The 56,933-nt window shown below is 66.6% G+C and carries 50 protein-coding genes, 2 tRNA genes and 2 pseudogenes (1 of these 54 running past the window's edge); 32 read left to right on the top strand and 22 right to left on the bottom strand.

The window, feature by feature from the left end; translation table 11 throughout:
* The 7 genes from E3T49_RS10880 to E3T49_RS10850 all read left to right on the top strand — a co-directional run.
* On the top strand, positions 1-1,301 hold the 3' portion of the coding sequence (locus tag E3T49_RS10880; protein WP_134424933.1) for an acetolactate synthase large subunit. 520 nt of this gene lie to the left of the window's left edge; the window shows 1,301 of its 1,821 coding nt (coding positions 521-1,821); its start codon lies off the left edge, out of view; the stop codon is at positions 1,299-1,301.
* A gap of 3 nt (positions 1,302-1,304) precedes the next feature.
* Positions 1,305-1,814, top strand: a complete 510-nt coding sequence (ilvN, locus tag E3T49_RS10875; RefSeq protein WP_134362524.1) for an acetolactate synthase small subunit — start codon at positions 1,305-1,307, stop codon at positions 1,812-1,814.
* 174 nt (positions 1,815-1,988) lie between these two features.
* Positions 1,989-3,017, top strand: a complete 1,029-nt coding sequence (gene ilvC, locus E3T49_RS10870; RefSeq protein ID WP_134424932.1) for a ketol-acid reductoisomerase — start codon at positions 1,989-1,991, stop codon at positions 3,015-3,017.
* 262 nt (positions 3,018-3,279) lie between these two features.
* Entirely contained in the window at positions 3,280-4,665 is a 1,386-nt protein-coding gene (locus E3T49_RS10865; protein ID WP_241972767.1) for an FAD-binding oxidoreductase, read from the top strand.
* A 57-nt stretch (positions 4,666-4,722) separates the two neighbouring features.
* Positions 4,723-5,778, top strand: a complete 1,056-nt coding sequence (locus tag E3T49_RS10860) for a zinc-dependent alcohol dehydrogenase family protein (RefSeq protein WP_134424930.1) — start codon at positions 4,723-4,725, stop codon at positions 5,776-5,778.
* Between the two features lie 157 nt (positions 5,779-5,935).
* Positions 5,936-6,451, top strand: coding sequence for a DNA polymerase III subunit gamma/tau (locus tag E3T49_RS10855; RefSeq protein ID WP_134424929.1), 516 nt, complete (start codon positions 5,936-5,938; stop codon positions 6,449-6,451).
* Positions 6,448-6,816 (top strand): hypothetical protein, encoded by a 369-nt coding sequence (locus E3T49_RS10850; RefSeq protein WP_134424928.1) that lies wholly within the window; start codon positions 6,448-6,450, stop codon positions 6,814-6,816. Before E3T49_RS10855 ends, E3T49_RS10850 begins: the two co-directional genes overlap by 4 nt.
* A gap of 120 nt (positions 6,817-6,936) precedes the next feature.
* Here the strand turns inward: E3T49_RS10850 and E3T49_RS10845 are convergent, their stop codons facing one another.
* On the bottom strand, positions 6,937-7,332 hold the full coding sequence (locus E3T49_RS10845) for a DoxX family protein (RefSeq protein ID WP_134424927.1): 396 nt from the start codon (positions 7,330-7,332) through the stop codon (positions 6,937-6,939).
* 96 nt (positions 7,333-7,428) lie between these two features.
* Here E3T49_RS10845 and serA point away from each other — a divergent pair, with 96 nt between their 5' ends.
* Positions 7,429-9,021: a phosphoglycerate dehydrogenase gene (gene serA / locus E3T49_RS10840; protein WP_134424926.1), complete on the top strand. Its 1,593-nt coding sequence runs from the start codon at positions 7,429-7,431 to the stop codon at positions 9,019-9,021.
* On the opposite strand, the gene E3T49_RS10835 is transcribed toward serA, so the two are convergent.
* The gene (locus E3T49_RS10835; RefSeq protein ID WP_134424925.1) at positions 9,011-9,604 is read right to left on the bottom strand and encodes a TetR/AcrR family transcriptional regulator; all 594 of its coding nucleotides are present in this window, start codon (positions 9,602-9,604) and stop codon (positions 9,011-9,013) included. The two genes, serA and E3T49_RS10835, sit on opposite strands and share 11 nt — an antisense overlap.
* A gap of 95 nt (positions 9,605-9,699) precedes the next feature.
* Here E3T49_RS10835 and E3T49_RS10830 point away from each other — a divergent pair, with 95 nt between their 5' ends.
* Complete coding sequence (locus tag E3T49_RS10830; RefSeq protein ID WP_241972786.1) at positions 9,700-11,223, top strand: MFS transporter; 1,524 nt, start codon at positions 9,700-9,702, stop codon at positions 11,221-11,223.
* Positions 11,224-11,314: 91 nt separating this feature from the next.
* On the opposite strand, the gene E3T49_RS10825 is transcribed toward E3T49_RS10830, so the two are convergent.
* On the bottom strand, positions 11,315-11,566 hold the full coding sequence (locus E3T49_RS10825) for a DUF6458 family protein (RefSeq protein WP_134424923.1): 252 nt from the start codon (positions 11,564-11,566) through the stop codon (positions 11,315-11,317).
* Positions 11,567-11,668: 102 nt separating this feature from the next.
* Here E3T49_RS10825 and E3T49_RS10820 point away from each other — a divergent pair, with 102 nt between their 5' ends.
* From E3T49_RS10820 to E3T49_RS10810, 3 genes are read left to right on the top strand one after another with little or no spacing between them, the layout of a single operon-like run.
* A complete protein-coding gene (locus tag E3T49_RS10820; RefSeq protein WP_134424922.1) occupies positions 11,669-12,742 on the top strand; it encodes a 3-isopropylmalate dehydrogenase in 1,074 nt (357 codons plus the stop codon).
* Positions 12,739-13,884, top strand: a complete 1,146-nt coding sequence (locus E3T49_RS10815) for a branched-chain amino acid aminotransferase (protein ID WP_134424921.1) — start codon at positions 12,739-12,741, stop codon at positions 13,882-13,884. Before E3T49_RS10820 ends, E3T49_RS10815 begins: the two co-directional genes overlap by 4 nt.
* Positions 13,881-14,645, top strand: a complete 765-nt coding sequence (locus E3T49_RS10810; RefSeq protein WP_134424920.1) for a fumarylacetoacetate hydrolase family protein — start codon at positions 13,881-13,883, stop codon at positions 14,643-14,645. Before E3T49_RS10815 ends, E3T49_RS10810 begins: the two co-directional genes overlap by 4 nt.
* 61 nt (positions 14,646-14,706) lie before the next feature.
* Here E3T49_RS10810 and E3T49_RS10805 read toward each other — a convergent pair whose 3' ends face one another.
* The gene (locus E3T49_RS10805; RefSeq protein ID WP_134424919.1) at positions 14,707-15,315 is read right to left on the bottom strand and encodes a TetR/AcrR family transcriptional regulator; all 609 of its coding nucleotides are present in this window, start codon (positions 15,313-15,315) and stop codon (positions 14,707-14,709) included.
* A gap of 96 nt (positions 15,316-15,411) precedes the next feature.
* Between E3T49_RS10805 and E3T49_RS10800 the strand changes: the two genes are divergently transcribed.
* Together E3T49_RS10800 and E3T49_RS10795 are read left to right on the top strand one after the other, a co-directional pair.
* On the top strand, positions 15,412-16,431 hold the full coding sequence (locus E3T49_RS10800; protein ID WP_134424918.1) for an NADP-dependent oxidoreductase: 1,020 nt from the start codon (positions 15,412-15,414) through the stop codon (positions 16,429-16,431).
* Positions 16,432-16,478: 47 nt separating this feature from the next.
* Entirely contained in the window at positions 16,479-17,189 is a 711-nt protein-coding gene (locus E3T49_RS10795) for a type 1 glutamine amidotransferase domain-containing protein (RefSeq protein ID WP_134424917.1), read from the top strand.
* 141 nt (positions 17,190-17,330) lie between these two features.
* Here E3T49_RS10795 and E3T49_RS10790 read toward each other — a convergent pair whose 3' ends face one another.
* Positions 17,331-18,473, bottom strand: a complete 1,143-nt coding sequence (locus E3T49_RS10790; protein WP_134424916.1) for an aminotransferase class V-fold PLP-dependent enzyme — start codon at positions 18,471-18,473, stop codon at positions 17,331-17,333.
* Between the two features lie 118 nt (positions 18,474-18,591).
* Here E3T49_RS10790 and E3T49_RS10785 point away from each other — a divergent pair, with 118 nt between their 5' ends.
* The 6 genes from E3T49_RS10785 (at position 18,592) to E3T49_RS10760 (ending at position 24,802) form a co-directional block, all read left to right on the top strand.
* On the top strand, positions 18,592-19,509 hold the full coding sequence (locus E3T49_RS10785) for a LysR family transcriptional regulator (RefSeq protein WP_134425029.1): 918 nt from the start codon (positions 18,592-18,594) through the stop codon (positions 19,507-19,509).
* A gap of 11 nt (positions 19,510-19,520) precedes the next feature.
* Positions 19,521-21,041, top strand: coding sequence for a glutamate--tRNA ligase (gene gltX, locus E3T49_RS10780; protein ID WP_134424915.1), 1,521 nt, complete (start codon positions 19,521-19,523; stop codon positions 21,039-21,041).
* A 139-nt stretch (positions 21,042-21,180) separates the two neighbouring features.
* Positions 21,181-21,252 (top strand) — tRNA-Gln (locus E3T49_RS10775).
* A gap of 196 nt (positions 21,253-21,448) precedes the next feature.
* Positions 21,449-21,643, top strand: coding sequence for a helix-turn-helix transcriptional regulator (locus tag E3T49_RS10770; protein WP_134424914.1), 195 nt, complete (start codon positions 21,449-21,451; stop codon positions 21,641-21,643).
* Positions 21,636-22,841, top strand: coding sequence for a tyrosine-type recombinase/integrase (locus E3T49_RS10765; protein ID WP_134424913.1), 1,206 nt, complete (start codon positions 21,636-21,638; stop codon positions 22,839-22,841). Before E3T49_RS10770 ends, E3T49_RS10765 begins: the two co-directional genes overlap by 8 nt.
* Positions 22,842-23,011: 170 nt before the next feature.
* Positions 23,012-24,802, top strand: a complete 1,791-nt coding sequence (locus E3T49_RS10760) for an AIPR family protein (RefSeq protein WP_134424912.1) — start codon at positions 23,012-23,014, stop codon at positions 24,800-24,802.
* Between the two features lie 496 nt (positions 24,803-25,298).
* Here E3T49_RS10760 and E3T49_RS16605 read toward each other — a convergent pair.
* The 7 genes and pseudogenes from E3T49_RS16605 to E3T49_RS10720 all read right to left on the bottom strand — a co-directional run.
* Positions 25,299-25,586, bottom strand: a pseudogene (locus tag E3T49_RS16605) (hypothetical protein); the annotation flags it as partial.
* A 259-nt stretch (positions 25,587-25,845) separates the two neighbouring features.
* The gene (locus E3T49_RS10745; protein ID WP_134424911.1) at positions 25,846-26,790 is read right to left on the bottom strand and encodes an N-acetylglucosamine kinase; all 945 of its coding nucleotides are present in this window, start codon (positions 26,788-26,790) and stop codon (positions 25,846-25,848) included.
* Positions 26,783-27,754 (bottom strand): glycoside hydrolase family 113, encoded by a 972-nt coding sequence (locus E3T49_RS10740; RefSeq protein WP_420898543.1) that lies wholly within the window; start codon positions 27,752-27,754, stop codon positions 26,783-26,785. The genes E3T49_RS10745 and E3T49_RS10740 overlap by 8 nt, the downstream gene beginning before the upstream one ends.
* On the bottom strand, positions 27,751-30,276 hold the full coding sequence (locus tag E3T49_RS10735; RefSeq protein ID WP_134424910.1) for a glycoside hydrolase family 2 protein: 2,526 nt from the start codon (positions 30,274-30,276) through the stop codon (positions 27,751-27,753). Before E3T49_RS10735 ends, E3T49_RS10740 begins: the two co-directional genes overlap by 4 nt.
* Positions 30,276-31,100, bottom strand: coding sequence for a carbohydrate ABC transporter permease (locus E3T49_RS10730; RefSeq protein WP_134424909.1), 825 nt, complete (start codon positions 31,098-31,100; stop codon positions 30,276-30,278). The genes E3T49_RS10735 and E3T49_RS10730 overlap by 1 nt, the downstream gene beginning before the upstream one ends.
* The gene (locus E3T49_RS10725) at positions 31,097-32,071 is read right to left on the bottom strand and encodes a carbohydrate ABC transporter permease (RefSeq protein ID WP_134424908.1); all 975 of its coding nucleotides are present in this window, start codon (positions 32,069-32,071) and stop codon (positions 31,097-31,099) included. Before E3T49_RS10725 ends, E3T49_RS10730 begins: the two co-directional genes overlap by 4 nt.
* Before the next feature lie 91 nt (positions 32,072-32,162).
* Positions 32,163-33,458 carry an ABC transporter substrate-binding protein gene (locus E3T49_RS10720; RefSeq protein ID WP_134424907.1) on the bottom strand — a complete coding sequence of 432 codons (1,296 nt, stop codon included), beginning with the start codon at positions 33,456-33,458 and terminating at the stop codon, positions 32,163-32,165.
* Positions 33,459-33,740: 282 nt separating this feature from the next.
* Between E3T49_RS10720 and E3T49_RS10715 the strand changes: the two genes are divergently transcribed.
* Entirely contained in the window at positions 33,741-34,748 is a 1,008-nt protein-coding gene (locus E3T49_RS10715; protein WP_134424906.1) for a LacI family DNA-binding transcriptional regulator, read from the top strand.
* Positions 34,749-34,778: 30 nt separating this feature from the next.
* On the opposite strand, the gene E3T49_RS10710 is transcribed toward E3T49_RS10715, so the two are convergent.
* From E3T49_RS10710 to E3T49_RS10690, 5 genes are all read right to left on the bottom strand, one after another.
* Positions 34,779-35,747 carry an acetylxylan esterase gene (locus E3T49_RS10710; protein WP_134424905.1) on the bottom strand — a complete coding sequence of 323 codons (969 nt, stop codon included), beginning with the start codon at positions 35,745-35,747 and terminating at the stop codon, positions 34,779-34,781.
* Positions 35,748-35,776: 29 nt separating this feature from the next.
* A complete protein-coding gene (locus E3T49_RS10705; RefSeq protein ID WP_134424904.1) occupies positions 35,777-37,558 on the bottom strand; it encodes an ABC transporter ATP-binding protein in 1,782 nt (593 codons plus the stop codon).
* 740 nt (positions 37,559-38,298) lie between these two features.
* Entirely contained in the window at positions 38,299-39,276 is a 978-nt protein-coding gene (locus E3T49_RS10700; RefSeq protein ID WP_134424903.1) for a serine hydrolase domain-containing protein, read from the bottom strand.
* A gap of 36 nt (positions 39,277-39,312) precedes the next feature.
* A complete protein-coding gene (locus E3T49_RS16600; RefSeq protein WP_134424902.1) occupies positions 39,313-39,528 on the bottom strand; it encodes an AsnC family protein in 216 nt (71 codons plus the stop codon).
* 20 nt (positions 39,529-39,548) lie between these two features.
* Positions 39,549-39,914, bottom strand: a complete 366-nt coding sequence (locus E3T49_RS10690; protein ID WP_134424901.1) for a hypothetical protein — start codon at positions 39,912-39,914, stop codon at positions 39,549-39,551.
* Positions 39,915-40,053: 139 nt separating this feature from the next.
* Here E3T49_RS10690 and E3T49_RS10685 point away from each other — a divergent pair, with 139 nt between their 5' ends.
* From E3T49_RS10685 to E3T49_RS10665, 5 genes are all read left to right on the top strand, one after another.
* Positions 40,054-40,398, top strand: a complete 345-nt coding sequence (locus E3T49_RS10685; protein ID WP_134424900.1) for a TFIIB-type zinc ribbon-containing protein — start codon at positions 40,054-40,056, stop codon at positions 40,396-40,398.
* A gap of 120 nt (positions 40,399-40,518) precedes the next feature.
* Positions 40,519-41,682: a LolA family protein gene (locus E3T49_RS10680; protein WP_134424899.1), complete on the top strand. Its 1,164-nt coding sequence runs from the start codon at positions 40,519-40,521 to the stop codon at positions 41,680-41,682.
* Between the two features lie 10 nt (positions 41,683-41,692).
* Entirely contained in the window at positions 41,693-42,676 is a 984-nt protein-coding gene (locus tag E3T49_RS10675; protein ID WP_134424898.1) for an ABC transporter ATP-binding protein, read from the top strand.
* The gene (locus E3T49_RS10670; RefSeq protein ID WP_134424897.1) at positions 42,663-43,559 is read left to right on the top strand and encodes an ABC transporter permease; all 897 of its coding nucleotides are present in this window, start codon (positions 42,663-42,665) and stop codon (positions 43,557-43,559) included. The genes E3T49_RS10675 and E3T49_RS10670 overlap by 14 nt, the downstream gene beginning before the upstream one ends.
* Before the next feature lie 315 nt (positions 43,560-43,874).
* Positions 43,875-45,377, top strand: a complete 1,503-nt coding sequence (locus E3T49_RS10665; protein ID WP_134424896.1) for an amino acid permease — start codon at positions 43,875-43,877, stop codon at positions 45,375-45,377.
* Positions 45,378-45,398: 21 nt separating this feature from the next.
* Here E3T49_RS10665 and E3T49_RS10660 read toward each other — a convergent pair whose 3' ends face one another.
* A complete protein-coding gene (locus E3T49_RS10660; RefSeq protein ID WP_134424895.1) occupies positions 45,399-46,625 on the bottom strand; it encodes a PucR family transcriptional regulator in 1,227 nt (408 codons plus the stop codon).
* Between the two features lie 352 nt (positions 46,626-46,977).
* Here E3T49_RS10660 and ald point away from each other — a divergent pair, with 352 nt between their 5' ends.
* Positions 46,978-48,096, top strand: a complete 1,119-nt coding sequence (gene ald, locus E3T49_RS10655) for an alanine dehydrogenase (protein ID WP_134424894.1) — start codon at positions 46,978-46,980, stop codon at positions 48,094-48,096.
* A 306-nt stretch (positions 48,097-48,402) separates the two neighbouring features.
* Here the strand turns inward: ald and E3T49_RS10650 are convergent, their stop codons facing one another.
* The 4 genes from E3T49_RS10650 to E3T49_RS10635 form a co-directional block, all read right to left on the bottom strand.
* Positions 48,403-49,704 (bottom strand): ABC transporter permease, encoded by a 1,302-nt coding sequence (locus E3T49_RS10650; protein ID WP_134424893.1) that lies wholly within the window; start codon positions 49,702-49,704, stop codon positions 48,403-48,405.
* Positions 49,701-50,423 (bottom strand): ABC transporter ATP-binding protein, encoded by a 723-nt coding sequence (locus tag E3T49_RS10645; RefSeq protein ID WP_134424892.1) that lies wholly within the window; start codon positions 50,421-50,423, stop codon positions 49,701-49,703. The genes E3T49_RS10650 and E3T49_RS10645 overlap by 4 nt, the downstream gene beginning before the upstream one ends.
* A 141-nt stretch (positions 50,424-50,564) precedes the next feature.
* On the bottom strand, positions 50,565-52,235 hold the full coding sequence (locus E3T49_RS10640) for a YhgE/Pip domain-containing protein (RefSeq protein WP_166785526.1): 1,671 nt from the start codon (positions 52,233-52,235) through the stop codon (positions 50,565-50,567).
* A 269-nt stretch (positions 52,236-52,504) separates the two neighbouring features.
* Positions 52,505-53,143, bottom strand: coding sequence for an MBL fold metallo-hydrolase (locus E3T49_RS10635; RefSeq protein ID WP_134424890.1), 639 nt, complete (start codon positions 53,141-53,143; stop codon positions 52,505-52,507).
* A 56-nt stretch (positions 53,144-53,199) separates the two neighbouring features.
* On the opposite strand from E3T49_RS10635, the gene E3T49_RS10630 reads away from it, so the two are divergent.
* From E3T49_RS10630 to E3T49_RS10610, 5 genes and pseudogenes are all read left to right on the top strand, one after another.
* Positions 53,200-54,099, top strand: coding sequence for a diacylglycerol/lipid kinase family protein (locus E3T49_RS10630; protein WP_134424889.1), 900 nt, complete (start codon positions 53,200-53,202; stop codon positions 54,097-54,099).
* Positions 54,100-54,153: 54 nt separating this feature from the next.
* A tRNA-Glu gene (locus E3T49_RS10625) sits at positions 54,154-54,226 on the top strand.
* 243 nt (positions 54,227-54,469) lie between these two features.
* Entirely contained in the window at positions 54,470-55,495 is a 1,026-nt protein-coding gene (locus tag E3T49_RS10620) for a TerC family protein (RefSeq protein WP_134424888.1), read from the top strand.
* 26 nt (positions 55,496-55,521) lie between these two features.
* Complete coding sequence (locus tag E3T49_RS10615; protein WP_241972766.1) at positions 55,522-56,421, top strand: PP2C family protein-serine/threonine phosphatase; 900 nt, start codon at positions 55,522-55,524, stop codon at positions 56,419-56,421.
* Between the two features lie 8 nt (positions 56,422-56,429).
* A pseudogene (locus E3T49_RS10610) lies at positions 56,430-56,933 on the top strand (hypothetical protein); the annotation flags it as partial.

The raw sequence follows: 56,933 nt of genomic DNA, 5'->3' as shown, positions 1-56,933 counted from the left end.
CCTCCACCGGCCGGCCCGGCCCGGTGCTGGTGGACATCACCAAGGACGCCCAGCAGAAGAGCGCCCCCTTCATCTGGCCGCCCAAGCTCGACCTGCCCGGCTACCGGCCGGTCACCAAGGCCCACGGCAAGCAGGTGCTGGCCGCGGCCCAGTTGCTCGCCGAGGCCAAGAAGCCCGTTCTCTACGTGGGCGGCGGCGTCATCCGTGCCCGCGCGTCGGAGGAACTGCTCGCGTTCGCCGAACTCAGCAACACGCCCGTCGTCACCACACTGATGGCGCGCGGTGCGTTCCCCGACTCGCACGACCAGCACCTGGGCATGCCCGGCATGCACGGCACGGTGTCCGCGGTGCTCGCGCTGCAGGAAGCCGACCTGATCATCGCCCTCGGCTCCCGCTTCGACGACCGCGTCACCGGCAAGGTCTCCGAGTTCGCGCCGCACGCCTCCATCGTTCACGTCGACATCGACCCCGCGGAGATCGGCAAGATTCGCGCCGCCGACGTTCCCATCGTCGGTGACGCCAAGGAGGTCATCGCTGACCTCACCGTGGCCTACGCGGCCGCGGTGACCACGACGACGCCCGATATCAGCGCCTGGTGGACCTACCTGAAGGGTCTGCGCGAGGAATTCCCGCTCGGCTACTCCGAGCCGACGGACGGCCTGATGAGCCCGCAGTTCGTGATCCAGCGCATCGGTGAGTTGACCGGGCCGGAAGCCGTCTACGCGGCCGGCGTCGGCCAGCACCAGATGTGGGCGGCCCAGTTCATCAAGTATGAGCGGCCCAATTCCTGGTTGAACTCCGGGGGAGCGGGCACGATGGGCTACTCCATTCCCGCCGCGATGGGCGCCAAGGTGGCCGAGCCCGACCGGGTCGTCTGGTCGATCGACGGCGACGGATGTTTCCAGATGACCAACCAGGAACTGGCCACCTGCACGATCAACAACATCCCGATCAAGGTCGCCGTCATCAACAACTCCTCGCTGGGCATGGTGCGGCAGTGGCAGACGCTGTTCTACGACGGACGGCACTCCTTCACCGACCTGCACACCGGCCACGGATCCGCGATGGTGCCGGACTTCGTGAAGCTGGCGGAGGCCTACGGCGCTCTCGCCATCCGGGTCACCAGTCCCGACCAGGTCGACGACGCCATCAAGCTCGCGCTGGCGACCAATGACCGTCCCGTGGTGATCGACTTCATCGTGAGCCGGGACGCCATGGTCTGGCCGATGGTGCCGCAGGGCGTCAGCAACAGCTATGTGCAGTATGCGAAAGACCACGCACCGACCTGGGAAGAGGAATAACCCGTGAGCACCCACGTTCTGAGCCTCCTCGTCGAGGACAAGCCCGGCCTGCTCACCCGGGTCGCCGGTCTCTTCGCCCGCCGCGGCTTCAACATCGAAAGCCTCGCGGTCGGCCACACCGAGGTTCCCGGGCTCTCCCGCATCACGATCCTCGTCGACGTCGAAGACGCACCGCTGGAACAGGTGACGAAGCAGCTGAACAAGCTGATCAACGTCATCAAGATCGTCGAACTCGACCCGGCCCAGTCGGTGCAACGCGAACACCTGCTCGTCAAGGTGCGCGCCGACAACACGACCCGGTCGATGGTGCTCGAAGCCGTGACCCTGTTCCGGGCCCGCGTCGTCGACGTGTCCGTCGACGCCGTCGTGATCGAGGTCACCGGAGACTCCGGCAAGACGCAGGCACTGCTGCGCGTGCTCGAGCCCTACGGGATCAAGGAGATCGCCCAGTCCGGTCTGCTGGCCATCGGCCGCGGATCGAAATCGATCAGCGAGCGCGTCTTCAAAAACTAACGGTTGTCGACGGGCTCGACCACCGGGATCCCGGTTGTCGAGCTTGTCGAGACACGACCACCGGGTCTCGACAAGCTCGACCACCGACAAGCTCGACCACCGACAAGCTCGACCACCGACAAGCTCGACCACCGACAAGCTCTTATCCGCCAACAACAAGGAGAACATTTACTCGTGTCTGAGATTTACTACGACAAAGACGCCGACCTGTCGATCATCCAGGGCAAGAAGGTGGCCGTCATCGGCTACGGCTCTCAGGGCCACGCCCACGCGCAGAACCTCCGCGACTCGGGTGTCGAGGTCGTCATCGGCCTCAAGGACGGCTCGAAGTCCAAGGCCAAGGCCGAGGAAGCCGGCTTCACCGTTCTCAGCACCGCTGAGGCATCCGCCTGGGCCGACGTCATCGTCATCCTGGCGCCCGACCAGGTGCAGCGTCACCTGTTCGCCGCCGACGTGCTGCCGAACCTCGCCGCGGGCAAGGCCCTCGTCTTCGGACACGGCTTCAACATCCGTTTCGGCTACATCGAGGCTCCCGAGGGCATCGACGTCGTCATGGTCGCCCCCAAGGGACCGGGCCACACCGTTCGCCGCGAGTACGAGGCCGGCCGCGGTGTTCCCGTGATCGTCGCAGTGGAGAAGGACGCGTCGGGCGCCGCCTGGCCGCTCACCCTCAGCTACGCCAAGGCGATCGGTGGCCTGCGCGCCGCCGGCATCAAGACCACCTTCACCGAAGAGACCGAAACCGACCTGTTCGGCGAGCAGGCCGTGCTCTGCGGTGGCGCGTCGCAGCTGATCCAGTACGGCTTCGAGGTTCTCACCGAGGCGGGCTACCAGCCGCAGGTTGCCTACTTCGAGGTGCTGCACGAGCTCAAGCTCATCGTCGACCTGATGTGGGAGGGCGGCATCGCCAAGCAGCGTTGGAGCGTCTCCGACACCGCCGAGTACGGCGACTATGTCTCCGGCCCGCGCGTCATCGACGCCCACGTCAAGGAGAACATGAAGGCCGTTCTCGCCGACATCCAGAACGGCGCGTTCGCCGAGCGGTTCATCCAGGACCAGGACGCCGGAGCACCGGAATTCCTCGCTCTGCGCAAGAAGGGCGAAGAGCACCCGATCGAAGCGACCGGCCGCGAGCTGCGCAAGCTGTTCGCCTGGAACGCCTCCGCCGACGACGATTACATCGACGGCGAAGCCGCGCGCTAACACCCCAGCGCACGTCGACAGCGGGACCGATCCACGCGATCGGTCCCGCTTTCATCGTTAAAGGGCCGGTGGAACCCCTATCCGAGGTGCATGCTTGCCGCGGTCGGCGCGGGTGTTCAGCATTGTTCCCAGCGGATGACCCCGGCCGCCCTCACGACTTCCCGCGCGGCCAGCCACAGCGCGACGACTGCAATCGCAGGGGACAGTTATGGGTAAACAGACCACACGACATCAGAGCAGGCACTCTCAGGCCTTCAACGAGGTGAGCGACCTCCAGAGGCACATCTCCGGAACCGTCATCACGGCCGGCGACTCCGGCTACGACGAGGCCAGACGAGTCTGGAACGGCATGATCGATCGCCACCCGGTCGCGGTCGTGCGGGCCGCGGTGGCGGCCGACATCGGACCGGTGGTGCATTTCGCACGCACCCGCGGCCTCCCCCTGGCGGTACGCGGCGGCGGCCACAACGTCGCCGGCAACAGCACGGTCGACGGCGGCCTGGTGCTCGACCTGGGCAGGCTGACCGCGGTCGAGGTGAACGAGCGCACCCACACTGTGCGCGCCCAGCCGGGAGCCACCCTCGCCGACCTCGACCGGGTGACCGAACCCTATGGGCTGGCGGTGCCGGTCGGCGTCGTCTCGGGAACCGGACTGGCTGGCCTCACCCTGGGCGGTGGGGTCGGCTGGCTGACCCGCGCCCACGGCCTGACCGTGGACAACCTGGTCGCGGCCGAGCTCGTGACGTCCGCGGGGGAGACCGTGACGGCGAGCGACAGCGAGAACGCCGAACTGCTCTGGGGGCTGCGTGGAGGTGGCGGCAACTTCGGGGTGGTGTCCACGTTCACGTTCCAGGCGCATCCGCTGCCCGCCGAAGTGCTCTCCGGCAACCTCGTCTACGGTCGAGACCGCTGGACGGAGGCCCTTCGTGCCTTCGCGGCCTGGACCCACGATCTGCCGGACGAGCTGACCACGATTATCAGCTTCATGGTGCCGCCGCCGGGCTGGAACCTGGGTGACGACCCGCTGATGATGCTCGGCTTCGCCTGGGCGTCAGCCGACCTCACGGCCGGCTATGAGGTCGTCGACCGGCTTCGCCGGGCCGCACCACCCGACGCAGAGGCGGTTGGACCGGCGCGCTGGCCGGTCTGGCAGTCGGCCGCAGATGAACTGTTCCCCCAGGGCGTGCGCGGGTACTGGAAGAACACCTCCTTCGACCGGCTCGATGACGATGTGATCCAGGTCATCACGCGGCGAGCAGCCGAACAGACCTGGCGGGGTACGGGCTTCGACATCCACCACATGGGCGGAGCGCTCGCGCGGGTCGACGAGGACGCCACGCCGTTCCCGAACCGGGCGGCGCGATTCTGGCTGAACATCTATGGTTTCTGGCCCGACGCCGCCGACGATGCTGCACGGATCGCATTCGTGCGCGGATTCGCCGCTGAGATGGAGCCGGTCGCCTCGGGCGGTCAGTACGTCAACTTTCTCGGCGCTGAACCGGACCTGGACCAGGCTGCCGCAGCCCTGGCCGTCTTCGGGCCCGCGAAACTCGAGCGCCTCAGCGCTCTCAAGCGCACCTGGGACCCGGACAACGTCTTCCGGCTCAATCACAAGATCCCGCCGACCATACCGCGGGCCTTCCGGTGAGCGGAGTACCGTGATCGTCGCCGGGGTGCACCCGGTCCCGTCGACGAAGGAGTCACCATGAAGGCGCTGGTTTATCACGGTCCCGGACGAAAGACGTGGGAGGACGTGCCCGATCCGAAGATCGTCGGGTCGGGTGACGCGATCGTGCGCGTGGACACGACCACCATCTGCGGCACCGACCTGCATATCCTCAAGGGTGACGTGCCGGCCGTGCAGGAGGGCCGCATCCTCGGGCATGAGGCGGTGGGCACGATCGTGGAGATCGGCACCGCCGTGCAGACTCTCGCGGTGGGCGACCGGGTCATCGTCTCCTGCATCAAGAGCTGCGGTCACTGTGCGAATTGCAGGACCGGGCTGTTCTCGCACTGCCTGGGCGACGAGGGGGCATCCGGGACCGGCTGGGTCTTCGGGCACCTCATCGACGGCACCCAGGCCGAGTATGTCCGGGTTCCCTACGCGGAGAACTCCTTGCACCTCCTGCCGCCCGGCGTCACGGACGAGGAGGCCGTCATGCTCTCCGACATCCTGCCGACCGGGTTCGAGATCGGAGTGCAGTACGGCAGGGTCAAGCCGGGGGACGTGGTGGCTGTGATCGGTGCCGGGCCGGTCGGCCTCGCCGCCATCGCCACGGCCGGGCTTTACGGCGCCGGCACGATCATCGCCATCGACACGGATGAGAACCGGCTGGAGCAGTCACGTCTGTTCGGGGCGACGGATGTCGTCGTCTCCGGCAGCCCCGACTGGAAGCAGCAGGTGCTGGCGTTGACCGACGGCGCCGGCGTCGACGTCGCCATCGAGGCGGTCGGCATTCCGGAGACGTTCACCATGGCGATCGACGTGGTGCGTCCAGGCGGCACCGTGGCCAACGTGGGCGTGCACGGCAAGCCGGTGGAGCTGCACCTGGAGGACCTGTGGATCCAGAACATCAGCATCAGCATGGGGCTGGTGAACACCAACACCACACCCATGCTGCTGAAGCTCGTGGCGCAGAAGAAGATCCCCGCCGCCAAGCTGGCCACGCACCGGTTTTCGCTGGACCAGATCATGGAGGCGTACGACACTTTCTCCCGCGCCGCGGAGACCAAGGCGCTGAAGGTCGTGCTCAGCCGCTAGCGCTCGCTCGCCCGGCGCGCCCGGCGCGCCCGGCTCGCACGGTCGGCGCGACTGTTGCCCGTTCGGACATGTGTTGCCGGCACACCGGCGACACATGTCCGCTTCGGCAACAGTTGCGTTGTCGAGGATCAACTCGGCGGATCGGTACTCTGGAAACATGACTTCTGGATACTCCGACGGCGACAACCGGGACGACGCCCTGGGCTGGGCTGGGGACGACGACCCCACGCTCGCTTCCGGGGACGAAGCCGGCGAGACCGGCGAGACCGCGAGTGCCGCTGGCCCCGGCTCCGGCGAACCGCCGGAGGGATGGACCGTGACCGGTCCGGCATCCGCTGTCGAGGCGAAGGCGGCAGCCGATGCCGCAGCGACCCGCGTCGCCACGAGCTCGCTGGCCCTGGTGTCGCTCGGCATCTTCGGCGGAATCTACCTGCTCTACACGATCGGTTGGTTCATCGGCGCGGGCCGCATCCAGATCCCGACGTCCGACGTGGTCTCCGAGTTCATGTTCATGCTCGGCCTGTGGCTGGCCGTGGCAGCCCCTGCGGTCTGGTTCGCGGTGACGTTCTGGCTCACTCGAGCACACCCGCGAGCTCGGTTCGGCTGGCTCCTGATCGGCGTCATCCTGCTCGTTCCACTGTCATTCATCTCCGGACCGGGGGTCATCGCATGACCGATTCCTCTCAGACCGCCACCCCGGTCGGATCCGGGTCCCGGCGGCGCACCCCGCGCTGGTTGTCGACGACGATCGCGATCCTGTTCGGCCTCTTCTACGCCTACGACGTCTGGGAGGCTGTCGGCAACCTCGTGGGCCTGAACATCCTGGCCCAGAGCCTCGATTCCCAACTGAGCGGGTTCGGCATCGTCGTGCTGCTCATTGGCATCCTCGGCCCGATCGTGATCTTTGTACTCGCCGCGTGGATCGGACGTTTCCGCGGTCCTGCCCCACAGGCGGCCCTGTTCCTGGCCGGCCTGTGCCTGAGCGCCGCGATCGCCGTCAACATCTTCACTCTCGGAGCGGGCAGCCTGCTCGCCTAGGCCGAACGCGAAGCCGTCTCGGCGCACCCTGTGGAAGCGGGCGCACGTTCCACCATGCGCCCGCTTCCACAACCTGCGCCGCGAATGGCGGGCGGCCCTGGCGGCGCGGGCGGCGCCGGCTCAGACGATCGCGACGACGATCAGTCCCATCAACACGAGCTGCCCGACCAGGCGCGGCACGAGCGGAATCGCGGCCACGCCGAAGCGGTCCGGGTAGCGTGACGCGAAGGCGTTGGCCGGGAAAACCGCCGCCAGGATCACGACCAGGCAGACGCCCGCCGTCACAATCGTGGGTGGGTAGAGCAACCCGAGCCCGCCGGCGAGCTCGCACACACCGGTCAGGATCACGAGGTTCGCGGGCCGGAGGACCCCGGTCGATCGCAGGCGTGGCGGGATCATCGCCCGCATGGTGCGCGCCACCGTCGGCACAAAATGCGTGATCCCGGCACCGATGAAAACCACCGCCAGCACGATGCGGAGGGCGAACTGGATGTCGGGGAACGTAACGCTGCTCATGGCTCCATTCTCCAGCCGATAGAGTGTTTTCATATCTGGCGCCCCACGGTCGCGGCGCAAGCCATGCTTTCTGCTGCTATCGGAGGATCCGTTTTCGTGTCAAAACCTGTTGTCCTAATCGCTGAAGAATTATCGCCTGCCACCGTCGACGCCCTGGGGCCCGACTTCGAAGTTCGTTCCGTAGACGGCACCGACCGGGTGGCTCTGCTGGCCGAACTGGCCACGGCGCATGCCGTGCTGGTGCGCTCCGCCACCAAGGTGGACGCCGAGGCGATCGCCGCCGCACCGTTGCTGAAGGTCATCGCCCGCGCGGGCGTCGGCCTCGACAACGTCGACATTAAAGCGGCCACGGCCGCCGGCGTCATGGTCGTCAATGCCCCGACCTCCAACATTATTTCCGCAGCAGAACTGACCGTCGGTCACATCATCAGCCTTGCCCGCCACATCCCGGCCGCTCACGGCGCGCTGGCCCAGGGGCAGTGGAAGCGCTCCAAGTACACCGGCGTCGAGCTCTACGAAAAGACCATCGGCATCATCGGCCTCGGCCGGATCGGCGCCCTTATCGCGGCCCGGATGCAGGCCTTCGGCACGAACATCATCGCCTACGACCCCTACATCACCTCCGCCCGCGCCCAGCAGCTCGGCGTGCATCCGGTCAGCCTCGACGAGCTCCTCGCGCAGTCGGACTTCATCACCATCCACATGCCCAAGACGCCGGAGACCAACGGCATGATCGGCGCGGCGCAGTTCAAGCTGATGAAGCCCACCGCGTTCGTCGTGAACGTGGCCCGCGGCGGCCTCATCAACGAGGACGACCTCTACGACGCCCTCACGGCCGGCACCATCGCCGGAGCCGGCCTCGACGTCTTCGTCAACGAGCCGCCGACCGGCTCGAAGCTGCTCGGCCTGGACAACATCATCACCACCCCCCACCTCGGCGCCTCCACGGACGAGGCCCAGGAGAAGGCCGGCGTCTCGGTCGCCAAGTCGGTGCGCCTCGCCCTGTCGGGAGAACTCGTTCCCGACGCTGTCAACGTCGCCGGCGGCGTCATCGACCCGTACGTGCGCCCCGGTATCCCGCTGGTGGAGAAGCTCGGCCAGGTCTTCTCCGGCCTCGGCGCCCGCAGCCCGCTGACCAGCGTCGACGTCGAGGTTCGCGGCGAGCTCGCCGACTATGACGTCAGCGTGCTTCGGCTCGCCGCGCTCAAGGGCATCTTCACCAACGTTGTCAGTGAGACCGTGTCCTACGTCAACGCGCCTCTGCTCGCCGAGCAGCGCGGCGTTGCCGTGCGCATGATCACCGACAAGGAGTCGCCGGAGTACCGCAACGTGATCACCCTGCGCGGCGCCCTCGCGGACGGCTCGCAGATTTCGGTGTCGGGTACCCTGACCGGTACGAAGCAGACCCAGAAGATCGTCGAGATCAACGGCTACGACGTCGAGGTCACGTTCGAGAACCACCTGATCGTGATGCTCTACACGGACCGTCCCGGAATCGTGGCCGTCTACGGTCGCGAGTTCGGTGACGCCGCGATCAACATCGCCGGAATGCAGATCGCCCGCCACGTGGCCGGCGGCAGGGCGCTGAGCGTGCTCACGGTGGACTCGCCCGTTCCGGCCAGCCTGCTCGCCAAGGTGCGTGACGCGATCGCGGCCGAGGCCATGATCGAAATCTCCATCACCGAATAGCGGTCCCGGCGGTCATCCGCCCGATCACCGCGAGCAACCGGTCCAGCCTCGTCGTCGATGTGTCATCGACGGCGAGGTGGCCGGGGCTCGCGAGGGTGGATTCGTAGTACAGCCCGTCACTGACGAGCATGATCACCTCGGCCACGTCCGGGTCTCCCACCGCCTCCTCGATGACGCTCAGCCACTGGCGCCGAGTTGAGGCCAGGGCAGCGTTGGCCAGCGGATGCGCCCCCTGCGCCAGACGCACGGCCGCACCGATCGACTGGTCGAGCGCTGTGCCCTCGCTCATCGACGTGCGGATCAGGTAGTCGACCGCTCCGGCCGGGGCCGCTCGAATCTGCTGCACATCGTCGGCGACCAGCGCGTCGAGCCGGGCCAGGAGCCCCTCGACGAGCGCGTCCTTCGAGCCGAAGTGGTAGAGCAGGCCGCCCTTGGACAGGCCCGCCGCCGCCGCGACGGCGTCGAGGGTGGCCGCCCGTTCGCCCTGGTCGATCAGGAGCTGAGCGAACGCGTCCAGGAGGCGATCGCGTGTGGGGGAGGCATGGTGCGCCCCCGTGGCCGGGGATGCGCTGTCGGAGATCATGGTGCTACTATACCGTCTGGACGGTTTACTTTACCGTCTGGACGGTACAGCATCCGTCTCTCAAGCCGAAAGCAGTCATTACCGTGTCGAATTCCTTGCGTGAGTCCACCCCCATCGTTGCCGTGAGCCCGGTGATCAGCCCTCATCGCCGGTGGTGGGCGCTGGTCGTGCTCATGCTGCCCGTTCTCCTGGTCTCGATCGACAACACGGTACTCAACCTCGCACTGCCGGCCATTTCCGAGGACCTGCGTCCGACCGGAACCCAGCTGCTCTGGGTGATCGACATCTACCCACTCATGCTCGCCGGGCTCCTGGTGGCCATGGGCAGTCTCGGCGACCGGATCGGCCGTCGACGGCTGCTCCTGGTCGGGTCGGCCGGTTTCGGCCTGGTGTCCGTCGTGGCGGCCTTCGCCCCGAGCATCGAGTGGCTCATCATCGATCGGGCCGTGCTCGGGTTCTTCGGCGCCATGCTGATGCCGCCGACGCTGTCGCTGTTGCGGTCCGTCTTCACCGACCGCAACCAGCGTCGTCTGGCGATCGCCATCTGGGCGAGCGGTTTCGCCGCCGGTAGCGCGCTCGGCCCCGTGGTGGGTGGCGTACTGCTGGAGCACTTCGCGTGGGGATCCGTCTTCCTGCTCGCCGTGCCGCTGCTCGTGCCGCTGCTCGTTCTCGGACCGCTGCTCGTTCCGGAGTCCCGCGACCCGAACCCCGGACGCATCGACGCCCTGAGCATCGTTCTCTCCCTGGCGACCATGCTGCCGGTCGTCTACGGCATCAAGGCCCTGGCCGAGCACGGTCCCACGCCCCTCTCCGTCGGCCCGATCGTCATCGGCCTGGCTGCCGGCATCCTCTTCGTGCGCCGTCAGCCGCGGCTGACCCACCCGATGATCGACCTCGGCCTGTTCCGCGTCGGGGCCTTCAGCGGGGCGATCGGGGTGAATCTGCTCAGCGTGGTCGCCCTCGTCGGCGGACTGTTCTTCGTCTCGCAGTACCTGCAGCTTGTTCTGGCCCTCTCACCGCTGGAGGCAGGCCTCGTGCTTGTGCCGGGACTGGTGGCGATGATCGTGTCCGGTCTGGTGATCGTGCCGATCGCGCGGCGGGTGCGGCCGTGGATCGTGGTGCCGGTGGCGCTGCTGATCTCGGCCGGCGGTTATGCGGCTGCCGCGCTGGGCGGGGGCGACCTCGACGCGGCCGGTATCGCATTCGTCTTCGTGGCCCTCGGGATCGGCATCGGCGCGGCCGAGACGGTGTCGAACGAACTGATCGTGGCGAACGCCCCGGCGGAGAAGATGGGGGCCGCATCCGCGGTAGGGGAGACGGCCTACGAGTTGGGCGCCGTGCTCGGCACGACCATCCTCGGTACGATCCTGACGGCGTCGTACCGCAGCTCGATCATTCTGCCGGAGACGCTCACGGCGGCGCAGAGCACGGCGGCCGCGGAGACGCTCGGCGGTGCTGTGGCGGTGGCCGACGGGTTGCCCTCCGGCCTGGCCGAGGTGCTGCTCGGCTCGGCCCGGGAGGCCTTCACCAGCGGAATCGGGCCCACGGCCTGGATCGGGGCCGCCCTGGTGCTGGCGGCGGCGTTCGTTGCTCTGGTCACCCTGCGGAAGGCCACCTGATCAGCGCAGCAGCTACTCACCGTGAACGTGCCAGAGCCCGTCTCGACAACTGCATCGAAACGGGCTCGGCACGACGGCGACCTGAGACGAGTCAGATGTCGTCGACGGAACGCTTCTGCGAGGTGATCTGCTCGCCGCTGGCCGGGTCGACGGCGCTGCGGGTCGTGGTCACGCTGCTGCGCTTGCGGGTCAGCAGCACGATGCCGATGATCATGATGACGGCACCGGCGCCCATCAGGATGGAGCCGACCAGTTCGATGTCCATCCACTCGACGGTCACGTTCAGGGCAAACACCATGATGGCGCCGACGACGAGGAGGAAGATTCCCAATCCGAGACTCATGCGGGACTGCTTTCTGTTGGTTGTCAGGAATTGTCCAGCTTAGACACTCGATCCGTCGCAGTAGGGTTTATCTACAGCCAACTTCCAGACATACGGAGTCGAATGTCCACTCTCATCAAGCTCGCTGTCATTCCCGGCGACGGGATCGGCCCCGAGGTCGTCGCCGAAGCGGTCAAAGTGCTCGAAGCGGCGACCGTGGCCGACGACGTCACATTCGACGCCACCTGGTTCTCCCTGGGCGCCGCTCGGTTCCTGGAAACCGGTGATGTGCTCACCGACGAGGACCTCACGGCGATCGCCGGTCACGACGCCATCCTGCTGGGCGCCGTCGGCGGGGTGCCGGGGGACCCGCGCCTCGCTGACGCGAACATCGAGCGCGGTCTGCTGCTGAAGCTGCGCTTCTCGCTGGACCACTACGTGAATCTGCGCCCGAGCGTGCTCTTCCCCGGCGTGCCCAGCCCGTTGGCGGCCCCGGGCAACGTCGACTTCGTCGTCGTGCGCGAGGGCACGGAAGGCCCGTACGTGGGCAACGGCGGGGCGATCCGCCAGGGCACCGCGCACGAGGTGGCCAACGAGGTCTCCGTCAACACGGCCTTCGGTGTCGAGCGCGTGGTGCGCTACGCGTTCGCGAAAGCCCAGGCCCGTCCGCGCCGCCACCTCACCCTCGTGCACAAGACCAACGTGCTCGTCTTCGCCGGCAGCCTGTGGCAGCGGATCGTCATCGCCGTCGCCGCCGAATACCCCGATGTGACGGTCGACTACCTGCACGTCGACGCGGCCACGATTTTCCTGGTCTCGAATCCGAGTAGATTTGACGTCATCGTCACGGACAACCTCTTCGGCGACATCCTCACCGATCTCGCGGCGGCAATCAGCGGCGGCATCGGTCTTGCGGCCTCCGGGAACATTAACCCCGAGGGCAGGTTCCCCAGCATGTTCGAGCCGGTACACGGATCGGCACCGGACATCGCGGGCAAACAACTGGCTGACCCCACGGCGGCCATCCTCTCGGTGGCGCTCCTCCTGGAGCACCTCGGCCAGACGGATGCCGCAGCCCGGGTGAGTGCCGCCGTGACCGCCGACATCGTGGCCCGTGCGGCTCTCGGCACCCCCCGGAGCACCAGTGCTGTGGGCGATGCCATCGTGACTCGACTGACAGACAAGGGAATCCAATGAGCCAGGCAGCGTTAGACGAGACATCCGGCACCACCACCTTCCCGCTGAAGTTCAGCCTCACCCCGTCGACCGCGGCCCGTACGGAGATCGAGCGTGAGGAGATCCTCGCCGACCCCGGCTTCGGCAAGAAGTTCACCGACCACATGGTCGCCATCGACTGGACCCTCGACGAGGGTTGGCACAACGCACGGGTCATGCCGTACGGACCGCTGCAACTCGACCCGGCCTCCTCGGTGCTGCACTACGGTCAGGAGATCTTCGAGGGACTGAAGGCGTACCGCCACGCGGACGGGTCGATCTGGACCTTCCGCCCGGAGAAGAACGCCGAACGGCTCCAGCGTTCCGCCCGCCGTCTGGCCCTGCCGGAACTCTCCGAGGCTGACTTCATCGAATCGATCCGGCAGCTCGTCGCCGTCGACGGCGACTGGGTGCCCTCCGCCCCGGAGACCAGCCTCTATCTACGCCCCTTCATGATCGCCAACGAGAGCTTCCTCGGCGTGCGGGCGGCCCACCAGGTGGGCTACTACGTGATCGCCAGCCCCGCCGGCGCCTACTTCGCCGACGGGGTGGCCCCGATCAAGATCTGGCTCTCCACCGAATACTCCCGCGCCGGCCGTGGCGGCACCGGTGCGGCCAAGTGCGGCGGCAACTACGCCGCCAGCCTGCTGCCCCAGATGCAGGCCTACGACAACGGCTGCGCCCAGGTGCTCTTCCTCGATGGGGAGACCAGCAGCCGCATCGACGAGCTTGGCGGCATGAACGTGTTCTTCGTGCACGGCACCGACACGCTCGTCACCCCGCGCCTGACCGGGTCGATCCTCGAGGGCGTCACCCGCGACAGCATCCTGCAGCTTGCCCGGGACCGCGGCCTGACCGTCCAGGAGCGCGACGTGACCCTCGGCGAATGGCAGGACGGTGTCGCATCCGGTGCCATCACGGAGGTGTTCGCCTGCGGCACGGCCGCCGTCGTCACCCCGATCTCGCAGCTCAAGGGCCCGAACCTCTCCATCGGCGACCCGGATGCCCCGGCGGGCGAGATCACGATGGCGCTCCGCCAGGAACTGACCGACATCCAGTACGGCCGGCTGCCTGACCGTCACGGCTGGCTCACCCGCCTCGATGCCCCGGCGGCACGGGCGTGAAGATCGCGCGGTTCAGCGTCGACGGGCTCATCGCATTCGGCATCATCGACGACGACGAGATCGTGGTGCTCAAGGGTGATCCGATGTTCGCGGGTTACGACACCACCGGGCAGCGCGTAGCCCTGCGCGACGTGAAGCTGCTCGCCCCGGTGATCCCGCGCTCGAAGATCGTGGGCATGGCGTGGTCCTACTTCGCCGACGAGGCCGAGCAGGCCGCCGCCGCACACGGTGAGCCGCAGTTCTTCCTCAAGCCGAACACCTCCGTGGTCGGCCCTGGCGACGCCATCGTGCTGCCGGTGTCGTCGGCGAACGTGCACGTCGAGGGCGAACTTGCAATCGTGATCGGGAAGATCGCCAAGAATGTGTCGGTCGCCGACGCCGAAGACGCCATCTTCGGCTTCACCATCGCCAACGACGTGACCGCCCGTGATCTGCTGGAACGCGACGGACAGCTCACCCGGGCCAAGAGCTTCGACTCGTTCTGCCCGCTCGGGCCGGTCATCGACACCGAATACGACTGGACCGCGTTCACCGTCGAGTCCCGGATCAACGGGAAGGCCTTCCAGAAGGGCACGGCGGCGCTGTTGAAGCACACCGTCGCCGAGATGATCTCCTTCGTCTCCAGCGTCTTCACCCTGTTGCCCGGCGACGTCATCCTGACGGGTGCTCCCGACCGGTCCGCGTCTGTCGTGCACGGGGACACCGTGCAGATCGAGGTCCCCGGCATCGGGGTATTGTCGAACCCGGTGCACCGCGCCTGATCGCCCGGCGGGGGGTTCGGGGAGGCCGTAGACGGGGTGTCTCCGGACAGTCCCTGGGAACCTACGCGGGTTCCTCGGGGAACCAGGAGCGGATCTGGTCCATCGCCGTGTCGAGCAGCGCCACCGATTCGGTCGCGTTGACCCGGGTGATCAGCATGGCGCTCAAACCCAGTGAGGCGAGGGTGCGGGCGCGTTCGGGCGCACGATCCGGCCCGGATTCGCCTGCCGCGGAATCGGCGGCGCGGAGGGCGTCCTGCAGCGCGGTCGTCAGGTCGGATCGATAGTCATCGACCACCTGCCGGGCCAGGTCGTCGTGGCCGGCGAGACCCGCGGCGCAATTCACCAACAGACAGCCGCGCCGGGGGGAGTCCTCCGGCAGCGCGGAGACGGCCGATCGGAGTTCGGCGAAGTACGCCAGCAGGGTGGTCCGACCGATGCCGGTTCCGGTCAGAGTGCGCAGCCGGGGTCGGATGACGGTGACCTGGTAGTCCTCCACGGCGGCATCGAACAGGCCGCGCTTGCTGCCGAAGGCGTGGTAGATGCTGGACCGCTTGAGTCCCGTCGCGTCCTCGAGCCCGGCGAGCGACACCAAGTCGAAACCCCGGTCCCAGAAGAGATCCCTGGCGGCCTGCACGACGGCTGTGCGGTCGAAGCTCTGCAGCCGGCCCATGGCGGTTCCTCCGATTTTCCTGTGAGTGGTTTTGTGGATCGCTCAGTACACAATATATATTAGACCATCCGTTACATAAAAGCAGAGGAGCCCACCATGGCCTCGTCCACCACCAGTACTCAGATCCAACTCGTGTCCCGCCCCGCCGGCTGGCCGACGGATGCCGACTTCCGCACCGTGACCATCGACCTGCCCGAGCTCGCAGCCGGCCAGGTTCGCGTCGCCAACGACTTCGTCTCGGTCGACCCGTACATGCGCGGCCGGATGAACGACGTGAAGAGCTACTCCGCCCCCTACGCGCTGAACGAGACGATGACGGGCGGGGCCGTCGGCCGCGTCGTCGCATCCGCCTCCGACGCGGTTGCCGTGGGCGATGTGGTCGTGCACCAGTTCGGTTGGCGCGATCTCGTTCAGGAGGATGCCGCCGGCTTCCGGGTCGTGCCCGAGCTCCCGGGCGTTCCGATCTCCGCCTACCTCGGCGTGCTGGGCATGACCGCCCTCACCGCCTACGTCGGACTGCTCGAGGTCGCCGGGCTCAAGGAAGGCGACACCGTCTTCGTCTCCGGCGCGGCCGGGGCCGTGGGCAGCATGGTCGGCCAGATCGCGCGGCTCAAGGGCGCGAAGCGCGTGGTGGGCTCCGCCGGCTCCGCTGAGAAGGTCGCACTCCTGACCGAGAAGTACGGCTTCGACGCCGCTTTCAACTACCGGGATGGCAACATCGGCGAACAGCTCTCGGCGGCGGCACCCGACGGCATCGACGTCTACTTCGACAACGTCGGCGGGGAGCACCTGGAGGCGGCGCTGGACAGCTTCAACGACGGCGGACGCGCCGCCCTCTGCGGTGCCATCTCCGTGTACAACAACACCGAGGCGGCAGGCGGCCCGCGCAACATGGCCAACATGATCGGCCGTGGGCTGACCCTCAAGGGCTTCATCGTGGGCAACTACGTGGAGCACTTCGCCGCGTTCTCCGCCGACATGGCGGGCTGGCTCGCCGCCGGCGACGTGGTCTTCGATGAGACCGTCGTCGACGGCGTCGACAACGCCGTGGACGCGTTCCTCGGCCTCATGCGCGGTGAGAACACCGGCAAGATGGTCGTGCGCACGAACGTCTGACTCTTCGACAGCATCCATTTCTTTCGATCACACACTCTGGAGAACCCATGAATTCCGTACTTTTCGTCGTCAGCGCTTCTGACCACTGGACCCTCAACGACGGCAGCCTGCACCCCACCGGCTACTGGGCCGAAGAGCTCGCCGAGCCGCACCGCCTGTTCACCGAAGCCGGCTGGACGATCACCATCGCGACGCCGGGGGGCGTCGCCCCCACCATCGACGCCGGCAGCCTGGCTCCCGCGGCCGCCGGCGGAGAAGACCGCGCCGAGGTCATCGTCGCCTACCTCGACACGATCGGCAGCGAACTCGACGAGCCGCGGGACATCGCCGACGTGACGGTCGCCGACTACGACGTCGTCTTCTACCCCGGCGGACACGCGCCGATGGAGGACCTGGCCGTCGACGCCGTGTCCGGCCGCATCATGACCGAGGCGCTCGACTCCGGAAAGATTCTCGGCGTGCTTTGCCACGCCCCGGCCGCGCTGCTCGCTGCGAAGCGCTCCGACGGCAGCTGGCCCTTCACGGGCTACCGCATGACCGGTTTCACCGACGAGGAGGAGACCCTCGGCGGCCTGGCGCCCAAGGCGCCGTGGCTCGTGCAGAGCCGTCTGGTCGAGTTGGGCGCCGACTTCATCGCCGGCGAGCCCTGGGGTGAGCACATGGAGATCGACCGCAATCTCTACACCGGCCAGAACCCGGCCTCCTCGGCCGCCCTCGCCGGCGCGATCATCGCCGCCGTCACCGCCGCGAAGAAGTAGGCGGCTTCCCCCGGCGCACGCTGCGGCCGCGGGCCTGAACGAATTCGACGGAGATTTTCCCGTAAACAGCCTTTTTTGGGCCAAAAACGGGTGTTCGAGCCTAAATCTCCGTCGAATTGGTTCGACGCCGGGGCGTCTTCGCTATGGGCGGAGGGCGCGCAGTGCGTCGGCGACGTCGTCCTCGTCATTCCACAGGTGGAAGGCCACGCGCACCCGCCCGGCCCGGCCCGATGCGGTGAGTCCCGCCCGGGTGAGGCGCTCGAGGTCGCCGCCGCCGGCATCCGGCCAGGTCACAATCGCCTGGCCTGCCGGCGCGATCCCGCGTCCGGCGCAAAGCGCGTCGCCGAGAGCCACCGCGTGGTCGCGCACCGCGTGCAGGTCGAGCCGGCCGAACAGGTCCAATGCGGGCTCGGCGCCCACCCAGGCATTCCAAGCCGGGGAGACGTCGAACCGGCGCGCGTCGGTAGCCAGGTCCATGTCCGGTCCGTAGCAGGATGCCCACGGGTCGCGGCCGGCATACCAGCCTGCCTGCACCGGGTGCAGCAGGGCGGCCAGGCGTTCGTTCACGGTCAGGAAGGCCACGCCACGCGGGGCGCAGAGCCACTTGTAGCTGTGGCAGATGGTGGCGGAGAAGACGGATGCGTCCACCGGCATCCACCCAGCGGCCTGCGTCGTGTCGCAGAGTGTGAAGCTCCCATGTGCACGGGCGGCGGCCACAATCCCCGCGGTGTCGGCGATGGCGCCGGTGGCGGACTGCACGAGCGAGAACGCCACCAACCACGTCTCGGCGGTGATCCCCGCGGCCAAATCGCCCAGCGGCAGGTTCCGCAGCGTGACCCCGCGGTGCGCCTGGGCGAGGAATGGGAACACCATCGAGCTGAAGTCGCCGTCGACGCAGAGCACCTCGGCACCGTCGGGCACGCTCGCGGCAATGAGGCCGGCCAGCACGGATGCCTGCGACCCGATCGCGACCCGGCTCGCCGGCACCGTGACGAGCCCCGCATACGCGTGCCGAACCCGCTCGACCACCGCTGCGTAGCCCGCGGCCGAAGCCCGGCCGGACCCCCACGCCTCGGCATCCGCGCGCAGGGCCGCCTCCGTCTCCTTAGTCGGCAGCCCGAGCGTGCAGGCGGCCAGGTAGCCGCGGCCGCCGCGGAACCGCTCGCGCGCCGAACGCACGCCGATCCGGTCCGGCAGCGCCGGCACTCGGTCCGGCAGCGCGGTCCGTCCGTCCGGCAGCGCCGGCAGCGTCGAACTGGGTGCGGGGGAGTCGCTCGGGGTCATCCATCCAGCATGCGATCGGCCGCATCCATTCAACAATGGCCAGTAGCTGAGGCAAACCATAAGCCCACGTTATGGTTGACGCGTGCCCACCATCGTCCCGCCCGAACTCGATTCCACCATGCTGCGTGTCGTGGGGGCTCTCGCCGACCACGGCTCGATCACGGCGGCGGCCGCCGCGCTCGGCTACAGCCAGCCTGCCGTCAGCCAGCAACTCAAACGGCTGGAACGGCGCATCGGCCTGGCCGTGATCGAACGTGTCGGCCGCGGTGTGCGACTCACCGAGGCTGGTCGTCTGCTCGCCCGGCACGCCGCCACCGTGAGCGGCGCCCTCGACGCCGCCGCCGGGGAACTCGCCGAACTGCGGGGCCTGCGCGCCGGCCGGGTACGGATCGCGGCGTTCCCCTCCGCCTCGGCGACGATCGTGCCCCGCCTGCTGGCCGACCTGAAGCATCGCCATCCGGGAGTCAGCGTCACCTACCTCGAGGCAGAGCCGCCCGAAGCGGTGGCCCTGGTGCGGCAGAACCAGGCCGACCTGGCGATCACCTTCAGCTACCCCGGCGATCGGGTCGATCCGCATCGCGCCAGCGCGGAAGGGCTGGTCGTGACCCGGCTCCAGCGCGACGAGATGATGCTGGTGCTTCCGGCGGGCCACGCGCGGGCCGGAGACGGGGCCGTCGACCTGGGCGACCTGGCCGAGGAGAACTGGATCGGCGGATGTCCCCGGTGCCGCGGTCACCTTCTGGAGATCTGCGGACACAGCGGCTTCACACCGAATGTGTCCTACGAAACCGACAACGCGGCTGCCGTGATCGGGCTTGTGGCGGCCGGCATCGGAGTGGCCATGCTGCCCGCGCTCGCCCTTGACTCCGTGGGCGCGCAGCCGCTGGTTGCCATCCGTCCCACCCGGGGCCGCGACCACCGCACCCTGCACGCGGTCACGGCGACCGGTGCCGCGGGCGTGCCCGCCATCGCCGCCACCCTGCGCCGGTTGGCGGCGCTGGACTCTTCTCCCGCGCCTGCGCGGACAGCCAACTAGAATCGGAGGTGATGTCTGAGACAATTGCGCACCCGTTTTCCACCGCCACCGGCACCGACGTCCGCGTTCGGTTCTGCCCCTCGCCGACCGGAACGCCGCACGTCGGCCTGATCCGCACGGCGCTCTTCAACTGGGCCTACGCCCGGCACACCGGCGGCACGTTCATCTTCCGGATCGAAGACACGGACCCGGCCCGCGACACCGAGGAGAGCTTCGTGCAACTCCTCGCCGCGTTGCGCTGGCTGCGCCTGGACTGGGACGAGGGCGTCGAGGTCGGCGGACCGCACGGTCCCTACCGCCAGTCCGAGCGTTACGACATCTACCGTGACGTGATCGAGAAGCTCAAGGCGTCTGGTCACATCTACGAGAGCTTCGCCACCGGCGAGGAGATCGAGGTGCGCAACGTCGCCCTCGGCCGTGACCCCAAGGCCGGCTACGACAACTTCGAGCGCGACCTCAGCGACGAGAAGAAGGCGGCCTTCCGCGCCGAGGGACGCTCGCCGGCGCTCCGCCTCAAGGTTCCCGACACGGACATCTCCTTCGACGACCTGGTTCGCGGCGAGATCACCTTCCCGGCCGGCTCGTTCAGCGACTTCGTCGTGGTGCGGCCCAACGGGCATCCGCTGTACCCGTTCGTGAACCCGGTCGACGACGCCATGATGGGCGTCACCCACGTGCTCCGCGGCGAAGACCTGCTCTCCTCCACGCCGCGCCAGATCGCCCTGTACCACGCGCTGATCGACATCGGACTGGCCACGTTCGTGCCGCGCTTCGGACACATGCCCTACGTGATGGGCGAGGGCAACAAGAAGCTCTCCAAGCGTGACCCCGAGTCCAACCTGTTCCACCACCGCGCCCGCGGCTTCGTGCCTGAGGGTCTGGTCAATTACCTCTCGCTGCTCGGCTGGTCGCTCTCCAGCGACCGCGACGTGTTCACGATCGACGAGATGATCGCCGCGTTCGACGTTGTCGACGTGCTGCCGAACCCGGCCCGCTTCGACCTCAAGAAGGCCGAGTCGCTCAACGGCGACCACATCCGGCTGCTCGAGCCCGCCGACTTCGCCACCCGGGTCATCCCGTACCTGGTGGCCGCCGGTGATCTGACCGAGCCGCTCAGCGAGGTGCAGCAGGCCATCCTCGAGGCCGCCGCACCGCTCGTGCAGGAGCGCATCGCCCTGCTCGGCGAGGCGCCCGCCATGCTCGGCTTCCTGTTCATCGGCGGCGGCTCCCTGGTCTACCAGCCGGATGCCCTGGCCTCGCTCCCGAAGAACACGCGCGAGATCCTGGCCGCGTCCACGGCCGCGCTGCTCGACATTCCCGAAGCGGAATGGACTCACGACCGTGTGCACACGACGCTGACCGAGACCCTGATCGACGGGCTCGCGCTGAAGCCGCGTGTGGCCTTCGGCCCTCTACGGGTCGCGGTCTCCGGTCGGCGCATCTCGCCGCCGCTGTTCGAGTCGATGGAGATCCTCGGCAAGGCGGAGACCGTGCTGCGGCTCGCGCGCCTGGCGGCCACCACTCTCGAATGATCCCTGTCGCAGGGGCAGGCCCGACGGGCCTTCCCCTGCGACGGAACACGAGGCGATGACCGGCCGATTTGGCTTTGAGTTTGTCCCGGCTCCCAGAGTGGGTTAGAGTTACGAGTCGGCCCGTTCTGCGGAACGGCAGTGGGGTATGGTGTAATTGGCAACACGACTGATTCTGGTTCAGTTGTTCTTGGTTCGAGTCCAGGTACCCCAGCAGTAGCAGGCGCAGGATTCCGCGGCGATATCACCCATCGCCCATCCTTCCCTTGAGGCCCGAAACGGGCCGAATTACCAGATACGACACCAGATACCCCAGTCAGGGGAACTGGGTTGTCATGCGGCCCGGACAAGTACGGGCCTGTCACGGTCCACTCGGACGGCTCACGGTCGTGCCCGCACACCTTCTGGGTATGGACGCGACAACGCAGGTTACTCCGACGTTCCTCACCCAGCACGAACTGTCCGAGTTGCTTCGACTCCCCGAGCGCACGCTGGAAGATTGGCGTCTGACCCATACCGGTCCGCCGTACCTGAAGCTCGGCCGGCACGTGCGCTACGACGTCCAGGACGTGCTCGTCTGGGTCCAGGAGCATCGGCATGGGTAAGCCGCAGATCCCCGCCGGTGAGTTGGGCAAGATCGACGTCAAGCGCCTCCCCAGTGGCCGGTACCGGGCCCGTGCCTTTACCCGGGACGACAGCGGCGCTCTGCATCGCCTCGGCGCGACCGCGGAGACCGAGGAACGGGCTCGCACCGAAGTCCACCGCCAGGCGATGGCCTTGTCGACCGGCGGGTTTGGGGGGCTCGCGCCGTCAAACACGGTTGCCGATGCTGTCGAGCTGTGGTTGCCTCAGATTCTCACCCGCGCGAAGACCGGCAGCCTCACCTACTCGACCTACGAATCGTATGAGACGACCGCATGCCTGGTCATCCTGCCGCGGTGTGGCGGAGTACGGCTTGACCGACTCACCGTCGGTCGCTGCGATCGCATCCTCCAAAAAATCTTGGACGAGGAATCCATCTCGAAAGCACGTCACGCCCGCGCCGTGTTGAGCCTTGTCTGTGGCTACGCCGTGCGCGACGACGCGATGGTTAGCAACCCAGTGCGCGACGTTCAACGTTTGCCGACAACGCCGAAGAAGGAGTCGACACTCACCACGGTGCAAATCACCACCATCCGCAAACTCATGCAGCAGTGGAGAATCACGCGGGAGGATGGCCCGCGGCCCAACTACCGGATCTTGATCGACGGCATGGAAATCATGTTGGGCACCTCGATAAGGATCGGAGAATGCCTCGGCCTGCGTCGCTGTGACGTGGACATGACGACGCTGCCTCCGACCCTCGTAGTCAACGGAACCATTGTCAGCACGAAGGCAGAGGGGATCCATCGCAAAGACTCTCCGAAGCGCTCGCGACAACGGCGCAGCATCGCTCTCCCATCGATGGCCGCAGCGGCCGTTCGCCGCCGACTTGCCCTCGCGGAACCCGACCCCGAGGCGTCACTGTTCGCCACCAAGTCCGGCCGTTCACTGAGCGTCAGCAACTACGAGCGCTTGCTGCGTTCGTTCATTGCCGACGAACGCGCGAACCTCGTCAAGCTGGGCGTCGATGTCGACGAGTACACCACGCACATCTACCGACGCACCGCGGCAACGCTCATCGAGCGGGCCGCCGGTATCATGCTGGCATCTCGACTGCTCGGCCATGCGAACGAGCAGACCACTCGAAACAGCTACGTTGTCACGGCCGACCTGGTCGACCCCGTGACGGCGGAGATCCTCGACGCTGTGCTCGGTGGTTGAAAAAACACGGTCAGACGGTTCAAGAAAAAGTTCGTAGGAGGAACCATAGCCAGGCATAACTTGGTCAGACGAGAACGGGGGGACATGCGTCCGTTACCGTAGTTGAACATTGGCTGGATATTTTTCCGGCAGAATCGAACCTATCGTCGTACAGTCCAAGGGGAGCACTTGTGGAAGAGAACCGATCGAAAGCTGACCAGCCCGGCTACAGTGCGTTCGAGGCCCGGGACGATCTCTCCCCTTACGGTTCAAACGCACTTCTTCTATTCGCCGCCCAGATGAAGCTGGGAATCGATGACATTGAGGCTTTCGCAGCCAACGCCCTGACAGACCATAGCAATGACAAGAAGTGCGATCTCGTAGCCGTAGTTAACGACGGTACGAAGATCGTCCTTGCTCAGGGATACCTAGCCAATTCCGCCAAAGCGTCAGCGCCGGAAGATAAGGCGGCTGACGCGAACACAGCGGTCAGCTGGTTGTTGGCTGGACCTCTGGAAACGGTGCCCGAGACGCTGCGAGGAGCAGCCGTGGAAGTTCGCGCGGCACTTGCCGCGGGAACGGTGTCTGAACTTGAGATTTGGTACGTCCATAACCTGCCTGAGTCCGCGAACGTCCAGCGCGAACTTGGGCAGGCTGCCACGACTGCAGACGCGCTCCTAAGGCGGGAATTCCCCAGTTCGTTTGTTGACGTGGCCTCCATCGAGATCGGCGAATCTCAGCTTGAGAGAGAGTATGCGCGCACCCAGGCGCCGATTCTCGTCGACGACGAATTTGTTTTTGACGTACCCGGTGGGTTTGAGCTCAGCTCTGAGGGATGGAGCGCTTTTTCCACCGCCGTTAGTGCGGAGGTGCTTCGCGCAATCTGGTCAACCCACACGACGCAGCTCATGTCGCCGAACATTCGGGACTACCTAGGAATGGTCCGGTCTGCGGGCAATATCAACTTCGGCATCAAGGAAACCGCCAAATCCGCGCCGAAGAACTTCGCAATTTTCAACAATGGGATCACCATTCTGGTGAACGATTACTCGCATGATGCATCCGCGCGTCAGCTCACGGTCAGCGGAATTGGCATTGTGAATGGCGGGCAGACGACCGGTGCGATTGGCGAGCTATCTGACGTAGAAGCCGAAAACCTCGGGGAAGCCGCCGTCATGGCACGCTTCGTGAAGTGCAATGATCCTTCGGTATTGCAGGACATCGTTAGATTCAACAACACGCAGAACAAAGTGGAAGCGACTGACTTTCGCAGCAAGGACCCCATCCAAGAGCGGCTGCGAGATGAGTTCGAAAAAGTCCCGGATGCGGACTATCGCGGTGGTCGGCGGGGTGGGGCGAGTGATGCGATTGTTCGCCGCCGCGGACTGCTTGCGGATTCATCCGTTGCGCAGTCTCTCGCCGCCTTCCATGGACGTCCGAACCTGGCCTACAACGAGACCCGGACGATTTGGGACAATGACGCGACCTATGCGAGCATTTTCCGGGAAACAATCACTGCTCGCCACATCGTCTTCGTCTTCGGTCTGTTGCGCGCCGTCGACCACGCGAAGCAAGCGATCGTGTCAATTCCTGTGGATGACCGGACGCAAGCCCAGAAGCGACATGCCGAGTTCTTCCGGTCGCGCGGATCGAATCTGCTGCTTGTCGCGGCGATTGGGGCCTGCATCGAGACGATCATCGGCCGGCCTGTGACCGATCGAAGTCGGCTCACATTCAAAAGAAACCTTTCGCCTGCGGACGCCACGGAGCGTTGGCAGCCAGTCGTCGATACTCTCTTGTCCTTTTCCAAACAGCTATCACCGGCGACCGACCTGGGACTGAAATCTCAAGAGCGAGTCGCGAAAGCGATCGAGGACTTTTCTTCGATGGTAGAAGCGACGCGTTCCGCGAACCCCGGCCCGTTCGACACGATTGGTGCGGCTATCCTCCCGGCAGTGGTTACTCCTAGACGTGCCGAGTAGCTAGACACGATGTCTGCACCGCCAGATTCTCGTCGATCAATCGTTCTTGAGGAACTCTGTGGAGGTCCAGCTCGCCCTGGAGGAGGTAACTGCGGAAATTCGCCAACTGCTAGCCGGCGCCCGTGATCATTGATCACCTCATCCCTTAGGTATCCCCGCTCGACACCTGGCCGCGAACTTGGTTGAAGCCACCCTCGATTGGTCACCGTCAACCACCACTTGAACCTCAGAATCAGTCTGCGGACCGGTATCGGCACCAATTGAGCCCCTGTCGCGTGACTGATATCGGTTGGTCGCCAATAGAGCCCGACAGCCCGTCGGCCGAGAGTCGGTTCAACTGCCCCGGGGAACCGCGTACATTCCACATGACGTGTGGGGGCCTGGATTCCCGTTATACCGCCGAGGAAAAGGAGCGGTCAACTCACAGCAACTCGTCGATGCGCGCACGGACTGGTCAGGAGTCCATCTCCTCGATCGTCTAAAACGAGTTCTTGAATCAAGGCGACTCGGCGCGTGCATAGAAAGCCGCCTCGGCCGCGCGCCGCCTGGCGACGTCGTCCACGACGAACTGCACGAAGTCTGCGTCGCGATCGCTGATCTCGATGTCTTCTACAGCATCCGCTGGCGGCTCTCCTGGCCACGGAGTTTGGCGCGTCGGACGGTCGCGCTCGAGGCGGGTCCCCGATGTCGCAACCCAGTCGTGGAGGCGCTGGCGGGCATCCGCAAAGTCTCGGTGCCATCCGAAGGGGGCCGAGCCGTGCTGGTCGGGGTCGTATGCGCAGAGCCGCGGGAGGCCGTTTAACATGACGCCCGCCAAGGTCCGCCGGGCCATGGCCGCGATGGGTCAAAAGGAAACGAAGGTTGGTGACTTCTGCAAGGACTCTCAGAGGCCTCGTCATCGTTGGACCGTGTGCTTCGGCCTAGTGGGGCTCCGAACTGACCACCGACAGGCACGGCGGCCGGTGGTCAGCTTGTTGAGACCCCGGGGGCGAGGCGCTTTTTCTCACGTTCGATACCGGTGCGTGACCTGTTGGTGATGACGGCTACCTGCCGAGGGCGTTCGAGGCGGAGACCGCAACGCGGTCGAGGAGGGCGCTGTGGGCTGCAAGGACGGGCAGGAGGGCTGCACCTTCGAGAGCACTGGCCAGCGGCGTCCGGATATCGATGGCTGGCCAGAGGGCACGCAGGCCCTGCTCGAACGGCACGCTGATCTCCGGAGCCCGCAGCACCCCGCCGAGACCACAGACGACCGGTGATGGCCCGGATCCCTCACCCACCCGGCGAAGGCCCGTCGCGACCGAGAGTACGAGTTCCGCTGCCGCGGCGCCGCAGATGGCGGCGGCGACGGCATCCGTCGGTGCCAGCGCGGTGACGTACCGGGAGTATGCAGCGATCCGGCTCACCCGGCCCGGGTCACTCTGCAACTCGAGGTAAGCCGTCTCCAAGTCGGGGAAGTCCGCGCGCACCACGTCGGTCAGGGGCGAGCGGGGACCGCGCCCGTCGTAGTCGCGCATCACGGCGTCGAGGGCGGCGCGGCCAATCCAGTAGGCGCTGCCAGCGTCGCCGATCAGGTTGCCCCAGCCGTCGATCCGGGTGACCGTTCTTTCGCCGACGGCGAGGGTGACCACCCCAGTCCCGACCGCGATCACGGCTCCCAGGCTGTCGCCCAGCGCGCCAAGGTACGAGGTGACCGAGTCGTGGGCGAGGTAGACCTCGCGTATGCCGAGGGCGTCGGTGGCAGCGCGTAGCCCGTCGGCATCGGAGAGGGAGTAAGTGAAGCCGGAGATCCCGGCGCTCACGGTGTGAATCGCCCGTCCCGATTCCCCGGCTACCCGAGCGACGACGTCGACCAGTTGGGGGACCAGATTGGTGTCAGTGAGGATCCCCGGGAATTCGACGGTCGCATCGGCCGTGTCCACGTCATGCAATGTCGCTCGGATGCCCGTCTGGCCGGCATCGATGGAGAGGGAGCGGTGGTGGTTACTCATGGTAGGGAAGTCCTTGCAGTTCGCGGTATTGCTGGGTCAGGAACGTTCCGGACGGTTTGCCGTAGACGCAATAGTCGTCGTTTCGGGATGCGTCGCCCGCTGAGTAGAGCCGGGCCGGCCAATCCCAGAGCATGAAACCGAGCATCCAGTCGCGCTCTGCGGCGGCGGCGAACATGTCGTCGTAATATCGAAGCTGCTCCGCGCCGCTCGGGTCGCCGGGCAGTGCCCAGTCATTCGGCTTGGCGGCGGAGCCGGTGCGGCTCGGGCAGCCGGCCTCCATGAAGAAGAAAGGTCTACCGGCCCGGGAAACGATAGGGTCGATCCGGTCGAGTTCGGCTGGAAATGAGCCCAGCGGGTAGTAGCCGCTCGAACTGATCACATCGACTGCGTCCCACCAATCGATGTGGTCCTCTTGGTATTTGTCGCAGTTGTACGTGATCAGCCCGGAGTAGACCTCGCGCACTCCGGCGATCAACGTGCGCCAGCGGGCACCCTGGCCGTCGGCGCGCACCATCTCGCAGCCGATACAGAGCATCTCGCAGCCCTCGGCCTCGGCCAGTCGGGCCGCGTGCAGGATGAACGCGGTGTACGACTTGAACCAGTCTGCCCAGCCGGGCTCGCCGGGCACCTCCCAGTCGAAGAAGCCGATGTAGGCGCGCCAGGTGCCATCGGCGCAGTTGACCACGGGCTTCAGGCAGACCTTGAGCCCGAGGGCCTTCGCCTCGCGGATCGCCCAGCGCACCTCCTCGTCGGTGACGGTGGGTTCCCGGTCGAACGGGATCTCGGTCGACTGCGCGTTCTCCTGCAAGGCCGCGTAGGCCAGGGCGGTCCAGTTGACGCCGTGCTCGCTCATCCGTGCCATCGAGCTCCGGGCCTCGTCGGTGGCCCAATCCCCGCGCACCCCGGTCCAGCCCCAGGTCATCCCGCAGACCGGGCCGTCGAGCGCCGCGGCAGCCGCGGTCACGGCCTGACCAGCTGGTTTCCGCTGCGCAGGACTGTCGGCGCCGACAGCGCGGTCAGGTCGAGCTCCGCGGCGGAGGTGACGGTGAAGACGGCGCTCTCGCCTGGCAGTAGCGTCACGAGCATGTCGTCCACGGTGCCGGCCGGGTCGACCTTGTCGATCAGTAGGGCCAGGTCGCGGGTGAGGGTGTGCGCGGTGACGGTGAGCCGGTAGCCGCCCTCGACCCGGTCGAGCCGGGTGTCGAGCGCGGGGGCGCCGAGACGGGTGTCTCTGGCTTCAGCGAAGAACCAGTGGCCGCGTACGCCGGCGAGGTCGGCGCGCAGGAGCTCCGTCGCGGCATCCGTCGACCGGGCCACGGATGCCGGCAGCGGCACGGTCACGGTGGACCGCGCCGGCAGGGTGACCTGCTCGGTGTGCTCGGCGAGCACGGTGCCCGTGTCGCTGAGCCGTGCCACCGTCAGTGGACCGGCCCAGGGCTCGGCCGAGTCATTGACGACGACCACGGCGAGCCCGCCGTCCCGCGGCTGCACGGTGACGAGCCGGTCGGCGTAGGCGTTCCGGAGTGCGTAGAGCAGCGGTTTCGGCCGCCCGTAGCCGTCGACGGCCGCCCAGGAGGTGACCGGCCAGCAGTCGTTGAGCTGCCAGACGATGCTGCCCATGCAGTGTGGCTGCAGGGACCGGAAGTGCTCGATCGCGGTGCTGATGGCGTTCGCCTGGTTCAGCGACATCGCCCAATGCCAGGCGTCGATCTCGTTAGGCAGCGGATAGTGAGCGAGCAGGCCGTCGGTGAGCTTGACGTTGCCTTCCATCGCCTTCTGGTGCACGAGCATGCCGGGGGACTCCGGGGTTAGCGGGGAGTCTCCGATGGAACTGGTCATCGTGGACCAGGTCGGTGGCCCCTGCCAGCCGAACTCGGCGACGAACCGCGGCGTGTATTCGCGGTAGTCGGGGTAGTCGCGCTGGTTCCAGAGGTCCCAGATGTGCATGGTGCCGTGCTCGGGGTCGTTTGGCGTGTGCCCGCCGTTCTCCGGCGTGGGTCCGGGGGAGAACGGGCTGCCCGGCGTGTAGCCGACCTGCGGGGCGAGTTCGGCGACGATCCGCGGGAACACCTCGTAGTAGTACCCGCCGCCCCAGGTCTTGCCGTCGAGGCGCTTCTTCCAGTTCCACTCCTCGTGGCCCCAGATGTTTTCGTTGTTGCCGTTAAACACGACCAGCGAGGGATGACTGGCCAGCCGGCCGACGTTGTCGCGGGCTTCGGCCTCGATCTCGTCGCCGAGTGGTGGTTCTTCGGCGTAGGCGGCGCAGGCGAGGAGGAAGTCCTGCCAGGTGAGCATGCCGCGCTCGTCACAGAGCTCGTAGAAGTCGTCGGCCTCGAAGATGCCGCCGCCCCAGACTCGGATCAGGTTGATGTTGGCGAACTCGGCCTGTTCGATGCGGTCCAGGTAGCGGGCCCGGTTGACTCGGTGTGGGAAGGCGTCGTCGGGGATCCAGTTGGCGCCGCGCACGAAGACGGGCATTCCGTTGATCACGATGGTAAATGGGGTGCCGTCGTCGTCTGGGGTGGTGTTGAACTCGACCGTGCGGAAGCCGATCCGCTTGCTCGCGGTGTCGAGTTCGGTGGAGGCCGCGCCATCGGCGGTGCGGGTCAGGGTGACGGCGACGTCATAGAGCGGCTGTTCGCCGTAGCCGCGCGGCCACCAGAGTGAAATCTCCTGCAGCTCGAGACGCACGAGCGCGGTCGTCTCTCCGGCGGCGAGCTCGACTGTCGCTGACACTCCGGCGACGGATGCGGCGACGAGCAGGGTTGCGTCGCTGGCTCGAGCGACCTCGACGTGGACGTCGATGGTGCCGGCATTCTCTGTGACCGTGGCGATCGGCCGCACGCTCTCTATCCGAGCCACCGACCAGCTTTCCAGTGTCACGGGGCGCCAGATTCCGCTGGTGCTCGTGTCGATTCCCCAGTCCCAGCCGAAGCTGCAGGCCATCTTGCGGATGGCGTTGTAGGGGTGGTGGTTCACGTGCGGACGGTAACCGAGGTGGAGGCTGGCAGCATCCGCTGCGCGCACGGGGGAGCGGAAGGTCACAGTGAGCTCGTTCAGCCCGGCCTTGAGTCGCGGACGCAGATCGAACCGGTAGCGGCGGTGCATGTTGCGGGTCTCGCCGATGGGGTGCCCGTTCAGCTCGATCGAGGCGATTGTGTCGAGGCCGTCAAAGACCACCTCGGTCTGCGTGCTTCCGCCCGGCTGCCACGCGAATGTCTTGGTGTAGCGCCAGTCGGTCAGGCCGATCCAGGCGAGGAGGTTTTCGTTGTCGTCGAGGTAGGGGTCGGGGATGAGTCCGGCCGCCAGCAGGTCAGTGTGCACGGAGCCGGGAACCGTTGCCGGGATCACAGCTTGCCGGACCTCCCGGGGTACTGGCCCGTCCAGGGCTGCGACGCTCCAGTCGGCGCCGAGCGAACGGCGGATGGGGTGGGCGGTCGCCGGTGCCTGGTTCGCGGGCGGGTTCTGGTCGATGTGGATCGTCATTACTTGGTAGCTCCTGAGGTCACGCCGTTATAGATGAATCGTTGCAAGAAGAGGAAGATGATCAGCGTTGGCAGGATCACGATCATGATGCCGGCCGCGATGACCTCCCATTGGGCGCCGTACGGCCCCTGGAAGCGGAACAGTGAGGTGCTGATCACTGCCAGGTCCTGACTGGGCATGTAGAGGTAGGGGATGTAGAACTCGTTGTAGATCGCGATCCCCTTGATGATGACGACCGTGGCGATGGCCGGGCCGAGCAGCGGGAGGATGATCCGCCAGTAGATACCGAGCCGGCTGGCGCCGTCGAGCATGGCGGCTTCGTCGAGCGAGCGGGGGATCGACTGCATGAACTGGATGAAGATGTAGATCGAGAGGATGTCGGTGCCCATGAACAGGATGATCGCTGCGCCATGGGTATTCACGAGGTGGAACCAGTTGACGACCTGGTAGGTGGCCACCTGGGTGGTCACGGCGGGCACCAGGGTGGCGATCAGGAAGAGCGCGAAGACGAGCTTCTTGAAGCGGAACTCGAACCGGTCGAGCACGTAGGCGGCCATGGTGCCGATCAGGATGGTGCCGGTCACCGAGACGACGGCGATGAACGTTGTGTTGAGGAAGCCGGTGAGCATCCGGCCTTTGACGAAAGCCGTGACGAAATTGCCGAAGTTGAGCCAGTTCTCCGGCGGGACGAGGGGACCGGAGGTGGCGTATTCGGTGTTCGTCTTAAGTGACGCGAAGACGATCACGATGATCGGCACGAGGGCTACGAGCGAGCCGAGAACGAGGGAAACGTATTTTCCGGTGGTCCAGAGGGTGCGGATCATGAGGACAGGGTCACTTTCTCGTCGGGGACGACCTTGCGCTGGATCCAGGTGACGAGCAGCACGATGATCAGCAGGATCACGGCCATGGCCGAGGCGAGCCCGACCTTGCGGAACACGAAGGCCGTCTGGATCGTCTGGATCACGAAGGTCGTGCTGCCGTTGGCTCCGCCAGTGATGATGAATGGCAGTTCGAAGGCTGACAGGCTGCCGGCGATGGCGAGGATGAAGGAGAGGCTGATGATGCGCTGGATGCCGGGGGCGATGATGTAGCGGAACTGGTGCCACTTGTTGGCTCCGTCGAGGTCGGCCGCCTCGTACAGTTCACCGGGGATCGACTGGATCGCACCGAGGAAGAGCACGAAGTTGAGGCCGATGTAGCGCCAGATGGCGACGCCGGCCAGCGAGTAGTTGACGACTTCCGGGTTGCCTAGCCACTGGGTGGAGAGACCGCCCATTCCCAGGAAGCCGAGGACCGCGTCGAGGGTGCCGCCGGGCCGGAAGAAGAACAGAAAAATGAACGCGATGGCAACTGCGTTGATCAGGTAAGGGAAGAACAGGATTCCCTTGAACAGGCTCCGGAAGCGGGTCTTGAAGCTGAGGATGGTGGCGAAGTAGAGTGCCAGGGCCATCTGCAGGAAGGAAGCGGCGAAGTAGTAGAGGCTGACCGCGAACACCTGCCAGTACTGCGGCTGGGTGAAGATGCGAAGGAAGTTGTCGAAGCCGACGACTTCCTTGTTCTGGTCGAGGCCGTCCCAGGAGGTGAAGCTGTACCAGATCATGTTGCCGACCGGGATGTACGTGAACGTCAGCAGCAATGCCAGCGGAATGGCCAGGAACAGCCAGGGCATCACGATGGCCGTGTGGGTCTTTCCTTGCCGCACCTCGGTGCGGGTGAAGCGGCTGGTGATTCTCCGCGGGTTCAGTTTGCGGAGAGTATCCCCGGGTGCCCGGCGAGCCAGTTGTTGAGACATCCGGCATCCTTTCTTTGGGGATACTCCCCACTTTGCGCACTGTCGTGCGGCGTTCTGGTGGTGCTGTTGGCGCTTCGGTGCGTTCGGACTTCTAGCCGACGGACTTGACCGCGTCGGCCCACTTCTTGTTCAGTTCAGCGAAGTAGGAGGCCTTGTCGCCCTCTGCTGCGCCGCGTGCGATATCGATGAGCTTTGCCCGGTAGATGTTGCCGGTGAGGTCGATCTCGGAGGAGCTGACGATGTCGTTCTCGAGGGTCTCCTTGCCGGCCGGGGCCGGGGTCAACTCGAGGTACTCCACGCCCGCCGTGGTGAAGTCGTCCAGAACTGCGGGGACCTCACCGTCGACCAGAGGGGACAGGCCGCCCTGCTCCGCTGCGTAACCGGACTTCTGGGCGAACCAGTCGATCCAGGCGCGAGCGGTCGCCTTGTTCTCGGACTTGGTGCTGATGCCGTTCTTGTAGTCGCCGGCAACGGTGGAGTAGAACTTGCCGTCGACCTGGTACGGGAAGGGCATGTAGCCGATGTCTTCCTTGGCGCCGCCCGCAGTCACCGCGGCGTCCTGCATCTGGGTGATCGACCAGGAGCCGAGCACCATTGAGGCAACCTTGCCGCTGCCGAGTGAGGTCTTCGATGTCTCCCAGTCGGTCGTCGAGGGATCTTCCTCGCTGAGGCCGTCCTTGACGATGTCAAAGAGCAAGCCATCGGTGACCTCGTGGTACTGGCCCTTGGCCCAGGGTGCGTCGGACACGATCAGCTTGTTGGATTCGTCGGCGTCGCCCGTGATGGCGCGGTTACCGTCCCACTGGCTCAGCGGCCAGCCGTCCTTGTAGTTGGTGTAGTACGGGACCGCGTCGGTCTTGTCCTTGATCAGTGTGAGGTCGGCGAGGAACTCGGTCGGTGTCGTGGGGAGGTCGGTGATTCCCGCGGCCGTCCAGACCTTCTTGTTGTAGACGATGCCCTGGGCATTGCCCGTCTGGGCGACGCCGTAGGCCTCACCGTCGTACGCCGCCTCATTGACGAACCGGTATGTCTCGCCCAGCTTTTCGACGCTGTCGAGCGGCTCGAAGAACTGGGGGAGCTGCGCCTTCGTGACCGTGTTCGGGATGAGGAGAACGTCGCCGTAGCTGCCGCTCGACATGCGGGTCGCGACATCGGTCTCGTACTTCGCGATCGCCTCGAACTTGACCTTCGTGCCCGGGTACGCCTTTTCGAACTGGGCGGCGTAGTCCTTGAACGTCGTGTCGACAATGTCGGTGCGGTTGGTCAGGACAGTGATCTCACCGGTGACCTTACCGGTGTCGCTCGAACTCGATGCCCCGGACGAGCATCCGGCGAGCAATGCGGTGGCCGCGAGAACGGCCACTCCTGCGATGAGCTTCTTTGCCATCTGTTTCTCCTGTTCGGTGTCACCCTCGACCCGCTGAGGCACGACCGCGACTTCGCGACTCGTGGATCTCCGGTGTTGCTGTGCGGGCAACGTTAGGCGACTGAAGAAGGCCGTGTCAACCACAAATGTCAGCGCTGTCTTATCGTGTCCTCTTTACGTCAACCTGCCTGATTTCCTGTATTCAATTGGGTTTACTGGGCAAAAATGTTCGCATCCATAGCGAAAATGTCTGCATAAATGTCTTACGTTGTCATAGAGTGGATTCATGCTCAGGATCCCCGTATGAACACCCAGTCCCGCGCGACCCTCGCTGACGTTGCTCGGCTGGCAGGCGTCAGTTCCAAGACCGTGTCCCGGGTGTTCGCCGGGGCAGGCAATGTGAGCCCGGAGACCCGGGAGCGGGTGCTCGGCGCGGCTAAACGGCTGCGCTTCCGACCGAACAACCTCGCGAGGAGCCTCCGCCGGGGCGGGGTGTCCAACACGGTCGCCTTCGTGATCGGAGATCTCAGGAACCCGTTCTACTTCCACGTCGCAGCGGGGATTGAAAGGGAGCTCGCCGAAAGCGGGCTGACGATGGTGTTGGCGACCACAGACGACACCCCGGAGAGCGAGGAGATTGTCGTGGACGCCCTGCTCGCGCAGCGGGTGCGCGCGCTTCTGCTGATTCCCGTCGCGGATGACCAGTCGTACCTTGACGGCGAACGGCAGTTGGGAACGCCCGTAATCAGCGTCGACCGGCCCGCCCGCAACCTGCTCGCCGATTCCGTGGTGCTTCAGAACCGCCAAGGCATGGCGGACGCGGTACGGTCATTGACGGCGCTCGGCCACCGGAAGATCGGCTTCGTCAGCAACCCGTCCGCGATGTACACGTTGCGCGAGCGTCTCGCGGGCTACCGAGAGGCGCTTCGTGAGGTCGGGGTGATGGATACGGCCCGGTGGGAGCGCGTCGACGACGATCCGGCCGTCTCGGCCGAGCAGGCCGTGCGTGCTCTCCTCGACCAAGCGGACCCGCCGACCGCGATCGTCGGCGGTAACAACCGTGCGAGCGCGGGGGCCGTCCGCGTGCTCCGGGACCGGGAACCTGCGGTCGCCTTCATCGGCTTCGATGACTTCGAACTGGCGGATGCCCTCGGTATCTCCGTGGTCGCCTACGACACCATGGAGCTCGGCCGAACGGCCGCCCGGCTCGCGCTCGAGCGGCTGGCCGATCCCTCCGAATTCACGAAACAGCTCGAGATCCCCACCCGGCTGATACACCGCGGGTCCGGGGAAATACCGCCGCCGCGCTGAGCGTGGAGCGCTTGGGCACGAATCCTTAGCTCAGCTCAGCACGTGCTCTAGCCAGGCCGCCTGGCGCACCCAGTGGTGCCCGCCGCCGCCCTCGTGCTGGTTGAACGGGTAGACCTCAATTTCTGCATCTCCGCCGTAGCGGTTGAAGGCCGCGAATACCGTCGAGGGCGGACAGACCGGGTCGAGCAGGCCCACCGAGAACAGCGCTGGAGCCGTTGCGCGGGCAGCGAAGTTCACCCCGTCGAGGTACGAGAGGGTGCGGAAGGTCTGCTCCGTACGGTTCCGGTGTACGGAGAGGTAGCGCACGATCTCCTGGTACGGGTCCTCGTCGGTCATCCCGACGGCCCGCTCGAAATGGCAGAGGAACGGCACCTCCGGCAGCACGCCGGCGAGCCCGTCGGTGAGACCGGCGGCGGCTAGGGCGATGCCGCCACCTTGGCTGCCTCCGCACACGGCGACGCGAGCGGGGTCAACCCGGTCCAGGGTGCGGATGGCGTCGATCGCGCGCACGGCGTCCGTGTAGACGCGGCGGTAGTAGTGGTCGTGTGGTGATTCGATGCCCCGGGTCATGAATCCGGGCACGGATGGCCCGGTGCCGTTCGGGTCCGGCGTGTCGCCGCCTGAGCCCCAGACGCTGCCCTGGCCGCGGGTGTCCATGAACAGGTAGGCGTAGCCGGCGGTGACCCAGGCCAGCCTCTCGTGAGGGAGGCCGCGGCCGCCACCGTAGCCGTTGTACTCGACCATCGCGGGCAGGCGCCCGGTGGTGCCGGCCGGGAGCAGGTACCAGGCGTGCACCGGCTGGCCGCCGAAGCCGGGGAACACCAGGTCGAACACCTCGACCTGGGTCAGCGGTGACTCCTGCCGGGTCAGCCGGGGTTCGGTGGGGGAGCGGCGGGCTTCGGCGAGCGTGCGGCGCCAGAAGTCGTCGAAGTCGGCCGGTTCGGTGACCTGGGGGCGATACTCCCGGAGCTCCGGGAGGCTGAGGTCGAAACGGGGCATTGCAGGGCCTTTCTACTGGGTGGGCAGGGTCAGGTGGTCTGGCGGGAGACGATGCGGGCGTAGCGGTTGCCGAGGGCCATCAGCTCATCGTGGCTGCCGAGCTCGACGATCCGGCCCTTCTCGATGTAGGCGATCCGGTCCGCCTCCCGGATGGTCGAGAGCCGGTGCGCGGCGATGAGGGTGGTGCGGTCCCGGAACAGGGTGGCCAGGGCATCCTTCACCCTGCCCTCCGAGTCGGCGTCGAGCGCGCTGGTGGGCTCGTCGAGGATGAGGATGCGCGGATCGCGCACGAGGGCGCGGGCGATCGCGAGGCGCTGCCGCTGCCCGCCGGAGAGGCCGGAGCCGCGGGTGCCGACGATGGCGTCGAGGCCGGAGCCGCTCGGGGAATCGGCAGGGCCGAGGATGTCGAGCGCGTTCGCGCCGCGCAGGGCGCTGAGGATGCTCTCATCGTCGACCCCGGTGAGCCCGTAGGCTACGTTGTCGCGGATCGTGCCCTCGAATAGCACGGATTCCTGCGGCACGATCGACACGTGGCTGCGCACGCTGCGCATGTCCAGGGTGTTCATGTCGCGGCCGTCGAGCAGGACCCGGCCAGTGGTCGGGCGCACGAAACCGAGCACGAGGTTGAGCAGGGTCGACTTGCCGGAGCCGGAGGGCCCGACCAGGGCGATGGTCTCTCCGGCCCGGATCGAGATGGTGATGTCGGTGAGGGCCGGGCGTCCGCCGAGATAGCGGAAGGTGACTCCGTCGAGCTCGATCGCCCCGGAGACGGAGGCGACCGGGTCGCGGCCGTCGTTGACCTCGACGTCGGGCTCCTCCATGATCTCCGCGATCGACCGCATCGACTCGAGCCCGCGAGAGACCACCGGCGTGACATTGAGCAGGTTAACGATTCCCCCGGTCAGCACCGTGAAGTAGGTGCTGAGCAGCACGACCTGGCCCGGCGTGATCGGGATCAGCTGGGTGATCGAGGCAGCGGATGCCCCGACCAGGCACGCCACGCCGAGTATCTGGTAGGAGACCCAGGAGAACGCACCGAACCGGCCGTTGAGAGTGTCCAGTTCCTGCCCGGCGATACTGACGCTGCGGGCCTGCCCGGCGACCCGCTTCGAGGCCACCAGCTCGAGCCCGTGGCCGCGGGTGATCGGGATGAGCGCAGCCATCTCGCCGACCCCGGCCGAGAATCGTTCCACCTCGAGCCGGAAGTTCTCGTTGCGTGCCCCCGCCCGGGTGCGGATGTAGCGCACAAGCAGCGCGGCAACTGGCACGGTGATCGCGAAGACGCCCACGAACGCGGGCACCGCGATCGCGGTGATCACGATCGCCCCGGTGAGGGTGAACACGGTGGAGAGCACGGTCGGGAACGCCTGCTGCATCATCAGCTCGAGGTTCTCGACGTCTCGCACCACCTTGGTCTGCACGATCGAGGCGCTCTGCCGGTTGTGGAACCCGATCGACAGACGCTGCAGCCGCTCGGTCAGTGCATTGCGCACGTCGACCGCCATCGACCGAGTGGCCAGGCTGGAGCCGCGCACGTAGAGCATATGGAACGGGTAGTTCAGGGTGAGCAGCACGGTCGCCAGACCGGCCAGCAACCACAGGTTGGGCAGGGGACCGCGCGCGACGACGATGTCGATGATCGCCGCGGTCAGTGGCGGGAGTAGCCAAGCCGGGCTGTCCTTCACCAGAAACGACAGGGTGGACAGCGAAAGTCGGCCGCGATACGGCCGAAGCAGACGGAGGAACGACCGGAACGGCTCGGTCTTAACGACGCCATGCTCGATCGCGTTCGTTCGGGACAGGTCACCCATGGCACACCTCTTCCACGGCCGATCGGCCGTAGCGGTAACGGTTCGCCGATCGGCCCTGGAAGTCGGACAGGCGGTCGAACGCGTAGACGGGGTGCTTCCTCTGCCCTGGCGTGTTGGGAACTCCGGGCTGTCGCGGAACGAGGTCGCTGACATCGATAAGGATGTCAGAAATCAGCCTAGTTGCGTTCGCTGGGTCGGGTGATCGATCACGGTCGGTGGTTGGTCCTGTCGTGTCGCCTAAAGAGGTTCAGATGGTCATCATTTACTCATCAAATTTCTCTCTATTTGACCCAAAACGATGACGTACAGTTGGGGGCAGTGAACCGCCCGGTTCCCGGTAAACACAAGGGAATCCGCGAGTTTTACGATACATTCGGTGAAGATCAAGTTAAGGCCTGAACCTTCAAGGGTCGCGGGTTCAATTCTCGTAGTACCGAGCGATGTGACGGGTCGAGACATCGATCGCCGCCTTCGGCCAACGAGTAGCCCATCACTCTGTTTATGGCGCACTGGAGGCTGTGACCAGAAACGCACCGAAAACTCCTTTGCGTAACCAGAATGGACCCGTACTAGTCCGTGCCAGCGGGTAGAATAGCGTCATGAAAACCGCGGAAATCCGCGGGATTCTGCCCCCAGTGTGGGTGGACGAAAAGGTCGAGACGACTATCAGTTGTTCTTGGTTCGAGTCCAGGTACCCCAGCTTTAGATAAGGCCCCCGCTCACGCGGGGGTTTTTTTCATTCAGGCGAGACCGCCCCGGGTTGCCGTGAACTCTGTCAGAAGACGAAATCCCTGTCTGTCGACGGACCCATGGACGGCCGATAACACAACGACACCGACGCCGGCATCTCGGTCGAGGCCGATCCAGCTGCTGAACCCTCCGGTGCTGCCGTTGTGCCAGGTGATTGCGCGGCCCCGGAACTCGAGTGTGATCCACCCTGCACCGATACCGACCCGCGGAGAGAATTTCGAGACTGGCTCGAGCGCGGAAAGACCCCGAGCCGATCCGTCGAGGATCGAGCGGAGGAAGCCGCGCATTGTGCCTATGGTCGCGCGGACGCCGCCTGCCGGGGCGAGCCCTTCACCTACCCACGCGGGCAGGGGGCGTCCGAACCGACTGAATCCTGTCAGATCCGAAGGCCCCAGGTCCCCTGCGCGCGCCGGCGTCGAGAATCCTTCGCCCAGGACCTCCTGCAGGAGTCGTTCGTAGGTAGTCCCGGCTCCTCTCGCCACGGCGTGCCCCAGCAGCTGAAAACCGAGGTTCGAGTACCTGGGTCGAGGGGCGCCGACTCGCACAGTGCGAGTCTGGTCGAGGAGATCAGCGAGGGTCTCGCCGTACGGGTTCTGACCTCGGATCCAAAAGTCGACGGTGCGGCGAAGTGGGTGCATCCCTGGCGGCAAGCGGGGAAGACCAGATCGGTGGATGGCCAGGGAACCGAGGCTCACGGAACCAACCTCTCCGTGGCCTTCAAGCGGAAGCAAGTCGCGAAGGGCCGTTGTCGGCTGGACGAGACCGCGCTCGGTCGCGTCCCGATACAACATTCCCGTGAGCGGTTTGGAGATTGACCCGATCTCGAAGGTGGCCTGATGGTCCGTGCCCAGCGTTGCGGTCGATTCGCCCTGAGGGGTGATCACGGCCACTGCTGCTGCCCCGGTTGAACGAAAGACGCGGCTCGCAGCACGAACAAGTTCAGTGTCCCCACGCCATTGGGTCTCCATGGATATTCCTCTCCGCACGTTCCCGCGTCGGACGGCTTACCGCTTGCCGTACCTCCTGTGGACGGCCTGCTTTGAAACACCGAGGCATTGAGCGATAGCCTCCCAGGAAAGCCCGGCCGAACGAGCGCTGCGAACGAGGCCTGCCTCACTGCGCCCTACCTCCCGATGGAGCTCGGCGATGATGTGCAGGGCTTCAGCTGGTCCCTTGCCGTCCATCGCTCCGACGAGTGTTTTCAATCGCTCCGCCTGCATTCGTCAATTCTAGTTGACGATCAGGAGAACAGGCTCGCCAGGCTCGGAATCGGCAGGAACGGCATGTACTCGTCCCAGCCGAGGAAGAAAGCGAAGAGCACGTGGATGAGTGGTGCCGAGAGCACCGCGAGCACCAGGTAGAGGACGGTGCGTCGAGCGCCGAGCCTGAACACCAGGGGTGGCACGAACACCGTCACCAGCGCCGGGATCGGGTAGTAGACCCACCACGGTAACCCGCCGGTCGCACCGTATTTTCCGAACGCCATGCCGGCTACGACCACGACCACGGAGACGATCCCGACGGCGAGGATGCGCCGTCGGAAGGTCTTCGTGCCGAGGACGAGCCAGAGGAGGCCCAGGAATTCGAGCAATGCTGCGGCGATCATGATCGGAAAATGCCACTCGGTATTCACACCTGAAGATATCGGGGCAGCGGATGCGAGCGGTTCAGCAACACGGCCCTCTCAGGCTCAGCCCGGCCGGGCTGTCTAGGATCGAATCCCCACGACGTCCTGGAGGACCCTCATGAAGTGCCCAACCGATTCAGCAACCCTCGTGATGAGCGAACGCGGTGGCGTGGAAATTGACTACTGCCCCGAATGCCGCGGCGTCTGGCTGGATCGCGGCGAGCTTGACAAGATCCTCGACCGTGCCGAGAAGGAGTTTGCTCAGCCCGCGCCCGTGTCGCCGGTTGCCGCACCGGCGCAGCAGTACGCGGACCCGCGCACGCGAGCGCCGCAATACGGCGACCGGGACCGCGACAGCGACCGCGACAGCGACCGGAACCACTACGACCGCGACCGCTCTGACAACCGTGACGGATACCGCTCGAAGAAGAAAGACAACTGGCTCGGAGAACTCTTCGGGTAGACGTTCCATGACTCGCTTCCGCGCCGGATTTGTGAGCAACCTCCCAGTGTGATCCGGGCGCCGTGTCGGGCCCCCGGCGTAACATCGAGGTATGAACCGTCTTGGAAGAGGTCGTTGATCATGTCACGCAATTCAGTCAAGTGGCTTCCCGCCATCGTCGTGCCGGTTGTCATCGTCGCCGGTGTTCTTGCCGTGCCGCTACAGGCCGGTGCAGCGGTCGATCTGCCCGACAAGACGGCCGAAGAGGTGCTGCTGATGGTCAGTGACAGCACCGTCACCGCCTACTCAGGAACCGTCGAGAAGAAGGCCGAGCTCGGCCTGCCCGACGTAGACCTGGCCGCCGGCATGCCCGACTCGATGAGCGAGTCCGCGGCCGAGGGCACGACAGGGCCCGGGGCCGACGCCGCCGGTGCGCTCACCTCGGTTCTGGAACTCTTCAGCGGCTCCCACACAGCTCGAATCTACGTCGACGGCAGCGACGCCGACGCCCCCGCGAAGGCCCGCGTGCAGATCCAGGACCGCATGGACGAGCGCAATGTGGTGAGCAACGGCACGGATGTCTGGGCGTACGACTCCAAGACGAACACCGCCAGCTACCTGGCCATCCCCGCCGACGCACGGGCCACCGCGCAGGCGAAGTTCGCCGAGATGGCAGCCGGCGCCCCTGCCGAACTGTCCACCCCGTCACAGGTCGCCGAGCGTTTCCTCGCCGAGATCGACCCGAGCACCACCGTCTCGGTCGGCACCGACGGCACGGTCGCCGGCCGCACCGCCTACGAGCTGGTGCTCACGCCGAAGGCAACCCAGACCCTGGTCGAATCGGTGTCCATCTCGGTCGACTCCGAGACGGGCATGCCGCTGCAGGTCACCGTGCGCGCGAACGGCCAGGAAGAGCCGGCCTTCGAGGTCGGCTTCACCGCGGTCGATTTCAGCACCCCGTCGGCCGAGCTGTTCGAGTTCACCCCTCCGGCCGACGCCACGGTCGACGAGGTCACGCTGCCGGTCATGCCCGAACAGTCCGCCGACCAGACCAAGCCCGAGATTCCGGCCGAGAACCTGCCCGTCGTCACGGGAACCGGGTGGGACGCCATTGTTGAGGTGCCCGCGGCATCCGTTCCCGCCGAGCTCAGCGCCAACCCATTGATGTCGGAGTTCGCGACCCCGGTCGACGGCGGACAGGTGTTCTCCACCTCCCTCGTGAACGTGTTCCTGGCCGACGACGGCCGGATCTTCGCCGGATCGGTTCCGGTCGAACTGCTCCAGGCCGCCGCCGACGCCCAATGATCCCGACACAGTGACATCCGTCACCCCGGCTCCCGATCTCGCGATCGAGAGCCGGGGTCTCACCAAGCGCTTCGGCGAACAGATCGCCGTCAATAGCATCGACCTGGCTGTGCCGCGCGGGTCCGTCTTCGGTTTCCTCGGCCCCAACGGGTCCGGAAAGACGACGAGCATCCGTATGCTGCTCGGCCTGACTCAGGCCACCAGCGGCCAGATCAGCGTGCTGGGCGAAAGCATGCCCGACAGCCTGCACGACGTATTGCCCCGTGTCGGAGCGCTCGTGGAGGGGCCCGCGTTCTACCCGTTCCTCTCCGGGGCCGCCAACCTGCGCCGGCTCGACACGGCCGACCGCAACGCCCCGTCGGGTACGCGCGGCTCCCGGGTCGAGCAGGCGTTGGCGCGGGTGGGCCTGACCCACGCCGCCGGTAAGAAGGTGGCCGCCTATTCTCTGGGCATGAAGCAGCGCCTCGGCATCGCCAACGCGCTGCTGCAGCCGCGCGAGCTGCTCGTGCTCGACGAGCCCACCAACGGTCTCGACCCGCAGGGCACCCGTGAGGTGCGCAGTCTGGTGCGGTCGCTCGCCGCCGAGGGCACCACGGTTTTCGTGTCCAGCCACCTGCTCGCCGAGGTGGAACAGATGTGCACCCACGCCGCTGTCATGAGCGGCGGCAATCTGGTGGCCCAGGGCACACTGGCCGACCTCCGCCACGTCGGGGCGTCGCGGGTGCGCGTCCGCACACCGGATGCCGCGGCGGCGTCGGCCGTGCTGACCTCCCTCGGCCTGACCCCCGTGCAGAGTGACGTGCCCGGGCAGGACCCCTGGGTCGCGGCTCCGCTGCCCCGAGATCTGGAGGCCGCACTGACCGCTCAACCGGAGACCGTCATCGCGGCGCTCGCAGCCGGCGGTGTGCGTGTGCGCGGGTTCCTGATCGAGGAATCCAGTCTGGAAGAACGATTCGTGGCCCTGACCGGAGAAGGTTTCGATGTCCTCCAATAGTGTGCCGTCCCCGCAGTCGTCGAGCACGGCGACGGCGCGTCCTGCCGTACCGAGCCAGCGACGATCGGCCGGGCTGGCCCTGCTCGGCTCCGAGCTCACGGTGCTGTTCCGCCGTCGCCGCACCTGGGCCATGCTCGTCGCCATCGCCCTGATCCCGATCCTCCTGGCCGTCGCCGTGCGGCTCTCCTCGCAGACGCTGTCACCGGGGGAGGGCCCGCCGTTCCTGGACCGGGTCACCCAGAACGGCCTCTTCGTGGCGTTCACCGCCATGATCGTGGCCATCCCGCTGTTCCTCCCGCTCACCATCGGCGTCGTCGCCGGAGACACCATCGCCGGGGAGGCCGGACTCGGCACCCTGCGGTACCTGCTCGTGGCCCCGGCCGGGCGGGTGCGCCTGCTGCTCGTCAAGTACGCCGGCGTGGCCGTGTTCTGCCTGGCCGCGACGCTCACCCTGGCGGTGGCCGGAACCCTGATCGGCGCCGCCCTGTTCCCGGTCGGACCGGTGACTCTGCTGTCGGGCGATGTGATCGGCGTGCCGGAATCGCTGCTCCGTTCCGCGCTGATCGCGCTCTATGTGACGGTGTCGCTGCTCGGCTTCGCGGCGATCGGGATGTTCATCTCCACCCTCACCGACGTTCCCGTGGGAGCCATGGCCGCCACGGTCGTCGTGTCGGTGGTCGTGCAGATCCTGGATGTGCTCCCGCAACTGGCGTGGCTGCATCCGTGGCTCTTCAGTCACTACTGGCTGGGCTTCGCCGACCTGCTGCGCCAGCCCATGGACCTGGGTTCGTTCGGCGACAACGCACTGCTTCAGCTGGGCTACATCGCCGTGTTCGGCGCCCTCGCCTACGGCCGGTTCTCCACCAAAGACATCCTGTCCTGATCGGCACTTACTCTCTCTTCTGATCCTCGTCTGATCCTCGTCTGATCCAGGACCGGCTCGAACAGCCGACGACCTTTCCGGAACGGATGCTCGACAGCTGTCGATCCCGGCCCGTCGGCACCCGCTCGGCGCGGTCAGGGGAACGCGGCGGAGGCCCCTGGCGGGGCCGGTCTGGTTCGGGGCCCCCGTTCGAGGCACTACCGTTGCTACTTCAGAACCGTGCTGACCGGGCCTCACAACCGTGAGGTCCCCAGCGTGGTTGACACGGTCGTCCTCTGGGTGGCTGCGTCTGTGCCGTTTTGAGGAAGAAGCCCCATGCCTGAACGCACCACCGCGGAATCCGGAGCCACGAGTACCGGATCCCCACGTACCGGATCAGCAGCCCGGGATTCCCACGCGGATCCGAGCCTCGCCCGCTCGCTGAGCCGGCGGCACATCCAGATGCTCGCCATCGGCGGCACCATCGGAACCGGCCTGTTCATGGGTGCCGGCAAGACCATCTCCCTCGCCGGACCGGCCGTGATCTTCGTCTACATGATCATCGGCTTCATGCTCTTCTTCGTGATGCGGGCCATGGGCGAGATCCTGCTGTCCAACCTCAACTACAAGTCGTTCAGCGACTTCGCCGGCGACCTGCTCGGCCCGTGGGCGAGTTTCTTCACCGGCTGGTCGTACTGGGCATTCTGGGTGGTCACCGGCGTGGCCGACATCGTCGCCATCTCCGGCTACGTCGACGTGCTGGCACCCGGCACGCCGCTGTGGATCCCGGCGCTGCTCACGCCGGTCGTGCTGATCCTGCTCAACCTGCCGAGCGTGAAGGCGTTCGGCGAGGCCGAGTTCTGGTTCGCCCTGGTCAAGGTCATCGCCATCCTGGCCCTGATCGGCACCGGCCTCGTCATGATCATCACCCACTTCACCTCGCCGTCGGGCGCCGTGGCCGGGTTCGAGAACATGTGGAACGACGGCGGCATGTTCCCGCACGGCGTGGCCGGTTTCGTGCTCGGCTTCCAGATCGCCATCTTCGCCTTCGCCGGCATCGAACTCGTCGGCACCGCGGCCGCGGAGACCAAGGACCCCGAGAAGAACCTGCCCCGGGCCATCAACACCATCCCGCTGCGCCTGCTGCTCTTCTATGTGGGCGCCCTGGTGATCATCATGTCGGTCAACCCGTGGCGCACCATCGACCCCGGCAGCAGCCCGTTCATCGGCATGTTCGCCCTCGCCGGGCTCGGGGTCGCGGCCATCGTCGTCAACCTGGTCGTGCTCACCTCCGCAGCGTCGAGCGCCAACTCCGGCATCTACTCCACCTCACGGATGGTCTACGGCCTCGCGCAGGACGGCAACGCCCCGAAGGCCTTCGGCACCCTGAGCCGCCGCAAGGTGCCCCAGAACGCCCTGCTGTTCTCCTGCATCTTCCTGCTCGCCGGACTGGTGCTGCTCTACACCGGCGACTCCTTCATGGGGGCGTTCACGCTCGTCACCTCGGTGGCGTCGGTGCTGACGATGTTCGTCTGGTCGATCATCATGGTCAGCTACCTGGCCTTCCTCCGTCGCCGGCCGCAGCTGCACGCCGCATCGGCGTACCGGATGCCCGGTGCCCGGTTCATGCCCTGGGTCGTGCTGGCCTTCTTCGCATTCATGCTCTGGGCGCTGGGGCAGGCGGACGACACGCGCCTCGCACTGGTCGTCGCCCCGCTCTGGTTCCTGTCGCTCGGCGCCGCCTGGTACGTCAACCGCAAGTCACCGTTACAGCAGGCGCGGATCGAGGAGTGGCGGGCCGAGGCCCGCGCCGAGAAGGCCGCGCTCGTTCAAAGCTAGAGCAGGAGCCCGGGCGACGGGTTAGATCCGGGGCCGGTGCGACCAGCGGTCGGCCTTCATGGCCAGGTGCAGTTCCAGCCGCACCTGGCCGCCGAGCGGGTCAGCCCCGATCAGCGTGCGGATCTTCGCCAGCCGGTTGTAGATGCTGCTGCGGTGCAGGTGCAGGGCTGCCGCGACATCCTGAACCGACCCGTCGGTGTCGTAGAGCAGCTCCAGCATGGGCAGCAGCTCGTGGTTGGTGTCGAAGTCCCGCAGCTCGGCGAAGTAGACCGATTCGACGGGGGACAGGTTGCGGCTGCTGGCGGCGAGGAACTGGTAGACGCCGATCTGGCGAAAGTCGGCGATGGTGCCCAAACGGGCGTCGACGGCCGCGGCCTGCACCGCTTTGCGGGACTGGATGTAGGCATCCGGGAACCGTCGGAGGTCGGTGAACACCTCGCTGAACCCCATCAGGTCTGGCCGTTCCGGGGTGCCGCCGCGCCGGGCGAGTTCGGCCCGGTACCGGTGCAGGATCTCCGTGTGGGCCACTTTGCCCGGGGAATCCCGCAGCAGCACGACGGCGTGGGTCTCGGTGCCGGCGCTGAACCGGGCTGCGTCGATGCCGACCGTGGCGTGCAGGGCGGAAATGCGCTGCAGCAGAACACCGGCCTCCGGGTCGGGCGTGCCCTCCCGTCCGTCGACCTGCTCGTCGGGGCGGGGCATCAGGGTGGCGAGGTGCCAGGGTCCGGTCGCGTGGATCTGCGACCATCCGGCCACGTCCTCGATGGCGGATGTCTCCGCGTGGCAGGCGGCGAGGAACAGGGCCTCTCGCTGGCGACGGTGCTCGGACTCGGCGGTGTTGGTGTCGAGCAGCGTTTCGGCGAGCCGGTCCAGCTCGCCGCGCACGGCCGGAAGCTCCCGCAGGATCTCGTCGGGGGAATCGTCGTGCGACCCCTGCATCGCCCACAGGTAGCCGACCCGGAACCCTCGCACCATGAGCGGCACGCAGACCCGGCCGAGCATGCCGAGCACGGCGTTGGCGGGAACGACGACGGGCCGCACCGCCGTGTTGATACCGTGCTGCAGCTGCCAGGCACTGACGTCGGCGGGGACCTTCTTGCTCAGCAGGAAGTTGACCCGCACGCTGTCGGCGAGCGGCTGGTCGCGGCTGTAGGCGAGCAGGCCGCCGTCGAGGTCCTCGAGCGAGAGCGCGCGGTCGAGGCGGGCCGCGAGATGTTCGACCAGGTCTTCGACTTCCGCGGTTTTCATTGGCTCAATGCTAGGGGCCGGAACGGACCCGAAACGGACATCAGGCGACGTTTGCCGGTTTCTCGCTCGACATTTGTCGAGTGACAAACCGGTTCCCCTTTTCGGGGTTTGGCTGCCGCGGCTCGGGTCCGGGCTGGATGCGCCAGAAAAACGCCTGACCCGAGACGGTATTCGAACCCTGGGCATCCGGTCGTCTCCATCATCGTCGTCGGCGACAACTCACGCACGACCGCGCTGCCGGGCCACGCTCGAATTCGTGGATTTAGTCTTGACCCCGCTACTGGTTCGGAGTCGAAACCGGGTCAGGGCCTGTCATACGTCCACTGAGCACAACCAAGCAACGGAGTCGGCCATGATCATCGGTGTCCCCAAGGAAATCAAGAACAATGAGTTCCGCGTCGCAATCACCGCCTCGGGCGTGCACGAGTTCCTGGCCGCCGGCCACACCGTGCTGGTCGAGAAGGGCGCCGGCATCGGCTCCCACATCAACGATGACGAGTACCACGTGGCCGGTGCCGAGCTCGTGGACTCCGCCGACGAGGTCTGGGCCCGTGCCGACATGGTGCTGAAGGTCAAGGAGCCGGTCGCGGCCGAGTACCACCGCTTCCGTAAGGGCCTGATCCTCTTCACCTACCTGCACCTGGCCGCGGAGCCGGACCTCACCCACGCCCTGACCGAGGCCGGCGTCACCGCGATCGCCTACGAGACCGTGCAGACCGCCAACCGCGCCCTGCCGCTGCTGGCCCCGATGAGCGAGGTTGCCGGCCGGTTGGCCGTGCAGGTCGGCGCTCAGTCCCTGATGGCCCCGGCCGGCGGGAAGGGCGTGCTGCTGGGCGGCGTGCCCGGTGTGCGCCCCGCGAAGGTCGTCGTGCTGGGTGCCGGCGTGGCCGGAACGAACGCGGCCGCCATGGCGATGGGCCTCGGCGCCGACGTCACCATCCTCGACATCAACATCGACCGCCTGCGTCAGCTCGACGCGCAGTACCAGGGCCGTCTGAAGACGGTCGCCTCCAACTCCTACGAGATCGAAATCGCGGTGACGGATGCCGACCTGGTGATCGGTTCCGTTCTGATCCCGGGCGCCAAGGCCCCGAAGCTGGTCACCAACGCCCTCGTGGCGCGGATGAAGAGCGGCTCCGTGCTGGTCGACATCGCGGTGGACCAGGGAGGCTGCTTCGAGGACACCCACGCGACCACACACGAGGACCCGACCTACCGCGTGCACAACTCGATCTTCTATTGCGTCGCGAACATGCCCGGCGCCGTGCCCAACACGTCCACCTACGCGCTGACGAACGTCACCCTGCGGTACGCCCTGTCGCTGGCCAACCTGGGTGTGAAGGCCGCACTCGAGCGTGACGACGCCCTGGCCCTCGGCCTGAACGTCGCGGCCGGTCGGGTCACCAACCGTTCCGTCTCCGAAGCCCACGGCCTGCCGTTGGCCGACTGGCGCGAGCTCGTCACCGCCTAGCGGCGGACTTCCGGGTGTTGCTCGGGGCTGGGTTCCGGGTGGCCGGCGGGTGGCTGGCTCGCCGGGCGCGCCCCGAGCCGTCACAGCCGCCCGTACCGAGGTGGAGCCTGGCGAGACCCGTGACCGGGCGGGGGAGATTGCCCGACCCCGGGCATCCGTTGTCCTCGCGCTTTCTGCGGAGATTTTCGCAACACGCCGCTCATCCGGCCGGCCCAACCGGCGATTCGCGAAAATCTCCTCAGTTGCGTGACGACGGATGCCGGTTCGCGACGGATGTCCCGCGGAGCCCCTGGAGACCCGCACGCGTCACTCGTAGCGCAGGGCGTCGATCGGGTTCTGCCGGGCGGCGGCCCGGGCCGGGAGGGTGCCGGCGAGGAAGGCGATCAGCATGACGACGCCGATGATGATGGCGATCGAGCTGGGCGCGAACTGCACCACCTGAAGTCCGGGCAGATTCTCGAACACGGTGCTGGCGAGGATATTGCTGACCAGGGAGCCGACGCCGACCGCGACGAGGGCACCCAGGGCGCTGCCCAGAAAACCGATGAAGACGGCCTCGGTGCTGAACAGGGCGTAGACGCGGCCACCGTTCATGCCCATGGCCTTCATCAGCCCGATCTCCCGGGTGCGTTCCTGCACGCTCATCAGCAGGGTGTTGATGATGCCGAAGCCGGCCGCGATCAACGCGATCACGGCGAAGGCGTTCAGTACGCCGATGATCACATTGATCACGGTCTCGAACGAGCCGATCTGGTCCGCGACGGTCTGCGAGGCGTAGCCCTGGTCCGCGAGGTCGTCCTTGATCGCTGTGATCTCGGCGTCGGTGGCGTCCAGGTCGAACCGGGCGGTCGCGGTGGCGTAGCTCTGCGCGGCTTCGACCGAAGTGCCGGAGAGTTCCACCTCGCGCAACCGGTCCGTCAGCGTCTGGTTGAGCCCGGCCCCGGCACCCAGGATGGTCTCATTCTGCACGCCGACGACGGTGGCCGGGACCTGCTGAGCGGTGCCCGCGAAATCCGTGATGCCGATAGTGACGGTTTCCCCGATGGCCGTCTCCGGCGTGCTGAACCCCAGCGTGTCGAGGTAGTTCGTCGGCAGCAGGATCTCGTCGGCGGTGCTCTCGTTGTCCAGCTGCTCCCCGGCGGCCAGATCAGCCGTGGTGAGCGTGGCGGCCGCATTGACGGTGAGTTCGAACTTGCCGCTGTCGGCGTACTCGATGTACTCGGGAGTCACCTGCACCGACGGGTCGACGCTGAGGATGCCGTCGGTCGCCCTGATGGTGTCGAGGTCGGCCGTGGTGAGCGCCTGGATGGTGCTCCCCGGGCGCGACCCGTTGCCCAGGCTGATCGCGGTGGCCTTGTCGGGGTCATACGGTGCCGGTCCGTCATCCGTTGCCGCCGCGGCGTCGTCGGCCTTGGACACGGTGAGCACGTCCGCCGCCCCGATCGCCGAGACCTGGCTGTTGATGTAGCTCGTCACCCCGGTGCCGATGCCGCTGGTGATGGTGAGGGTGAAGGCACCGATGAAGATGGCGACGACGGTCAGGCCGGTGCGGAGTTTGCTGCGGAAACTGTTCGCGATCGCGCTGGTGATGATGTCGATGAACTTCATGCGTGGCCTCCTGCGGGCTTCGCGAGGGCCTCGGGGGACCGGGTGGGGTCCTCGCGGCCGTCCCGGATATAGATCTGGCGGTCACAGCGCGCCGCGAGGTCGCTGTCGTGGGTGACGATGATGAGCGTGATGCCCTGGTCCTTGTTGAGGGCGAAGAGGATGTCTTCCACGACAGCGCCGGTCGCCGTGTCCAGGTTGCCGGTGGGCTCATCCGCGAAGATCACCTTCGGGTTGTTTACCAGGGCGCGGGCGATGACGGCGCGCTGCTTCTGACCTCCGGACAGGTTGATGGCCTTGTTTCTGGCTTTGTCGGCCAGCTCCAACTGTTCCAGGGCCGCCATGCCTCGGGCTTTGCGCTCTTTCGGGCCGATCCCGGCGATCTTGAGGGGGAGCACGACGTTGTCGAGCACGCTCGCGTTGGCGGTGAGGAAGAACTGCTGGAAGACGAAACCGAAGTCCTGATTGCGGAGCCGGTTCACCTCTTTGCCCTTGAGTTTCTTCGCATCCGTTCCCTCGACCAGCAGCTCGCCGGTGTCCGGGTCGTCCAACAATGCCAGCAGGTGCATCAGGGTGGACTTGCCCGATCCGCTCTTGCCGACGATCGCGACGGACTCACCCGAATGGATGTCCACGGACACCCCCGTGAGCGCATCGAAGCGGTTGGCCCCGCTGCCATAGGACTTGCCGATATTCCGGGCGGAGAGAACGGGAACTGTCATGGGAGTCGGCATCCTTCGGAGTGAGAAGCGGGCAGGCCGTGTGCAAGCACAAAATACCGTAGCTGCCTCCCAAACGTGCCGGAACGAGCGCAGCGGGGCCCGGATCGATCGATCCGGGCCCCGCTTTCCGCCGGTCGTCGGTCAGCGGGCCATTCTCAGGCGGCGGAACAGCCAGACGGCCGCCCCCGCCAGAAGCAGGCCGACCAGGACCATGATCCCGGGCGCCGCACGGTTGAAGCTCACCGTCTCGGCGCCATCGGCCAGCTTGTCTGACCCCGCGGCCACCTTGGCGTTGCCTGCGCTCAGTTCGGCGGTGCCTGCCGCGAGTGTGTTCGCGCCGTCGAGGAGCGTCCCGGATCCGGCCGATACCTTCTCGGTGCCGGCGGCCAGGGCCGTGGACCCGGTTTCCAGCGCGGTGGTTCCGGCGACCAGGGTGGATGCACCAGCCGCGAGGGTCTGCGTGCCGTCAGCCAGTGACCCGGCCCCGACCGAGATGCGGGTCGCGCCGTCGGCGAGACTCACAGCGCCCGTTGCGAGGGTCGTCGCTCCGGTCGACAACGATGAGGCGCCGGCAGCCACTTTGCCGACGCCGCCCTGCAGGGAACTCGCACCGGTGGAGACCGCGCTGGTGCCCGCCGCGACCCGCTCGGACCCGGCGGTGAGAGCCTGCGTGCCGACCTGCAGTTCCGAGGCGCCCTTTGCTACGGCGCCCGTCCCGGCGGCCACCGCAGCGGCTCCACCGGACACCTTGGCCGCACCGGCGGCAAGGGTCGTGAGTCCGTCGCGCAGCGCAGCCGATTTCGTCTCGAGCACCGCAGTGCCCGCGCTCAAAGGCGTCAATCCGTCTCGGAGGACCGCAGAACCGTCCCGAAGGGCGACAGCCCCGGACTCGACCCCCGCGGTGCCCGTGCTCAGAGTCGTGGCGGCGGAGCTCAATCCCTTGAGGGTGGCCAGGAGGGCTTCCTGAGAGATCGTGTCCGCCTCAACCTGAGCGGAGAGAGCGGCGAGGGCTCCGTCCAGCTTCGTGGCGCCCGCAGCAACGCTGCTCGCTCCGCTGCTGAGGCCGTTCGCTCCCAGCGCGAGGGCTTCCGCCCCGCGCCGGGCCTGGTCCGCGCCCTGGGCGGCAGATGCCGTTCCAGCGGCGAGCAGGACCGAACCGTCGCGAGCCGTCGTGGCACCGAGGGTGACCTCGCCGGCGCCGGTGGCCAGGGTTGCCGCACCGGCGGCAACCTGCGTCGCTCCGGCGGAGACCTTCGTTGCGCCGGTCCCGGCGGTGGCCACGCCGGCGGCGAGAGTCGCCGCACCGGTCGCAGCCGCTCCGGCACCGGTAGCGAGGGTGTTTGCTCCGGTCGCGGCGGTGGCGGCTCCGGCGGACAGCGTTTCCGCTCCCAGCCGGGCGGACTCCGCGCCGATCTGGAGCCTGGTGCTGCCGCTGACGCTCGTGAGTGCGCCTTCGAGGAGGGTCCCCGCCCCGGCCGAGGCGCTCGCCGCACCCGTCGCCAGACTGCCGGCACCCGTATTGGCCCGGGTCACGCCGGCCTGGAGGTCGGTCGCCCCGGCGGCCGCGGCTGCCGCGCCCTCCGACAGTGTTTCGGCGCCCACAGCGAGTTTCGCTGCTCCGCCGGCGACTTTCACGGAGCCGGCTTCCGCTTTCACGGCGCCGGTGGAGAGTTCTCCGGCGCCACTGGCCAGCCGCCCGGTCGTGAGAAAGAAGAAGGTCAGCAGCATGACCAACATCAGGGAGAGTCCGGTCACGGTGGAACGGATGCCGAGAGTGCTACGGCGGGACAGGGCACGGTCAGATCTCATCATTGAGGCTCCTCGGAAGACGCGAGCGGGCATGCGGGCATGCCGGAACTCGCGTGGTGTGTGTGCGGTGCGCGGTCAGACTCCGGCGTGGCGGCTCCTGGTCGAAAGCCGCGCGGCACGGTGGCGCGCCGAAGTCACACGAACGTAGCAGCGGGGCAGGCGCAGAATCGAAGGCTCGAAAAAGTTCAGGGCTGCGGCCAACACATTCCGTGCTGGTCCCGTGATCCTTGTGGGATTCCTACAGAGCTACCCCCCGAAAGGAGTGTCAACCATCACAGGTCGAGGGACTCGTTCGGCTCGAGCGGCAAGAAGTCGCCGCCGTTCTGCTCGGTGGCCCACTTGATCCTGGCGTTGGAGAGATCCTTGCCGCCCCGGGAGAGCCCCATTTCGTGCGTCGGGAAGGTGCGGCGGGGCGCCAGCGCGAGCACGTAGTCCATCACCTCACTGATCTTGAGCCACGGTGCGCCGGCGGGCACGGCGAGAGTCTGCACCGTCACGCCTTCCGGCAGCGCGAACGAGTCACCGCCGTAGTACAGCTCGTCGTCGACCAGCACCCCGAGGTTGTCGATCACCGGGATCGTCTCGTGGATGACGGCATGGGTGCCGCCGAAGAAGCGCAGGGTGAACGGCTCGGCGACCACGGTATCGCCGGCTGCGACGACAGTCACGGGATAGTCGGGCGCGGCGGCGGCGACGCCGGCCGGGCCGAAGATCGGAATGTCGGGGTTCATCGAGATGATGCGGTCCAACTGCTCCGGGGTCCAGTGATCGGGATGTTCGTGGGTGATCACGATGGCGGCAGCCCGGGCGGTGTCGGTCAACGGGCTCGTGAACGAACCGGGATCGACGAACAGCCGGCGCCCGCCCTTGTCCAGGACCAGCGCTGCGTGCTCGAGCTTCGTGAGTTTCATGGGTCCGATCTAATCCCCAATCCCGGCGAGCTGCAAGCTGGCGGCATACTTGAGCGGTGCCTCCCCCTCTCCACATCGTCGTCGCCATCAATCCAGCCGCCTCATTCAGCAGTCGTCGAGACGTCGGCCCCCGGGTGGTTGCGGCGCTGAACCGGGCCGGACACCGGGTGACCGGTCTGAGCGCCGCCGGCTTCGACGCCCTTCGCCGGGACGTGCAGGCCGCGCTGGTGCCGGAGGTCGACGTTCTCGTCGTCGTCGGCGGCGACGGCATGGTCAGCCTCGGCACCAATCTCCTGGCCGGAACGCGACGGCCGCTGGCCATCGTGCCGTGCGGCACGGGGAACGACCTGGCCCGCGGACTCGGTATCCCGGTCGACGACACGGATGCCGCCATCCGCCATCTGCTCGATGCCCTCACCCGGCCGCCCCGAGCCATCGACGCCGCGCGCGTGCACCGCGGCAACACGACGACCTGGTTCGCGGGCGTACTCTCGGCCGGTTTCGACGCCGTCGTGAACGAACGGGCCAACCGGATGCGTCGGCCGCGGGGGAGTAGTCGGTACACCCTGGCCGTGCTCCTGGTGCTCGCCACCTTCCGTCCCATCACGTACCGGTTGACCGTCGACGGCATGCAGCGCCGGGCGCGTGCCATGCTGATCTCCGTCGCCAACAACGTGTCCATCGGTGGCGGCATGCGTATCGTCCCGGGAGCGCTGATCGACGACGGGCTGCTGGACCTGTTCATCGTTGCCCCGATGTCGCGCGCCGGCTTTCTGCGGGTGTTCCCCAAAGTATTCTCTGGCACGCATACGACCCTTCCGCAGGTTGAGATCACGAGGTGCCGCAGCATCCGGATCGACGCCGACCGTGTCGTCGCCTACGCCGACGGGGAACGGGTGGGCGCTCTGCCGGTGCAGATCGACGTGGTGCCCGGAGCGCTCTTCGTGCACGTCTGACCGCTCAGTTTGGTTTCCTCGCGGGCGTGTGGCATATTAGGAGAGTTGCAAAACGGCCCCATCGTTTAGCGGCCTAGGACATCGCCCTCTCACGGCGGTAACGCGGGTTCGAATCCCGCTGGGGTCACAACACCACCCGGTTCCCTTCTCTGAAGGGGGCCGGGTTTCTATTTTTAAGCGGGAGCCCCGGTAGACTCCACCGAGTGAAGGGAAGCATCCCTCTGGACCCGTTCCGGGCCCGTCGCCGTGGTCGTCCACACGGGCCGCACCGCAGGGGCCTCGGCACGGCGGTATCGATCTGTTGATACGGGAGAGACTTTCGGGTTTCGTGCTGCCTTCAGCACCTCTTTGATTGAAAGGCTCTACCCGCATGGAAATGGCTCTTCCGCTCTGGTTCGAGATTGGGTCACTCGTCGTTCTGACGCTCATCCTGATCGCCGATCTTCTCATCGTCTTCAAGCGCCCTCACGTGCCCTCGATGCGTGAGGCCAGCCTGTGGGTAGCCTTCTATGTGGCACTGGCCCTGGTCTTCGCCCTGCTGATGCTGGTGCTGGGCGACGCGGAGCACGCGGGGCAGTTCCTTGCCGGCTGGCTCACCGAGTACAGCCTGAGCATCGACAACCTCTTCGTCTTCGTCATCATCATGGCCAGGTTCTCCGTGCCCCGGAAATACCAGCAGGAAGTGCTGATCGTGGGCATCATCATCGCCCTCGTGCTGCGCGGAATCTTCATTCTGCTGGGGGCGCAGCTGATCGAGAACTTCAGCTGGATCTTCTACATCTTCGGCGCGTTCCTGCTCTACACGGCCGCGCACCAGGCTTTGGCGAAGGATTCGGACGTGGACGAGGCCGACAACGGCCTGATCCGCTACCTGCGCAAGCACATGAACATCTCCTCGTCGTTCGACGGTTCGAAACTGCGCACTCTGATCGACGGCAAGAAGGTCTTCACCCCGATGTTGATCGTGCTGCTCGCGATCGGCACCACGGACCTGGTCTTCGCCCTGGACTCGATTCCGGCCATCTTCGGCATCACGCAGAGTCCCTTCATCGTGTTCACCGCGAACGTGTTCGCCCTGATGGGCCTGCGCCAGCTCTACTTCCTGCTCGGCGGGCTGCTCGAACGCCTCGAGTACCTCAAGTACGGCATCGCCTTCATCCTGTTCTTCATCGGCGTCAAGCTCGTCTTGCATGCCCTGCACAACAATGAGGTGTTCTTCATCAACGGTGGCGAGGGCGTGGCGTGGGCGCCGGAGATCGACACCTGGACTTCGCTGGGCGTGATCATCGTCTCCATGGCCGTGGCCACCATTGCCAGTGTGATCAAGGCTCGACGGGATGCGCGCCGCCGCGGCCACACCCTCGCCGAGGAAATTCCCCACCTCATCGAGGAATGACATTCGTAGCCCTGCACCGCAGGCAAGTGAACACTGGAGCAGACGTGGCCGTGCAGAGTGAGAGTGAGTTGGTGCTCCCCGAAACCCGGGCGCGCTTCGTGTTCAGCGCGGCCAGCGACGTCGGCCGGGAACGCAAGGTCAACGAGGACAGCTTCATGGCCCAGGCGCCGGTCTTCTTCGTCGCGGACGGCATGGGCGGTCACGCCCACGGCGATGTCGCCAGCCAGACCGTTGCGCGAGTGTTCGACGAGCACATCGCCCGGGACGCACCCTCGACGCCGGAACGCATCCTCGACGCGATCCACTCGTCGAACGACGCCGTGCGTGACCTGAGCGCCGTCGACGACTACGGCACTGCCGTGTCCGGGACCACCCTTTCCGGTGTGGCATTCGTCGACGCCGGCGACGATGTGGGCTTTCACTGGATGGCCTTCAACATCGGCGACTCCCGCGTCTACACCTGGGACGGACGCACGCTGGTTCAGTTGAGCGTGGACCACTCCGCGGTACAGGAGCTGGTCGACGCCGGTCTCATCTCCCAGGAAGAGGCGGAACAGCATCCGGAACGCAACGTGATCACACGCGCGATCGGTGCGGACGAGTCCGTGGACGCCGATGTATGGCTGCTGCCGGCGACCGGCCGCCACTCGTTCCTGATCTGCTCCGACGGGCTGACCAAGGAACTCGCCACCGGTGAGATCGAGACGCTGCTCGCATCGTACGACGGGACTGCGGAGCCGGACCGGTCCCTGGCCGAGGTCCTCGTCGACGCGGCACTGGCACGGGGCGGGCACGATAACGTTACGGTCGTGTATGTGGAGTCGGTGCTCGGCAATCCCGAGCAGGACGACCCCGCGAACACGAGTGAGCGAGCGACGGGGATGCACGAGCATCTCGAGGACACGAGGCCGAGAAGCCAGGGGTAAGAGGACAGATGCTCTCGTATGAATACGACGAGTCGGGGGACTGGCTGGCGGCAACGCGGGACGGACAGCTCGTCGTGGTGCGGTCTGACGGCTCGGCGGACCAGGCCGATCGGCTGTGGGTCAGCCTCGACGGAGGAGTGCAGGGAGTTCTCGACGCGCTCACGTCGCGTGGCCTGTTCACGGCACCGTCCTTCGTGTTGGTGACCTGGCAGGGCAGCCTCGTCGACGGTGCCGGCGTCAACGCCATCGTTCGGGGTGACGTGTCCCTGCGACTGACCACCAGTACCGGTTCCGACGAGCTGTCGGGTGCCGGCGTGGCGACCTGGCGGGAACAGTCCTTCGCGTCCGTGAACCGGTTCCAGGTCGAGTGCGGAGCCGGAACCGATCAGCGTCCCTCCGGAACGGCGCTGCCGCTCCTGGCCGGCATGGTGCGCGCCCGCCGTCTGGCGGTGGCGACCCGGATGGCGCCGGCCGCCGCGGCGCCGGCCGTTCCGGTGCCCGCGACCGCGGCG

The sequence above is a fragment of the Cryobacterium cryoconiti genome, assembly GCF_004403065.1.
GTDB lineage: Bacteria > Actinomycetota > Actinomycetes > Actinomycetales > Microbacteriaceae > Cryobacterium > Cryobacterium cryoconiti.
Note: the sequence above shows the minus strand (reverse complement) of the source record. Positions and strands in the feature narration are given on the sequence as shown.

What these genes read in the sequence shown, in the direction of transcription:
- E3T49_RS10820 (WP_134424922.1), top strand. Translation starts at nt 11,669, where the DNA reads ATGTCCACTCTCATCAAGCTCGCTGTCATTCCCGGCGACGGGATCGGC.
- E3T49_RS10650 (WP_134424893.1), bottom strand. Translation starts at nt 49,704, where the DNA reads ATGAAGTTCATCGACATCATCACCAGCGCGATCGCGAACAGTTTCCGC.
- E3T49_RS10680 (WP_134424899.1), top strand. Translation starts at nt 40,519, where the DNA reads ATGTCACGCAATTCAGTCAAGTGGCTTCCCGCCATCGTCGTGCCGGTT.
- E3T49_RS10855 (WP_134424929.1), top strand. Translation starts at nt 5,936, where the DNA reads ATGACTTCTGGATACTCCGACGGCGACAACCGGGACGACGCCCTGGGC.
- E3T49_RS10705 (WP_134424904.1), bottom strand. Translation starts at nt 37,558, where the DNA reads ATGGGTGACCTGTCCCGAACGAACGCGATCGAGCATGGCGTCGTTAAG.
- E3T49_RS10730 (WP_134424909.1), bottom strand. Translation starts at nt 31,100, where the DNA reads ATGATCCGCACCCTCTGGACCACCGGAAAATACGTTTCCCTCGTTCTC.
- E3T49_RS10785 (WP_134425029.1), top strand. Translation starts at nt 18,592, where the DNA reads ATGCTGCGTGTCGTGGGGGCTCTCGCCGACCACGGCTCGATCACGGCG.
- E3T49_RS10685 (WP_134424900.1), top strand. Translation starts at nt 40,054, where the DNA reads ATGAAGTGCCCAACCGATTCAGCAACCCTCGTGATGAGCGAACGCGGT.
- E3T49_RS10845 (WP_134424927.1), bottom strand. Translation starts at nt 7,332, where the DNA reads ATGAGCAGCGTTACGTTCCCCGACATCCAGTTCGCCCTCCGCATCGTG.
- E3T49_RS10835 (WP_134424925.1), bottom strand. Translation starts at nt 9,604, where the DNA reads ATGATCTCCGACAGCGCATCCCCGGCCACGGGGGCGCACCATGCCTCC.
- E3T49_RS10850 (WP_134424928.1), top strand. Translation starts at nt 6,448, where the DNA reads ATGACCGATTCCTCTCAGACCGCCACCCCGGTCGGATCCGGGTCCCGG.
- gltX (WP_134424915.1), top strand. Translation starts at nt 19,521, where the DNA reads ATGTCTGAGACAATTGCGCACCCGTTTTCCACCGCCACCGGCACCGAC.
- E3T49_RS10700 (WP_134424903.1), bottom strand. Translation starts at nt 39,276, where the DNA reads ATGGAGACCCAATGGCGTGGGGACACTGAACTTGTTCGTGCTGCGAGC.
- E3T49_RS10665 (WP_134424896.1), top strand. Translation starts at nt 43,875, where the DNA reads ATGCCTGAACGCACCACCGCGGAATCCGGAGCCACGAGTACCGGATCC.
- E3T49_RS10670 (WP_134424897.1), top strand. Translation starts at nt 42,663, where the DNA reads ATGTCCTCCAATAGTGTGCCGTCCCCGCAGTCGTCGAGCACGGCGACG.
- ald (WP_134424894.1), top strand. Translation starts at nt 46,978, where the DNA reads ATGATCATCGGTGTCCCCAAGGAAATCAAGAACAATGAGTTCCGCGTC.
- E3T49_RS10765 (WP_134424913.1), top strand. Translation starts at nt 21,636, where the DNA reads ATGGGTAAGCCGCAGATCCCCGCCGGTGAGTTGGGCAAGATCGACGTC.
- E3T49_RS10790 (WP_134424916.1), bottom strand. Translation starts at nt 18,473, where the DNA reads ATGACCCCGAGCGACTCCCCCGCACCCAGTTCGACGCTGCCGGCGCTG.
- E3T49_RS10815 (WP_134424921.1), top strand. Translation starts at nt 12,739, where the DNA reads ATGAGCCAGGCAGCGTTAGACGAGACATCCGGCACCACCACCTTCCCG.
- E3T49_RS10825 (WP_134424923.1), bottom strand. Translation starts at nt 11,566, where the DNA reads ATGAGTCTCGGATTGGGAATCTTCCTCCTCGTCGTCGGCGCCATCATG.
- E3T49_RS10800 (WP_134424918.1), top strand. Translation starts at nt 15,412, where the DNA reads ATGGCCTCGTCCACCACCAGTACTCAGATCCAACTCGTGTCCCGCCCC.
- E3T49_RS10660 (WP_134424895.1), bottom strand. Translation starts at nt 46,625, where the DNA reads ATGAAAACCGCGGAAGTCGAAGACCTGGTCGAACATCTCGCGGCCCGC.
- E3T49_RS16600 (WP_134424902.1), bottom strand. Translation starts at nt 39,528, where the DNA reads ATGCAGGCGGAGCGATTGAAAACACTCGTCGGAGCGATGGACGGCAAG.
- E3T49_RS10620 (WP_134424888.1), top strand. Translation starts at nt 54,470, where the DNA reads ATGGAAATGGCTCTTCCGCTCTGGTTCGAGATTGGGTCACTCGTCGTT.
- E3T49_RS10710 (WP_134424905.1), bottom strand. Translation starts at nt 35,747, where the DNA reads ATGCCCCGTTTCGACCTCAGCCTCCCGGAGCTCCGGGAGTATCGCCCC.
- E3T49_RS10725 (WP_134424908.1), bottom strand. Translation starts at nt 32,071, where the DNA reads ATGTCTCAACAACTGGCTCGCCGGGCACCCGGGGATACTCTCCGCAAA.
- E3T49_RS10640 (WP_166785526.1), bottom strand. Translation starts at nt 52,235, where the DNA reads ATGATGAGATCTGACCGTGCCCTGTCCCGCCGTAGCACTCTCGGCATC.
- E3T49_RS10720 (WP_134424907.1), bottom strand. Translation starts at nt 33,458, where the DNA reads ATGGCAAAGAAGCTCATCGCAGGAGTGGCCGTTCTCGCGGCCACCGCA.
- E3T49_RS10805 (WP_134424919.1), bottom strand. Translation starts at nt 15,315, where the DNA reads ATGGGCCGGCTGCAGAGCTTCGACCGCACAGCCGTCGTGCAGGCCGCC.
- E3T49_RS10690 (WP_134424901.1), bottom strand. Translation starts at nt 39,914, where the DNA reads ATGATCGCCGCAGCATTGCTCGAATTCCTGGGCCTCCTCTGGCTCGTC.
- E3T49_RS10860 (WP_134424930.1), top strand. Translation starts at nt 4,723, where the DNA reads ATGAAGGCGCTGGTTTATCACGGTCCCGGACGAAAGACGTGGGAGGAC.
- E3T49_RS10715 (WP_134424906.1), top strand. Translation starts at nt 33,741, where the DNA reads ATGAACACCCAGTCCCGCGCGACCCTCGCTGACGTTGCTCGGCTGGCA.
- E3T49_RS10735 (WP_134424910.1), bottom strand. Translation starts at nt 30,276, where the DNA reads ATGACGATCCACATCGACCAGAACCCGCCCGCGAACCAGGCACCGGCG.
- E3T49_RS10645 (WP_134424892.1), bottom strand. Translation starts at nt 50,423, where the DNA reads ATGACAGTTCCCGTTCTCTCCGCCCGGAATATCGGCAAGTCCTATGGC.
- E3T49_RS10635 (WP_134424890.1), bottom strand. Translation starts at nt 53,143, where the DNA reads ATGAAACTCACGAAGCTCGAGCACGCAGCGCTGGTCCTGGACAAGGGC.
- E3T49_RS10745 (WP_134424911.1), bottom strand. Translation starts at nt 26,790, where the DNA reads ATGAGTAACCACCACCGCTCCCTCTCCATCGATGCCGGCCAGACGGGC.
- E3T49_RS10770 (WP_134424914.1), top strand. Translation starts at nt 21,449, where the DNA reads ATGGACGCGACAACGCAGGTTACTCCGACGTTCCTCACCCAGCACGAA.
- E3T49_RS10795 (WP_134424917.1), top strand. Translation starts at nt 16,479, where the DNA reads ATGAATTCCGTACTTTTCGTCGTCAGCGCTTCTGACCACTGGACCCTC.